42 protein-coding genes, 2 tRNA genes and 1 riboswitch (1 of these 45 only partly in view) are annotated in these 49,721 nt (G+C 64.8%); of the genes, 15 read left to right on the forward strand and 29 right to left on the reverse strand.

Features of this window, described 5'->3' with window-relative positions; genetic code table 11:
- From A3CW_RS0114505 to A3CW_RS0114525, 5 genes are all read left to right on the forward strand, one after another.
- Positions 1–322 carry the 3' portion of a GreA/GreB family elongation factor gene (locus A3CW_RS0114505; protein WP_028204226.1) on the forward strand. 86 nt of this gene lie to the left of the window's left edge, so 322 of the gene's 408 nt are visible here — the last part of the coding sequence; the start codon falls outside the window, past its left edge; the stop codon is at positions 320–322.
- A 97-nt stretch (positions 323–419) separates the two neighbouring features.
- Positions 420–549, forward strand: a riboswitch (TPP riboswitch).
- A gap of 102 nt (positions 550–651) precedes the next feature.
- On the forward strand, positions 652–2,583 hold the full coding sequence (gene thiC / locus A3CW_RS0114510) for a phosphomethylpyrimidine synthase ThiC (protein ID WP_028204227.1): 1,932 nt from the start codon (positions 652–654) through the stop codon (positions 2,581–2,583).
- Positions 2,584–2,795: 212 nt separating this feature from the next.
- Positions 2,796–3,017: a glycine zipper 2TM domain-containing protein gene (locus A3CW_RS0114515; protein WP_035512967.1), complete on the forward strand. Its 222-nt coding sequence runs from the start codon at positions 2,796–2,798 to the stop codon at positions 3,015–3,017.
- Between the two features lie 328 nt (positions 3,018–3,345).
- Positions 3,346–3,735 carry a hypothetical protein gene (locus A3CW_RS46280; protein WP_035512968.1) on the forward strand — a complete coding sequence of 130 codons (390 nt, stop codon included), beginning with the start codon at positions 3,346–3,348 and terminating at the stop codon, positions 3,733–3,735.
- A 231-nt stretch (positions 3,736–3,966) separates the two neighbouring features.
- Positions 3,967–5,565, forward strand: coding sequence for an L-lactate permease (locus A3CW_RS0114525; protein ID WP_028204229.1), 1,599 nt, complete (start codon positions 3,967–3,969; stop codon positions 5,563–5,565).
- Positions 5,566–5,680: 115 nt separating this feature from the next.
- Here A3CW_RS0114525 and bamC read toward each other — a convergent pair whose 3' ends face one another.
- Positions 5,681–6,925, reverse strand: a complete 1,245-nt coding sequence (gene bamC, locus A3CW_RS0114530) for an outer membrane protein assembly factor BamC (RefSeq protein WP_028204230.1) — start codon at positions 6,923–6,925, stop codon at positions 5,681–5,683.
- 388 nt (positions 6,926–7,313) lie between these two features.
- On the opposite strand from bamC, the gene A3CW_RS0114535 reads away from it, so the two are divergent.
- Both A3CW_RS0114535 and A3CW_RS0114540 read left to right on the forward strand, forming a co-directional pair.
- The gene (locus A3CW_RS0114535; RefSeq protein WP_035512969.1) at positions 7,314–7,787 is read left to right on the forward strand and encodes a DUF2844 domain-containing protein; all 474 of its coding nucleotides are present in this window, start codon (positions 7,314–7,316) and stop codon (positions 7,785–7,787) included.
- On the forward strand, positions 7,784–9,094 hold the full coding sequence (locus A3CW_RS0114540) for a DUF3443 domain-containing protein (protein WP_245623639.1): 1,311 nt from the start codon (positions 7,784–7,786) through the stop codon (positions 9,092–9,094). Before A3CW_RS0114535 ends, A3CW_RS0114540 begins: the two co-directional genes overlap by 4 nt.
- Before the next feature lie 129 nt (positions 9,095–9,223).
- Here the strand turns inward: A3CW_RS0114540 and A3CW_RS0114545 are convergent, their stop codons facing one another.
- Positions 9,224–9,802 (reverse strand): hypothetical protein, encoded by a 579-nt coding sequence (locus tag A3CW_RS0114545; RefSeq protein WP_028204233.1) that lies wholly within the window; start codon positions 9,800–9,802, stop codon positions 9,224–9,226.
- A 120-nt stretch (positions 9,803–9,922) separates the two neighbouring features.
- Between A3CW_RS0114545 and A3CW_RS0114550 the strand changes: the two genes are divergently transcribed.
- Both A3CW_RS0114550 and A3CW_RS0114555 read left to right on the forward strand, forming a co-directional pair.
- Positions 9,923–11,674 carry a VRR-NUC domain-containing protein gene (locus A3CW_RS0114550; protein ID WP_028204234.1) on the forward strand — a complete coding sequence of 584 codons (1,752 nt, stop codon included), beginning with the start codon at positions 9,923–9,925 and terminating at the stop codon, positions 11,672–11,674.
- Positions 11,671–13,962: an ATP-dependent DNA helicase gene (locus A3CW_RS0114555; protein WP_028204235.1), complete on the forward strand. Its 2,292-nt coding sequence runs from the start codon at positions 11,671–11,673 to the stop codon at positions 13,960–13,962. The genes A3CW_RS0114550 and A3CW_RS0114555 overlap by 4 nt, the downstream gene beginning before the upstream one ends.
- A gap of 75 nt (positions 13,963–14,037) precedes the next feature.
- Here the strand turns inward: A3CW_RS0114555 and A3CW_RS46285 are convergent, their stop codons facing one another.
- Positions 14,038–16,887, reverse strand: a complete 2,850-nt coding sequence (locus A3CW_RS46285) for an ATP-dependent Clp protease ATP-binding subunit (protein ID WP_051481457.1) — start codon at positions 16,885–16,887, stop codon at positions 14,038–14,040.
- Between A3CW_RS46285 and A3CW_RS52330 the strand changes: the two genes are divergently transcribed.
- On the forward strand, positions 16,886–17,080 hold the full coding sequence (locus A3CW_RS52330; protein WP_154677939.1) for a hypothetical protein: 195 nt from the start codon (positions 16,886–16,888) through the stop codon (positions 17,078–17,080). The genes A3CW_RS46285 and A3CW_RS52330 overlap by 2 nt on opposite strands.
- 295 nt (positions 17,081–17,375) lie before the next feature.
- Here the strand turns inward: A3CW_RS52330 and A3CW_RS0114565 are convergent, their stop codons facing one another.
- The 5 genes from A3CW_RS0114565 to xylA form a co-directional block, all read right to left on the reverse strand.
- A complete protein-coding gene (locus A3CW_RS0114565) occupies positions 17,376–18,575 on the reverse strand; it encodes a sugar ABC transporter permease (RefSeq protein WP_028204236.1) in 1,200 nt (399 codons plus the stop codon).
- The gene (xylG, locus tag A3CW_RS0114570) at positions 18,572–20,185 is read right to left on the reverse strand and encodes a D-xylose ABC transporter ATP-binding protein (protein ID WP_456152324.1); all 1,614 of its coding nucleotides are present in this window, start codon (positions 20,183–20,185) and stop codon (positions 18,572–18,574) included. The genes A3CW_RS0114565 and xylG overlap by 4 nt, the downstream gene beginning before the upstream one ends.
- Positions 20,186–20,218: 33 nt before the next feature.
- The gene (gene xylF, locus A3CW_RS0114575; protein ID WP_028204238.1) at positions 20,219–21,247 is read right to left on the reverse strand and encodes a D-xylose ABC transporter substrate-binding protein; all 1,029 of its coding nucleotides are present in this window, start codon (positions 21,245–21,247) and stop codon (positions 20,219–20,221) included.
- 195 nt (positions 21,248–21,442) lie between these two features.
- Positions 21,443–22,933 carry a xylulokinase gene (gene xylB / locus A3CW_RS0114580; RefSeq protein WP_028204239.1) on the reverse strand — a complete coding sequence of 497 codons (1,491 nt, stop codon included), beginning with the start codon at positions 22,931–22,933 and terminating at the stop codon, positions 21,443–21,445.
- 102 nt (positions 22,934–23,035) lie between these two features.
- On the reverse strand, positions 23,036–24,358 hold the full coding sequence (gene xylA, locus A3CW_RS0114585; RefSeq protein WP_028204240.1) for a xylose isomerase: 1,323 nt from the start codon (positions 24,356–24,358) through the stop codon (positions 23,036–23,038).
- Between the two features lie 310 nt (positions 24,359–24,668).
- On the opposite strand from xylA, the gene A3CW_RS0114590 reads away from it, so the two are divergent.
- Both A3CW_RS0114590 and A3CW_RS0114595 read left to right on the forward strand, forming a co-directional pair.
- Positions 24,669–25,880, forward strand: coding sequence for a XylR family transcriptional regulator (locus A3CW_RS0114590; RefSeq protein ID WP_028204241.1), 1,212 nt, complete (start codon positions 24,669–24,671; stop codon positions 25,878–25,880).
- A gap of 59 nt (positions 25,881–25,939) precedes the next feature.
- Complete coding sequence (locus tag A3CW_RS0114595; protein ID WP_028204242.1) at positions 25,940–27,040, forward strand: aldose epimerase family protein; 1,101 nt, start codon at positions 25,940–25,942, stop codon at positions 27,038–27,040.
- Between the two features lie 16 nt (positions 27,041–27,056).
- Here A3CW_RS0114595 and A3CW_RS0114600 read toward each other — a convergent pair whose 3' ends face one another.
- From A3CW_RS0114600 to A3CW_RS0114610, 3 genes are all read right to left on the reverse strand, one after another.
- Positions 27,057–27,917 carry a 3-hydroxybutyryl-CoA dehydrogenase gene (locus A3CW_RS0114600; protein WP_028204243.1) on the reverse strand — a complete coding sequence of 287 codons (861 nt, stop codon included), beginning with the start codon at positions 27,915–27,917 and terminating at the stop codon, positions 27,057–27,059.
- A gap of 185 nt (positions 27,918–28,102) precedes the next feature.
- The gene (locus tag A3CW_RS0114605) at positions 28,103–28,423 is read right to left on the reverse strand and encodes a DUF190 domain-containing protein (RefSeq protein WP_028204244.1); all 321 of its coding nucleotides are present in this window, start codon (positions 28,421–28,423) and stop codon (positions 28,103–28,105) included.
- 108 nt (positions 28,424–28,531) lie between these two features.
- Positions 28,532–29,101, reverse strand: coding sequence for an acyloxyacyl hydrolase (locus tag A3CW_RS0114610; protein ID WP_051481458.1), 570 nt, complete (start codon positions 29,099–29,101; stop codon positions 28,532–28,534).
- Between the two features lie 634 nt (positions 29,102–29,735).
- Here A3CW_RS0114610 and A3CW_RS46290 point away from each other — a divergent pair.
- The gene (locus tag A3CW_RS46290) at positions 29,736–31,139 is read left to right on the forward strand and encodes an MFS transporter (protein WP_081771661.1); all 1,404 of its coding nucleotides are present in this window, start codon (positions 29,736–29,738) and stop codon (positions 31,137–31,139) included.
- A 142-nt stretch (positions 31,140–31,281) separates the two neighbouring features.
- Here A3CW_RS46290 and A3CW_RS0114620 read toward each other — a convergent pair whose 3' ends face one another.
- The 16 genes from A3CW_RS0114620 to A3CW_RS0114695 form a co-directional block, all read right to left on the reverse strand.
- Positions 31,282–32,220, reverse strand: coding sequence for a DMT family transporter (locus A3CW_RS0114620; protein WP_028204246.1), 939 nt, complete (start codon positions 32,218–32,220; stop codon positions 31,282–31,284).
- A 249-nt stretch (positions 32,221–32,469) separates the two neighbouring features.
- Positions 32,470–32,546 (reverse strand) — tRNA-Pro (locus A3CW_RS0114625).
- 93 nt (positions 32,547–32,639) lie between these two features.
- Entirely contained in the window at positions 32,640–33,038 is a 399-nt protein-coding gene (locus tag A3CW_RS0114630) for a MerR family transcriptional regulator (protein ID WP_028204247.1), read from the reverse strand.
- A 155-nt stretch (positions 33,039–33,193) separates the two neighbouring features.
- Complete coding sequence (locus A3CW_RS0114635) at positions 33,194–33,604, reverse strand: integration host factor subunit alpha (protein WP_028204248.1); 411 nt, start codon at positions 33,602–33,604, stop codon at positions 33,194–33,196.
- A 91-nt stretch (positions 33,605–33,695) separates the two neighbouring features.
- Positions 33,696–36,152, reverse strand: coding sequence for a phenylalanine--tRNA ligase subunit beta (gene pheT, locus A3CW_RS0114640; protein ID WP_028204249.1), 2,457 nt, complete (start codon positions 36,150–36,152; stop codon positions 33,696–33,698).
- Positions 36,153–36,261: 109 nt separating this feature from the next.
- Positions 36,262–37,275, reverse strand: a complete 1,014-nt coding sequence (gene pheS, locus A3CW_RS0114645) for a phenylalanine--tRNA ligase subunit alpha (protein ID WP_028204250.1) — start codon at positions 37,273–37,275, stop codon at positions 36,262–36,264.
- Positions 37,276–37,498: 223 nt separating this feature from the next.
- Positions 37,499–37,858: a 50S ribosomal protein L20 gene (gene rplT / locus A3CW_RS0114650; protein ID WP_004192938.1), complete on the reverse strand. Its 360-nt coding sequence runs from the start codon at positions 37,856–37,858 to the stop codon at positions 37,499–37,501.
- A 30-nt stretch (positions 37,859–37,888) separates the two neighbouring features.
- A complete protein-coding gene (rpmI, locus tag A3CW_RS0114655; RefSeq protein WP_004191477.1) occupies positions 37,889–38,086 on the reverse strand; it encodes a 50S ribosomal protein L35 in 198 nt (65 codons plus the stop codon).
- A gap of 292 nt (positions 38,087–38,378) precedes the next feature.
- Positions 38,379–38,900, reverse strand: a complete 522-nt coding sequence (gene infC / locus A3CW_RS0114660) for a translation initiation factor IF-3 (RefSeq protein WP_081771662.1) — start codon at positions 38,898–38,900, stop codon at positions 38,379–38,381.
- A 50-nt stretch (positions 38,901–38,950) separates the two neighbouring features.
- A complete protein-coding gene (gene thrS / locus A3CW_RS0114665; protein ID WP_028204252.1) occupies positions 38,951–40,858 on the reverse strand; it encodes a threonine--tRNA ligase in 1,908 nt (635 codons plus the stop codon).
- A gap of 289 nt (positions 40,859–41,147) precedes the next feature.
- Positions 41,148–41,224 (reverse strand) — tRNA-Val (locus tag A3CW_RS0114670).
- Positions 41,225–41,310: 86 nt separating this feature from the next.
- Positions 41,311–43,560: a RelA/SpoT family protein gene (locus tag A3CW_RS0114675; protein WP_028204253.1), complete on the reverse strand. Its 2,250-nt coding sequence runs from the start codon at positions 43,558–43,560 to the stop codon at positions 41,311–41,313.
- Between the two features lie 60 nt (positions 43,561–43,620).
- Complete coding sequence (locus tag A3CW_RS0114680; RefSeq protein ID WP_028204254.1) at positions 43,621–43,974, reverse strand: RidA family protein; 354 nt, start codon at positions 43,972–43,974, stop codon at positions 43,621–43,623.
- 96 nt (positions 43,975–44,070) lie between these two features.
- Positions 44,071–44,964, reverse strand: coding sequence for an alpha/beta fold hydrolase (locus A3CW_RS0114685; protein ID WP_028204255.1), 894 nt, complete (start codon positions 44,962–44,964; stop codon positions 44,071–44,073).
- A gap of 159 nt (positions 44,965–45,123) precedes the next feature.
- Positions 45,124–45,765: a CoA transferase subunit B gene (locus tag A3CW_RS0114690; RefSeq protein ID WP_028204256.1), complete on the reverse strand. Its 642-nt coding sequence runs from the start codon at positions 45,763–45,765 to the stop codon at positions 45,124–45,126.
- 15 nt (positions 45,766–45,780) lie between these two features.
- The gene (locus tag A3CW_RS0114695; RefSeq protein ID WP_028204257.1) at positions 45,781–46,488 is read right to left on the reverse strand and encodes a CoA transferase subunit A; all 708 of its coding nucleotides are present in this window, start codon (positions 46,486–46,488) and stop codon (positions 45,781–45,783) included.
- Positions 46,489–46,745: 257 nt separating this feature from the next.
- Here A3CW_RS0114695 and A3CW_RS0114700 point away from each other — a divergent pair, with 257 nt between their 5' ends.
- Positions 46,746–47,318, forward strand: coding sequence for a LuxR C-terminal-related transcriptional regulator (locus A3CW_RS0114700; protein ID WP_028204258.1), 573 nt, complete (start codon positions 46,746–46,748; stop codon positions 47,316–47,318).
- Between the two features lie 36 nt (positions 47,319–47,354).
- Here the strand turns inward: A3CW_RS0114700 and A3CW_RS0114705 are convergent, their stop codons facing one another.
- Both A3CW_RS0114705 and A3CW_RS0114710 read right to left on the reverse strand, forming a co-directional pair.
- The gene (locus A3CW_RS0114705) at positions 47,355–47,795 is read right to left on the reverse strand and encodes an acyl-CoA thioesterase (RefSeq protein WP_028204259.1); all 441 of its coding nucleotides are present in this window, start codon (positions 47,793–47,795) and stop codon (positions 47,355–47,357) included.
- Between the two features lie 65 nt (positions 47,796–47,860).
- Complete coding sequence (locus A3CW_RS0114710; RefSeq protein ID WP_028204260.1) at positions 47,861–48,640, reverse strand: SDR family oxidoreductase; 780 nt, start codon at positions 48,638–48,640, stop codon at positions 47,861–47,863.
- 176 nt (positions 48,641–48,816) lie between these two features.
- Between A3CW_RS0114710 and A3CW_RS0114715 the strand changes: the two genes are divergently transcribed.
- A partial coding sequence (locus tag A3CW_RS0114715) for an NAD(P)/FAD-dependent oxidoreductase (protein WP_035513017.1) occupies positions 48,817–49,721 on the forward strand: 905 nt, incomplete at its 3' end.

The following is a 49,721-nucleotide window of genomic DNA, read 5'->3' on the forward strand; positions in this document are numbered from 1 at the left end:
ACAGACCATGCTCGATGAGCTTCTCGAACACGCCGTGATCGTGGAGGCGCGCGACATGGCCGCCAACGTCGTGACGATGAACTCGCAGGTCACGCTCGTGGACGAGCGCAACGGCGCATCCCTCACGTACACCGTCGTCTATCCGCATGAGGCGAACGTCGACGCCGGGCGCCTGAACGTGTTCTCGCCCGCGGGTCTCGCACTCCTCGGCGCGAAGCGCGGCAACGCCGTGCGCTTCACGACGCCGGGCGGCGCGGTCGAAACGCTGAAAATCGAACGTATCCTGTTTCAGCCCGAAGCCTCGAAGGATTTCACGCTGTAAGTTCCGCACACACGACACACCTCGCCAAACCGCGCCTGGCACATCGCATTCGAGTTGGCACTTGCCAGATCGTCGCAGCACGGTGTATCGTTTGGCCTTGCTTACGCGGGGGTCCTGCGTCATGCGCCGCATCGAACGAAAGTCATGCAGCGTATTTCGCGGGTGAGAAATACCCTTTGAACCTGATCTGGATAATGCCAGCGCAGGGAAGCGTCCGGACTTCGCAACATCGCTCAACGCCTCACCTCATCACAGCGAAGTCCGTCCACGTTCCGTCTCGTCTCCTGCTAAGCCGCTGTTCCCACTTTGCTTTGCATGGAGAGAGACGCATGAACGCGAATCCGAAGTTCATTTCCGCCAACGCGCACGTCGACGAAGCCGCGATCGCGCCGCTGCCCAATTCCCGCAAGATCTACGTGACCGGTTCGCAGCCCGATATCCGCGTGGCGATGCGCGAGATCACGCAGGCGGATACGCCCACGGGCTTCGGCGGCGAGAAAAATCCGCCGATCTACGTCTACGACACCTCGGGTCCGTACACCGACCCTGAAGCGAAGATCGACATTCGCGCAGGCTTGCCCGCGCTGCGTCAGAACTGGATCGAAAAGCGCGGCGACACCGAAGCGCTGCCGGGCCTTTCCTCCGAGTACGGCCGCGAGCGCGCCGCCGACCCCTCGACGGCCGAGCTGCGCTTCCCCGGCCTGCACCGCACGCCGCGCCGCGCGAAGGCCGGCAAGAACGTCACGCAAATGCACTATGCGCGTCAGGGCATCATCACGCCGGAGATGGAATACATCGCGATTCGCGAGAACCAGCGCCGCGCCGAGTATCTGGAAAGTCTCAAGGCCAGCGGCCCGAACGGCGCGAAGCTCGCCGCGATGATGGGCCGCCAGCATCCGGGCCAGGCGTTCGGCGCAGCCGCCTTCGGCGAGAACGCGCTGAAGGCAATCACGCCCGAGTTCGTGCGCGACGAAATCGCGCGCGGCCGCGCGATCATTCCCGCGAACATCAACCACCCGGAAAGCGAGCCGATGATCATCGGCCGCAACTTCCTCGTGAAGATCAACGCGAACATCGGCAATTCGGCGGTCACCTCGTCGATCGGCGAAGAAGTCGACAAGATGACGTGGGCGATCCGCTGGGGCGGCGACACGGTCATGGACCTCTCGACCGGCAAGCATATTCACGAAACGCGCGAGTGGATCATCCGCAACTCGCCGGTGCCGATCGGCACGGTGCCGATCTACCAGGCGCTCGAAAAGGTCAACGGCAAGGCCGAAGACCTCACGTGGGAAATGTTCCGCGACACGCTCATCGAGCAGGCTGAGCAGGGCGTGGACTACTTCACGATTCACGCGGGCGTGCGGCTGCAATACGTGCCGCTCACCGCGAACCGCATGACGGGCATCGTCTCGCGCGGCGGCTCGATCATGGCCAAGTGGTGCCTCGCACATCACAAGGAATCCTTCATTTATGAGCATTTCGAAGAGATCTGCGAAATCATGAAGGAATACGACGTGAGCTTCTCGCTCGGCGACGGCCTGCGTCCCGGCTCGATCTACGACGCCAATGACGAAGCGCAACTCGGCGAACTAAAGACGCTCGGCGAGCTCACGCAGATCGCGTGGAAGCACGACGTGCAGGTGATGATCGAAGGCCCGGGCCACGTGCCGATGCAGCTCATCAAGGAGAACATGGATCTCCAGCTCGACTGGTGCCAGGAAGCGCCCTTCTACACGCTCGGGCCGCTCACCACCGACATCGCGCCGGGCTACGACCACATCACCTCGGGAATCGGCGCCGCGATGATCGGCTGGTTCGGCACCGCCATGCTCTGCTACGTCACGCCGAAGGAACACCTGGGCCTGCCGAACAAGGACGACGTGAAGGTAGGCATCATCACGTACAAGCTCGCGGCGCATGCGGCTGATCTGGCGAAGGGTCATCCGGGCGCGCAGGTGCGCGACAACGCATTGTCGAAGGCGCGCTTCGAGTTCCGCTGGGACGACCAGTTCAACCTCGGCCTCGATCCGGACAAGGCACGCGAGTTCCACGACGAAACGTTGCCCAAGGACTCGGCCAAGGTCGCGCACTTCTGCTCGATGTGCGGCCCGCACTTCTGCTCGATGAAGATCACCCAGGACGTGCGCGACTTCGCTGCGAAGCAAGGCGTGAGCGACGACGAGGCTCTGAAGAAGGGCATGGAAGTGAAGGCGGTCGAGTTCATCAAGCAGGGCGCCGAAATCTATCAACGCCAGTAAGCGCCGACTTCGGGCTGACTCAGGGCTAACTTCGCCCCGGCGGGCGCACGCCGTCCGCCGAAACATTTTCTAACGACTCCCACAACTCTCTGACAAGCGCACACACCCGGATACGGGTCGCGTGGCTAGGATGAGGGTATCGAGGGTGCGGCGTGTGCGCCAGCGCACGTCGCATCGCTCACTCGAACGCATCATGCGTGGGGAGTCGAAAAATGAAAACGCTCAAACGTGCACGCACGCTCCTCACGGTGACGACACTCGTCGCCGTGCTGGGCAGTCTTGGCGCTTGCGACAACATGTCGAGACGTGACCGCGATACGGTGATTGGCGCGGGCGTAGGCGGCGTGGCCGGCGCGGCGATCGGCGGCAATGCGCTCTCCACCGTGGGCGGCGCAGCGGTGGGTGGCGTGATCGGCAATCAGGTTGGCAAGTAAGTGGCGAACAGGCGGTAGCGCCAGTACGAATCGACGATGCGGCTGCACGACTAGTTGCACGATCGAAGCGACGGCACAGAACAGAAACGATACGACAGGCAACACGCCATTCAAGGCGTGCATCAGGGAAGGATGCGCGGCGCAGACCCTCACGGGCTGCGCCGCGTTTGCTTGGGTCGATGGCATTGCAGCCGCAGGACTACGCGAAATATTCGGTAAGCGAAGCACAACGCAAAGCGGGTTCGTACGGCGTAAGCTCGAACGATCAGACGGCCCGGGCCGGAAGGCGATAATCCCGCGCGGCCGTTCGCCATTCGCGGAGCCCGCCATGAAACGTCCGTCTGTGTTCGTGATCGCCGCCGCGAGCGCGCTCCCCGCGCTTTCCGGCTGCTACTACTACGCCCCCTACGGCTACGCGCCCTACTACTACGGCACCGTGCCCGTGGCGGCCACCCAGCAGGAAGCCGCGGTCGTGCAAACGGCGCCGAACCCCGCGCCGGCCGCCATGCCTGACGCACAGTATCCGGGGCCGCTCTATCCCTCGCCGCCCGTTGCGATCGCCGTGCCTGCGTGGCCAGCCTATCCGGCCTATGCAGCCTATCCTGCGACCTATCCCGCGTACTACCCTTATCCCGCGTACGGCTGGGGCTGGGGTGCGCCCGCCGTCTCGTTCGGCTTCGGCTACTGGGGCGGCGGCGGCGGACACTGGCATCACTGACGCTCACGCACCCAGCCACACGGCAAAATGCACCGCAAAACGGTGCCGGACCGTACTTTCCCTCCTTGACGCTCCCGTTTCGTTATCTATCCTCCAAGTGGGCTAGCGGGGATTGAAGCACCGCCTTAACTCGGCCGCCTGGCCCGGCACTGAACTCCACAGCCGACGACGCGCCCCGGCGCACGCTGCCGCACTGCGGCGCCGATAACGAACCAGCATAAAGGAGACGTGATGTTCCACCAGCTGTTGACCCCTATCGGCAATTCGCTGCTGTTTTCGTTTCTGATCGCCGTGCTGCCCATTGTCACCGTGCTCGTCCTGCTCGGCTGGGCGCGGCGGCCCGCATGGCAAGCCTCGCTCGCGGGGCTCGTGGTCGGTCTGATCGTCGCGATCGCCGGCTGGCAGTTTCCGGTCAATCTCGCGATCAGTTCGGTGCTCGCAGGCGTGGTGTTCGCACTCTGGCCGGTGATGTGGATCGTCGTCACGGCAATCCTGCTCTACAACATCGCGCTGCGCTCGGGCCGCTTCGCGGCGTTTCGCATGTGGCTGCTCGACAATCTGCCCAACGACCGGCGCATCGTGCTCGTCGTGGTCGGCTTCTCGTTCGGCGCGTTGTTCGAAGGGATTTCCGGCTTCGGCACGCCGATCGCCATCACGAGCTCGCTGCTCATCATGCTCGGCTTCCCGACGCTCGAGGCCCTGACCTTCACGCTTATCTTCAACACGGCGCCCGTGGCGTTCGGCGCGCTCGGCGTGCCGATCACCGTGCTCGGCGCGGTCACGCACCTGCCCGCCGATCTGCTAGGCCAGATGGTCGGCCGCCAGTTGCCGTTTTTCGCCTTGCTGCTGCCGTTCTATGTCATCGCGATCTACGCGGGCGTGGGCGGCATGCTGCGCATCTGGCCGGTGCTGCTCGTCGCGGGCGGCAGCTTCGCCCTCACGCAGTTCGTCACCGCCAACTTCATCAACTACAGCCTCACCGACGTGCTCTCGTCGCTCATCTCGCTGATCCTCACCATCCTGTTCCTGCGCGTATGGAAGCCCGCCCCGGATCCGCGCTTCACGATCAAGGTCGATCGCGCGAGCGAAGCGCGCGGCAGCGTGTCGGGCACGCAAGGCTGGTATCCGTGGATCATCGTGTCGGCCGTCGTGATCATCTGGACCATCGCGAAGGTCTTCACGATCGGCGAGGTGAAAGTGCCGTGGCCGGGCCTCGACAAGGCTGTCTACATCACGCTCTACAACACGCCCTATGGCGCGATCTGGGACTTCCAGCCGCTCGCCACCGGCACGGCGATTCTCGTCGCGGCGATCATCACCGCGTTCGTCGTGCGCCTGAAGCCCGCCGATTTCGGCGTCGCGATCGTCGATACCTGGGTGCAGACGCGCATCGCCATCCTCACGGTCGCGACCATCGTCGGGCTCGCGTTCCTCATGAACTACTCGGGGCTCACCTATACGCTGGGTCTCGGGGCGGCTTCGGTCGGCGCATTCTTCCCGCTCGTTTCGGCCTTCCTCGGCTGGGTCGCGGTGTTCCTCTCGGGCAGCGACACCTCGGGCAACGCGCTGTTCGGCAACCTGCAGGTGGTGGCCGCGAAACAGCTCAACCTCAATCCCATCCTGATGGCGGCGACCAACTCGTCGGGCGGCGTCATGGGCAAGATGATCTCGCCGCAGAACATCGCGACGGGCGTCGCGACCACCGACCTCAAGGGCCAGGAAGGTCATGTGTTCGCGAAGACGTTCAAGCACTCGATCCTGTTGACGGTGCTGCTCGGCATCCTCGTGTGGCTGCAGCAGAACGTGCTCACCTGGATGATTCCGCACTGAGTCCGGCGAGCGCGTGCATGAAAAAACCCGCCTGCGCGGGCAAGCGCAGGCGGGTTTTTCTTTTGCGGCATCGGCCGGCCAGCTAGTCCAGCGAATGCCGGCTCAAGCGCGATGCTTAGTGCAGTTCGTCGACCACGAGGCTCATGATCTCCTGCGCCGGGCGCGACGCGTCGATCTGGCCGCTGTCGTCCACGATCGCGATGCGCGTCTGGTTGTCGGTCACGGCGCGCACGTTGAGCTTGTACTGCTTCGCGACCTTTTCCTTGCGGCCGTGGAAGATCTGGTTCCAGAAGCCCTGTTCGTCCGAGCTGTGGTCCTTCGGATCGACGTAGCGCACGTAGTAGATGCCCTTCGTGCGGTCGCGATCGTCCACCGTGAAGTTGGCGCGATCGAGCGCGATGCCCACGCGCACCCATGCGCGGTCGTACGGCTCGCCGAGCGTAAGTTCCGACGAGGTGTACTGGCCCGACGTGCCCTGCGCGCCCGAGTTCGACGAGCCGCTACCCGATTGCTGGCCCACGGCAGCGACGTTCTGCGCGGCCATGGCGGCGGCAGCGGCGTCCGGCGCATTCTTCTTCGCGTCGGTGCCCTTGCTGCTGGCCTTGGCGTCGGCTTCGGCCGCGACCTGCGCGTCGGGCACGCCCGGCTTCGCGTTCGCGAGCGTCATCATGAGGCGCTTGAGGTACTCGGCTTCGAGCGCGGGATCGTTGGGCTTCGGCACCCACTTGCTGGTGTCGTTATTGGTGCCCGAGAGCTGTTCGCTCAGACCCTTCTGGCTGATGAACACATAGGTGCCGCCGCTGGGCGACGTTTCGAGGCGCGTGCGGTACTTGTTGCGCTCGGCGGTCACGTACGAGTTGCCCGTGGCCCACGAGAGCGTGTTGCGGATGAGGCCGTCGCTGATCTTCGGATGGGTTTCGTTCCAGTCCGTTTCCATCACGCCCTTGTCGCGCTGGTCGACCACGAGCAGAAAGCCTTGTTCCTGCCAGAAGCGGCGCACCTGGGCCCAGACCTGGTCGGGCGTGCGGCTGTCGATGACGAGCCAGCTTTCCGTGCCGTCGCGCTGGATATGCATGCCCGGCACCTGCGGGACCACCTGGCTCTCGTCGGACTGCGGCGCGGCGGCCTGGGTCTGCTTGAGCGAGGACAGCGAGGTCTCGCCGCCCTGCGGCGCGAGCGAGCGCTGGTCGGACGCTTCGTCGAGCATGTTCGGCGGCACAGCGAGCGACGACTGCTTTGCCTTGGCGTCACTACGGTAATCGATCTTGCCTGGCGTCGGCGAGCTGCAGCCGGCGACCAGCCCGCCCGCCATCAGAAGCGCAAGCGCGCGTGCGGCAAGACGTTGATGAAAATCACTCATGTTCGGGTAATCCCTTCGGCTACGCCACGGCCAGTTTCCGTGGATCAACCAAACATTTTACCGGTCCGGCGGCCCGCTGTGCAAAAACCACGGGGTGGCACTTAATCCAGGCCCGGCATCCGCCGCGGCGACGCGCGCCAGACCGTCGTCGCGACACCCCAAACCGACCTCGCCGTAACATTCATCTACATTCGATCCGACCCAGCAAGCCTGCTGAATCGCCGTCATTTTCCTTTTAGATCAATGCATTAACTCCGATCCACGCCAACACGCCCCGTTGTGCCCTGCCGCCCTGTCAGCCTGGGACGCTTGTGAGAACGACCCCGGTGCTAATTTCAGCTCGAAATCTCAAAAAAGAGATTCGGAAAAAGTAGGACCGGAGAGCGTCATGAAAACTTGCAGCCTCACCCAGGTGGGCCGCGTCGCGGCCATCGCCTGCGCGCTCAGTAGCCTGAGCTTCGCCGCCGTGCCGGCCCGCGCCGCGCTCGGCGACACTGCAGCGGCGCCGGCCGGCGCCGCCCTGCGCGCCGTCGGCGGCGGCGCGGGCCACGTTGTCAGCTACGTCGACGACGGCGGCACGACCGTCAACGAATATGTGGGGAGCGCGAGCGGGACGGTCTTCGCGTACACATGGCAGGGGCCGGTTCAGCCCAACATCGAGGCGCTGCTGGGCGGTTACGCAGCCGACTGGCGCAGCGCCACCGCGGCGCTTCACGCCACGGGCCGCAACGGCCTGCACGCTGCGCGAGTGGACGGCGCTCAGGTCGTGGTCGAGACGGCCGGCCACATGCGAGCCTACGTGGGACGCGCGTGGCTGCCCGCCGCGTTACCTGCGGGCGTGAGCGTCGAGGATATCCAGTGAAGACCTGCTCCCAGCGCCTCGCACACCCGCCCGGCATCGGGCAGCGCCTCGCCCTCCTCGCGCTTTGCGCCGCGCTCACTGCTTGCGGTGGCGGCGGTGACGGAACCGCTCCGGTGAGCGCGGTCGCCACCGCACCCGCCAGCGCCCCGGGTGCCGCAAGCGCGGCAAGCCCCTCGAGCGCGCCGTCGACCGCCAGCACGAGCGGCACGGTGCCGCAATCGACCACGCCCAATGTCGTAGCCGTCAGGGTCGGCCCGACGCCCACCTCGACGCGCAACATGCTGATGACGAGCGTCACGGTCTGCGTGCCGGGCACCGCAACCTGCGCGAACGTCGACAACGTGCAGGTCGATACCGGTTCGCAGGGCCTGCGCCTGCTGGCTTCTGCGCTGCCGGCGGGCTTCCCGCTGCCCGCCGTGCCGGCCGGCGCGGGAACCGACATCGCCGGCGAATGCGCCGTGTTCGGCACGGGCTACACGTGGGGCGCGGTGCGCAGCGCCGACGTGAAGCTCGCGGGCGAGACCGCCGCCGCATTGCCGATCCAGTTGATCGCCGACCCGGCCGTGCCCACCTTGGCACCGGCCGGCTGCGCCGGCAGAGGTCTCGCGATGAACAGCGCCGCCACGCTGCGCTCGAACGGCATCCTCGGCGTGGGGCCGTTCAGCGCCGATTGCGGCGTGTCCTGCGTCAGGGCGGCAGTCACGCCGTGGTATTACGCTTGCCCCGCGAGCGGCTGCACGGCGAGCGCGCAACCGCTTGCGCAACAGGTCAGCAACCCGGTAGCGGGCTTTGCCACCGACAACAACGGCGTGATCATCGACTTGCCTGCCCTGGCCGACGGCGGCGCATCCGGGGTGAGCGGGTCGATGATCTTCGGCATCGGCACGCAGGCGAACAACACGCTCGGCAGTGCAACCGTGCTGCGCGCGAACTCGGGCACCGGCTATGTGAAGACGACGACATCGGACGGCACCGTCTACTCGCTGAGCTACCTCGACACGGGCTCGAACGCGCTGTACTTCAGCAGCTCGACGATGACGCGCTGCGGGTTCTGGTATTGCCCGGGTTCGCCTGTCAGCCTCGGCGCAACGATAGCCGGCATCGACGGCGTGGGCGCTTCCGTGACCTTCGCGGTCGCGAGCTCGACGACGCTGCTCGCCAGCGGCAACTGGGCCTTCGGCAATCTCGCTGGCTACAACGGTCGCGCGTTCGGCTGGGGGCTACCGTTCTTCTTCGGGCGCCGCGTGTTCACGGCGATCGCCTCGCAGATCACGCCCGCAGGCAGCGGACCATTCTTCGCGTTCTGAGCGCGCCGGTGGCCGCCAACGTCCAATCAGTCACTAACGAAGAAGGCCTCTTGCGAGGCCTTCATGAGCGCAGGTTGCGCGAATGTCGAGCGGATGTAGAAACGCAACCGCGAACAGAGTGCGCCCGCCCTAGTCGTTTGCGGCGTTCGGGTCGGGCTTGGTCTTCGCGAGCTTCGGCGGCGCGAGCCAGCGGAACGTCGCGAGGCCCGAGTCGTTGAAGGTGCACTCCGCGGCCGCCGGCGTGACCGCGGCCTTCTTGATGCCGAGTTTCGCGACCAGCGCCGCGACCGGCGTGGTCGGCTTGCCCTCCGGCGCGCCGCCCTGGGCGACCGGAGCGGTGGGAACCGAAATCGTGCCGGGCAGCGCCGCCGCCTGCACCGTCGGCGCGGTGATCGTGGTCGCCTCGTTGGCGCCCTGCGCCGTGGTGGATGACGCCGCCGATGCGGCCGAAGCCGCCGATGCCGACGGCGCCGAGGCAGCCGCGGGGGCCGACGCCGCGCCGTTCTCGAGCCGCCCTTCGATCACCACGCGCGCACCACGATACGTCGTCGCGCTATGCGTGACTTTCAGGTCGCCGAGCGTCGTCTCGGCAAGGCGGCTACGCATCGCCTCTTCGCAGGTGCTGGTGTTGCGGTACTGCGCCGCGCATCCCGCGAGCAGGGTGACGGCGGCCGCGAGGCCGGCGAAGCATGCGTTACGTTTGTTCATCGCTCATCCGATTTTCAGGCTGCGGCAATTGTAGCGTACGGGGCGGGGAATCCCTGACGGCGCTCGCGCCCGCGTGCGACCCTGCTATCATCGCTGCTGTATATCCGTACAGTGCCGCGCGTGCTTCCCGACTCTCCCGATCCGTTCTACTACCTCGCGAACTTCGAGCGTGCGCTAGCGTGGCTCGATGCGCGCTGCGCCGACCTGTTCGACGACGCCGAGCGCCGCTTCGCCGACGATTTCTCCCAGCTGCCGCAAGCGTCGCGCGCGCTCTTCGTGCGCATGCTGATGCGCAAGGGACCCCATTTCCGCGCGAGCCGTCTCGCGTACGACGAGATCGGCTGTCCGCGCGCGGCGGCGGCACCGCTCGTCGCGGCGGGCTGGCTCGACGACACGCCCGCGCTCGATCTCGACGCGCTCGCCGCGCTCGTCACGAAAGCCGAACTGCAGGCGCTCGCCGCGCGCCTTGGCATCGCGCCCGAACCGCGCGCCACGCGCGCGGCAACGCTCGAGACGCTCGATGCACACTATGCCGCCGCGCCCGAGCCGCGCGACTGGCATGCGTGGTTCCCGGCCTCACCCGACACCGTACTGCTGTTCGCGAGCGCCCCGCTCTGCGAGCGCCTGAGGCTCATGTTCTTCGGCAACCTGCATCAGGACTGGTCGGAGTTCGTGCTCGCCGACCTCGGCGTCTTTCGCTACGAAAGCGTGCCCTTCGATCGCGCCTCACGCGCGTTCCAGCGCCGCGAGGACATCGACGCGTATCTGGCGCTGCGCGATTGCCGCGACGGACTCGAGAGTGCCGCCGAGGCCCTGAACTTCGACGCTGCTGCCGCCATCGCCGCAACACTAGAAGCGCTCGACGCACTGGCCGCGCGCACGCACGCCAATGTGTGGCTGCGCGCCCGCCACGACAAGCTGCGTCACGCCACGGGGCTCGCCGCCGAGCGCGCGGGCGAACCGGAACTCGCGTGGCGCGCTTATCTCGACTGCGGTCATCCTGAATCGCGCTACCGCCGCGTGCGTGTGCTCGAACAACTGAACCGCCGCGAGGAAGCGCTGGCGCTCGCGCAGACCATTGCCGATGCGCCCGCAAACGAAGAGGAAGCGCAGCGCGCGGCACGCACGCTCGGCCGTCTCGCACGCACGCGGGCGAAGTCGAAGACGAGCGCCGAGCCGGGGTTCGCCCAGCACGAACTCACGCTGCCCGCGGCGCCTCGCGCACTGCGCGTCGAGGAAGCCGCGCGCATCGCGCTCGCCACGCCGCAAGCGCCCGTGTTCTATGTCGAGAACACGCTGATCAACGCGCTCTTCGGCCTGCTCTGCTGGCCCGCGCTGTTCGCGCCGCTGCCAGGCGCGTTCTTCCATCCGTTCCAGCGCGGCCCCGCCGACCTGCACGCCGCCGACTTCGTCGCACGCCGTGCTTCGCAGTTCGAAGCCTGTCTCGCCGAACTCGAAACGCACGCCTACCGTGACTCGATTCTGCGGCGCTATGCGGAAAAATCCGGCACCCAGTCACCGTTCGTCGCCTGGCCCGCACTGAGCGACGAACTGCTCGCGCTCGCCCTCGACTGCTTCCCCGCTGCCCATCTACGTCTGTGGTTCGAGCGGCTGCTGCGCGAACCCGTTGCCAACCGCTCGGGGCTGCCCGATCTCGTGCGCTTCTGGCCGCACGAGCGGCGCTACGAACTGATCGAGGTGAAAGGCCCCGGTGACCGTCTGCAGGACAACCAGCGCCGTTGGCTCGCGTATTGCGTGCAGCACGGCATGCCGGTTTCCGTGTTGCAGGTGCGCTGGCCCGGCCTGCCCGACGCAGCCGACGAAGCCAATGAAGCCAACGACAGCGCCGCCCAGGCGCTGCGCGCGCCATGAGCTACACCGTCGCCGTGCGCACGCTGTGCGAGTTCACCGCGAAGCGCGGCGACCTCGACTTGCGCTTTACGCCCTCGCCCGACGCCAGCGATGGCCGCGCCGGCCACGCGGCCATCGCCGCGCGCCGCCCGTCCGGCTACGAGACCGAGATCGCGCTCTCCGGCACGTTCGAATCGCTCACCGTGCGCGGCCGCGCCGACGGCTACGATCCCGCTCGGCGCAGGCTCGAAGAATTCAAGACCTATCGCGGCGACCTCGATGCGATGCGCGAGAATCAGCGCGCGCTGCACTGGGCGCAGTTGCGTGTCTATGGCGCGCTCCTGTGCGACAAGCTCGGCCTCGATGCGCTCGAACTCGCGCTGGTGTACTACGACATCGGTTCGGGCCGCGAGACGGCGCTCGTCGAGCATGCAAGCGCGTCGGCATTGCGCGCTGCGTTCGAAACGCAATGCCGTCGCTTCGTCGCGTGGGCCGAGCAGGAAAGCGCCCACCGCGCCGCGCGCGACGCCGCGCTCGCCGCGCTGAGCCTGCCGCATCCGCAGTTTCGGCACGGCCAGCGCGATCTTGCCGAAGCGGTCTGGCGCGCGGCGACACAAGGGCGCTGCTTGCTCGCGCAGGCGCCCACCGGCATCGGCAAGACCATCGGCACGCTCTTTCCGCAATTGAAGGCCTGCCCGCGCGCAGCGATCGACAAGGTCGTGTTTCTGAGCGCGAAAAGCTCAGGGCGTCAGTTGGCGCTCGACGCGCTCGCTACGCTCACAAGCGCGCAAGACGAAGCAAGCGCCGATGCGCAACGAACGAAGGTGCCCTTGCGCGTGCTCGAACTCGTTGCGCGCGAAAAGTCTTGCGAGCATCCCGAAGCGGCATGTCATGGCGAATCGTGCCCGCTCGCGCGCGGCTTTTACGACCGTCTGCCGGCCGCGCGTGCCGCGGCGCTCGAACGCGTGCGGCTCGATCGCGCGGCACTGCGCGCGGTGGCGAGCGAGCATGCCGTGTGCCCCTACTACCTTGGCCAGGAACTCGCGCGCTGGAGCGACGTGATCGTCGGCGACTACAACTACTGGTTCGACGCGAGCGCCATGCTGTTCATGCTCGCCGCGCACAACCAGTGGCGCGCGAGCGTGCTCGTGGACGAAGCACACAACCTCCCCGAGCGCGCCCGCGCGATGTATTCGGCGGAACTCGTGCAAACGCGCATCGACGCCGTGCGCCGCGCCGCGAGCGCACCGCTCAAACGCGCGCTCGCGCGCCTGCAGAAGCACTGGAACGCACAAAACGCCGTGCTGCCCGGCGCCTGGCGCGCGAGCGACACCTTGCCCGAAGGCCTCGTCGCCGCGCTCGGCGACGTGATCGGGGCGATCGGCGACCAGCTCGCCGAAGCCGCGCTCGTGCGCGACCCCGAACTCGAGCGCTTCTATTTCGACGCCCTGCACTTCACGCGCATTGCCGAACGCTTCGATACGCATTCGCTTTTCGACATCACGCCATTGGCGCACCAGAACGCGCGCCGCCCGCGATCCACGCTCGCGATCCGCAACATCGTGCCGGCGGATGCACTGCGCCCGCGCATCGCCACGGCACACAGCATCGCGCTCTTTTCGGCGACGCTCTCGCCCACGCACTACTACAGCGACATGCTCGGCCTGCCTGCCAACACGGTGAGCATCGACATCGACACGCCGTTTCGCGCCGAGCAGCTCGACGTCCACATCGCCCGCCATATCTCGACGCGATATAAGGACCGCGAACGTTCACTCGAAGCGCTGGTTGGGCGCGTGGCCGCGCAATTTGCCGAGCGCACCGGCAACTATCTGTGCTTTTTCAGCAGCTATGACTATCTGCAGCAAGCCGCCGACGCGTTTGCGGCGCGCCATCCGGAGGTGGACGTCTGGCTCCAGTCGCGCACCATGGACGAGGCGGGCCAGCAGGCCTTCGTCGCGCGCTTCGTGGAAGGCGGCCGCGGCATCGGTTTCGCCGTGCTGGGCGGCGCGTTCGGCGAAGGCATCGACCTGCCGGGCACGCGGCTCATCGGCACGTTCATCGCGACGCTCGGCATGCCGCAGGTGAACGCCGTGAACGAGGCGATGCGCGCACGCATGGATACGCTCTACGGCGACGGCTTCGACTACACCTACCTGATTCCGGGCCTGCGCAAGGTCGTGCAGGCCGCCGGGCGCGTGATACGCACCGAGCACGATCGCGGCGTCGTGCACCTGCTGGACGACCGCTTCGCGCAGCCCGGCGTGCGCGCGCTGCTACCCGCGTGGTGGCGTATCGCCGCCAGTTAATCTGGATTCCAGATCAATCGTGAAGCAAATAAAGGCTCGCGCACTTTTCGGTGTGCGAGCCGTTGCTCCACTCGATCAAGCAGGCTTCGCCTTGCCCCCGCCCTTGCCGCCCTTCTTCGGCGGCGGCGGGGGATCGCCTTCCATGTCGTCGGCCGCAATCTCACTCGCGATTTCGTCGACAGGCGGCGTCGCCGCTTTTTTCGCCTTCTTCGCGGGCTTGCTCTCCTTCACGTCGGGCGGCACGGCGACCTTGCTGATCGTGACTTCCTCGTTCGTTTTGTCGTAGCCGATCTCGACGGTATCGCCCGACTGCAGCGCGTCGCCGAGTATCTCTTTGGCAAGACGCGTTTCCACTTCCTGGCGAATCTGCCGCTTGAGTTCGCGCGCGCCGAACTCCGGCTGATAGCCGGCCTCCACGAGATGATCGACGAGCGTCTGGCCCATCAAGAGCGTGATGCCCTGCGCGGCCGCCGTGCGCATGACGCGCTCGAGCTGGATCTGCACGATCGCACGGATGTTGTCGCGCGAGAGCGCATGAAACACGATGATTTCATCGATGCGATTGAGGAACTCGGGCCGGAAGTGGCCCTTGAGCACCTTCATCAGTTCGGCGCGGATCGTCTTGTCGTCGAGGCGCGACTTCTCGGGGCGCTCGAGGTTGTCCATGATGATCGACGCACCCAGGTTGCTCGTGGCAATCAGAATCGTGTTGCTGAAGTCGACCACGCGACCTTTGCCGTCGGTTAGCCGCCCGTCGTCGAACACCTGCAGCAGCACGTTGTAGACGTCGGCGTGCGCCTTCTCGATCTCGTCGAGCAGAATCACGCTGTACGGGCGGCGCCGCACGCGCTCGGTAAGCTGGCCGCCCTCGTCGTAGCCCACGTAGCCCGGCGGCGCGCCAATGAGCCGCGCCACCGCATGACGCTCCATGTACTCGCTCATGTCGATGCGGATGATGGCCTGCTCGTCGCCGAACACGGTCTCCGCCAGCGCCTTCGCAAGCTCGGTCTTGCCTACGCCGGTCGGCCCGAGGAACAGGAAGGTCGCGATCGGCCGGTTCGACTGGCCGAGACCCGCGCGCGAAAGGCGCACGGCATCGCTCACGGCGACCACGGCGTCTTGCTGGCCTACCACGCGCTCGCGCAGCGTCTCTTCCATCTTGAGCAGCTTCTGGCGCTCTTCCTGGGTGAGATCCGCGACCGGAATGCCGGTAAGCCGCGACACGACCTCGGCAATCGACGCCACCGTGACTTCGAGCGTTTCCGAACCCGTCTTGCGCTGCCACGCCTCGGTCAGCTCTTCGAGTTTTTCCTGCTTCTCGTTGATGCGCTCCTCGAAACCCTTGGCCTCGTCGAAGCGCTTGCGCGACGCCGCGTAGTCCTGCTCGCGCTTGAGCTGCGCGATCTCCGCTTCGAGTTCCTGCATCTCGGCGGGACGCGAGGTCGAACCGATGCGCACGCGCGCGGCTGCCTGATCGATGAGGTCGATTGCCTTGTCCGGCAAAAAGCGCGACGTGATGTAGCGATCCGACAGTTCGGCGGCGGCCACGAAGGCGTCGTCGGCGAAGGTCACCTGATGGTGGGCTTCGAGCTTGTCGCGCAGGCCGCGGAGAATCACGATGGTTTGCTCGACCGTGGGCTCAGGCACGAGCACGGGCTGAAAGCGCCGTTCGAGCGCCGCGTCTTTCTCGATGTACTTTTGATACTCGTTCAGCGTCGTCGCGCCGATGAGACTCAACTCGCCGCGCGCCAGAGCGGGCTTCAGCACATTGGCGATGTCGAGCCCGCCTTCGCCGCCGCCCTGCCCCGCGCCGACGATCGTGTGCAATTCGTCGATGAAGAGAATCAGCTCGTCGTGTTTTGCAGTCACCTCGTCGATCAGTTGCTTTGCGCGCTCCTCGAACTCACCGCGGTATTTCGCGCCCGCGACCATCGAATTGATGTTCACCTCCACGAGCCGCTTGCCGCGCAGCACCTCGGGCACGTCGCCATTGACGATACGCTGTGCGAGCCCTTCCACGATGGCGGTCTTGCCCACACCCGGCTCGCCGATCAGCACCGGGTTGTTCTTCTTGCGCCGCGCGAGCACTTCGATCGTGCTTTCGATTTCCTGCGCGCGGCCCAGCACCGGATCGAGCTTGCCTTGCCGCGCCATGGCCGTCAGGTCGCGGCCGAACTTGTCGAGCGTGGGCGTGCCCGTCGGCGCATCCACACGGCCGTCTTCCGCGCCCTTGCCCACCACCTTCACGACTTTCTGGCGCAGCGCCTCCGGCGTCACGCCGTACTTCTTGAGCAGCGCGCCCGCAATGCTGTCGGGCACCGCGGCGAGGCCGATCAGCAGATGCTCGGGTCCGACGTACGAGTGACCGAGATCGCGCGATGCCTGAAACGCGAACTGAAACGCTTTTTTCAGGCGCGGCGAAATCGTCATCTTGTCGATGGGCGCGTCGGGCGAGGCCGTGCCCTTTTGCGCATGCTGATCGATATAGCCTTTGATGTCCTGGGGCGAGAGCTTCAACTCCTTCAGGAGTGCGGCACACACATCGGTGTCCGCCAGCACGTACAAGAGGTGTTCCGTGTCGAGTTCATTGCGTTGCAATTCATGGGCTTTTTCCGCGGCGCGCTGCAGGATTTCGAGCGTCTGCTCGCTGAACGCATCGGTCGCGTCGACGGATTCGCGCGGCACCTCGGCGGCGAGGTCGTGCCCCTCGTCGTCGTGCTCGTCCTCGTCGCCTTGTCCGCCGAAGAAGCGCGACAGGCCGCTGCCGCCCAGCAGCGAATCGAACGGGTTGAGCATGCTTTGGTGACGCATCAGTTGGCGGTAGTCGTAGTCGCAGATCGACATGGACTTGCGCTGCCCGTTTTGCACGACAGTCACGCGCGCGACTGCGGGCCGGGTATTACATATTTCGCAAAGAGTGGGCATGGTCGGCTTGTCTCCGGAGGATCGGAATCGCGCCGCCGAAGTTGGCAAAACGCTGGCACAACCTCGCGGCATGATTCGGTGCAACGCGACCGCTCTCGCAGCGGTTGCACCAGCAAAGCGACAAATCGGCGAGCACGCGCTGGAACACTACGGAGCGGTGCTGTGGCTGACGATGACCCTGCGGGCGGAATGACTCGCGCACATAGCGTGCGTACACCGCCCTGCACAGGTGCGAACGATTGTGGCAGGAAACGATCGCCGGCGCGTCGAACGTGCGCCGTTCAGCGCGAGCTGCTCGATCGGCCACAGCAAAGAAAAAGGGCGGGACATGCGTCCCGCCCTGAGAGCGCGCTCGGGGCGCGCGAGGAGAGCAACTGCGCGTGGCAGTCATCCGCGAGCGATACGTCGCGGTGTCACGCGCGATGCAAGAACACGGTCATGATTTTCATGGCGCCGGCAGGTTTGCAATCGTGTCTGTCACGCGTTGCTCAGCGGCGGTTCGAGCCCGACACCACGTCGATCCACACGGCAAGCACGAGAATGCCGCCCTTCACAATCATCTGCCAATACGCGTCTACGTCGAGCATCGACATGCCGTTGTCGAGGCTCGCCATCACGAGGGCGCCGATCAGCGCGCCATACACGGTGCCGGAACCGCCGCGCATCGACGTGCCGCCGATAAAGCAGGCCGCGATCGCGTCGAGCTCGCCCATCGTGCCCGCCGAGGGCGAACCCGCCGCGAGACGCGCCGTATTGACGATGCCCGCGAACGCACACATGAGACCCATGAGCGCGAAGATGACGAGCTTCACGCGGTTCGTGTTGACGCCCGAAAGACGCGTGGCTTCGAGGTTCGAGCCCACCGCATAGATGCGCCGCCCAAACACGGTTTGCGTGGCGATCCATGTGAAGATACCGAGCAACGCGAGCAGCAGCAGCACAGGCACCGGAATGCCGCCATAGCTGTCGAGCATCAGCACGAAGGCAAGCAGGATCGCGCCCGCGCCGACGATCTTCACGCCGTCTTGCCAGAGCGGCACGACGCTCAGCTGATAGCGCCTGCGGTTCGCACGTTGGCGCACCGTGAGCACGGCGAGCAGCACGAACAGCGCGAGCGCGAGCACGTCACCCGCCACGCGCGGCAAGTAGCCCTGGCCGAGAAACACGAAGTGATCGGACACCGGCGCAATGGTCGAGCCGCCCGTGATGCCGAGCAGCACGCCGCGAAACGCGAGCATGCCGCCGAGACCCACGATGAACGACGGCACGCGACGGTACGTCGACCACCAGCCGTTGAAGAGTCCGACGAGCACGCCAAGCACGAGCACCACCGGCACGGTCACGCCGATAGGCCAGCCGCGATTCACGTCGAGAATCGCCGCGACGCCGCCGAGCAGGCCCAGCAGCGAGCCGACCGAAAGATCGATCTCGCCCGCGATGATGACGAACACCATGCCGCACGCGAGCATCCCGGTGATCGACATCTGCCGCAGCAGGTTCGACACGTTGCGCGGCGTGACGAACGCGCCATGCGTGAGCACAGAAAAGAACAGCCAGATCACCGCCACTGCGAGCAGCAGCGCGAGGATCTTGTAGCGCGCAAAGAGTTGCTGGAAGCGCATGGCGAAGCCGTTACCGCCTTGCGGCAGGTCTTCGCGTGCGCCCTGGGTCGTGACGTCGGGGGTCATACTGCACTCGCTGTATCGGGTTGGGCGCGCACGCTCTGGATCGCCGCGCCAAGAATGTCTTCCTGCGTGAGGTCTTCGTTGACGAAGTCGCCGCGCAACTCGCCTTCGCCGATCACGAGCACGCGGTCGCTGATGCCCAGCACTTCGGGCAGTTCGGACGACACCATCACGATCGCCACACCGCGTTTGGCCAGCTGGAAGATCAGCTTGTAGATCTCGTACTTCGCGCCGACGTCCACGCCGCGCGTCGGCTCGTCGAGGATCAGCACCTTCGGGTCGGTGAGCAGCATCTTGGTGAGCACCGCCTTCTGCTGGTTGCCGCCCGAGAGGCTCGCAATCGACAGCATGGGGTTCGCCGCGCGCACCGAAAGGCGCTGCATCTCCGTGCGGATCGTATCGAGTTCGGCGGCCGTGTCGATGCGTCCGTGCCTCGAAAAGCGTTGCAGCACCGAGAGCGTGATGTTGTGGCCCACGCCCAGTTGCGGCACGATGCCGTGGCGCTTGCGGTCCTCGGGCACCATGGCGATGCCCGCGTTGATCGCGTCGAGCGGCGAGCGGATTTTCAGCGGCTTGCCTTCGAGCAGGACCGTTGCCGTGCATGTGCCCGCGTACGCACCGAAGATCGCCTGCATGGTTTCCGTCCGGCCCGCGCCAACGAGCCCGGCCACGCCCAGGATCTCGCCGCGACGCACCGAGAATGAGACGTCGTCCACGCGCTTGCGGCGCGGGTTCGTCACGTCGTAGCAGGTCACGTTGCGGGCCTCGAACACGACCTCGCCGATGTCATGCGGCTCGCGCGGAAAGAGGTTGCGGATCTCACGCCCCACCATCATCGCAATGATGCGGTCGGTGGTGAGCGTCGCCATCGGCTCGGTGGCCACGTGACGGCCGTCGCGAATCACGCTCACCGTGTCGCACACGGCCTCGACCTCGTCGAGCTTGTGCGAGATGTAGACGCACGCCACGCCGCGGCGCTTCAGGTCGCGCACGATGTCGAGCAGGATCTTCGTTTCCGCCGCCGTGAGCGAAGACGACGGCTCGTCGAGAATCAGCAGCTTCGCGCGCTTGTTCAGCGCCTTCGCGATCTCGATGAGCTGTTGATGGCCTCCGCCATAGTTCATCACCGGCTGCGCCACGTTGATGGCGTCGATGTTCAGCTCACGCAGCAATTCGTCGGCGCGCTGGTACATCGCCGCGTAATTCATGCGGCCGCCCGGGAGCGTGATTTCGTTGCCGAGAAAGATGTTCTCGGCCACCGATAGCTCGGGCACGAGCATCAGCTCCTGGTGGATGATGACGATGCCCGCGCGCTCGGTATCGCGCACGCTTTGTGCTTCGAGCGGCGCGCCTTCCCAACGGATCTCGCCGCTCCAGGTGCCGTGCGGGTACACGCCCGAGAGCACTTTCATGAGCGTGGATTTGCCGGCGCCGTTCTCGCCGCACAGGCCCACGCATTCGCCGGGCCGCACGGTGAGATCGATGCCGTCGAGCGCTTTCACGCCCGCAAAGGACTTGACGATGCCGCGCATCGTCAGCAAGGGTTCGGTCATACGCTGGTTACTCGCTGCGATGGCCCGCGCGCGACGCAGTTGCCACAACCGTGGCCACACTCCTGGCGCGCGCGGGCCGTCAGGCCATAAGCGTTACTGGCTTGCCAGTTGCGCCTGCGTGTAGAAGCCGTCCTTCACGACGACGTCCACGTTGCTCTTCGTGAGCAGCGTCGGCTGCAGCAGCACCGTATCGACCTTCTTCTTGCCGTTGTCGTACTGCGCGTTGTACGCGGGCTTCTGGCCCTTCGCGAGATCGACAGCAAGCTTTGCGGCTTCGCTCGCGATGAGCTTGAGCGGCTTGTAGACCGTCATGGTCTGCGTGCCCGCCACCACGCGCTTGACCGCCGCGAGGTCCGCGTCCTGGCCCGACACCGGCACCTTGCCCGCGAGATGCTGCGCGGCGAGCGCCTGGATCGCGCCGCCCGCCGTGCCGTCGTTCGAGGCGACGACTGCGTCGATCTTGTTGTTGTTCGCGGTGAGCGCGTCTTCCATGATGCGCAGCGCCGTCGAAGCGCTCCACTCCGGCACCCACTGCTGGCCAACCACCTTGATGTCGCCACGGTCGATAGCGGGCTTGAGGACCTTCAGTTGTCCTTCACGCAGCATCTTCGCGTTGTTGTCGGTGGGCGCGCCGCCCAGCAGGAAGTAATTGCCCTTGGGCTGCGCGTCGAAGACACCCTTCGCCTGAAGCTCACCCACCTTCTCGTTGTCGAACGAGATGTACCCGTCGATATCGGCATCGAGAATCAGGCGGTCATACGAAACGACCTTGATGCCCGCCTTCTTCGCTTCGGCCACGACATTCGTGAGCGCCTTCGAGTTGAACGGCACAATCACAATCACATCCACGCCGCGCGAGATGAGGTTTTCGATCTGCGAGACTTGACGCTCTTCGCTCGCGTCGGCCGACTGCACCGACACCTTCGCGCCCATCTTTTCCGCGGCAGCGACGAAGTAGTCGCGGTCGCGCGACCAGCGCTCGACACGCAGGTCGTCGATACAGAAGCCGATCTCGGGATGATCCTTGCTCGCATGCGCGAGCGGTGCGGCAAGCGACAGGCTCGCGAGCACGGCCCCGCATACGAGCGAACTCAGAACCGAACGACGTTTGGCGAAATTCATGTCTCCAGACTCCTCTTGATGCCGGTGCGCGGGCGCGCGCGAACGCGTCGCCGCCGCGGCGATGGTTTTCAGGTTGTTGCCGATGTAATTGCGGAACACACGCGAAACGGCACAGCGTGCGGTATAACCGTAGGACGACTAATCAGCTGCACGACTACACTGGCCGTGCAGTTTTTCCTTCGCCGGCGCCGCTAGTCAGGCGCCGGTGGCGAAAACCGGTTCGAGCGCGCGATACAGCGCGCTAAAGGTTGGACGGCGCGCCTCGCGATACCAGGCGTGGCGTGCGGCGTCAGGTTCACGCACTGCCAGCACGGGCGGCTGCGGGCACACTTCGTCGAGCGTCGCGCCCGGTTCGAGCGCGAGATGCGCGAGGCGCGCGGCACCCAGCGCGGGCCCCACCTCGCCGCCTGCGCGCAACGTGAGCGCGCGGCCGCTGATATCGGCGAGCATCTGCGTCCACCAGGCGCTGCGCGAGCCGCCGCCTATGACGGTGATCGTGTCCGGCACGAGCCCCGCCGCGTGCAATGCGTCCATGCCGTCGAGCAGCGCGAAGCCCACGCCTTCCAGGGTTGCGTTGGCCAGATCGGCGCGCGAGGTCTGCGGGGTCATGCCGTAGAACACGCCCTTCGCGTTGACGTTGTTGTGCGGCGTGCGCTCGCCGCTGAGATACGGCAGGAACCACGGCCGGCGCGCGTCGCGCTCGGCGTTCGAGTTCGCCTGCGCATCGGCGAGCAACGCGGCAACATTTTCATAACCCGTCAACTGCGCCGTGAAGTCAAGGCAACTGGCCGCGTTGAGCATCACGGACATCAGGTGCCACGTGTGCGGCAACGCATGGCAGAAGCTGTGAACCGCGGAATCGGGATTGGCGAGAAAGCCGTCCGACACGGCGAAATAGACGCCCGACGTGCCGAGCGAAAGCATCGCGTCGCCGGGCCGCACGATGCCCACGCCCACGGCGCCCGCCGCGTTGTCGCCGCCGCCCGCCACCACCGGAATTTCGCGCAGGCCGAATTGGCGAGCGAGTTCGGGCCGCAGCGTGCCGGTCACCTGGTTGCCTTCGAACACGTCCGGCATCTGTGCACGCGTGAGGCCGCAGGCCGAAAGCAGCGTGTCGCTATAGTCGCGCTTCGCAATGTCGAGCCACAGCGTGCCGGCGGCATCGGACGGATCGGTGGCGAACACGCCTGTGAGCAGCCAGCGTAAATAGTCCTTCGGCAACAGCACGTGCGCGATGCGCGCGAAAATCTCCGGCTCGTGCTTGCGCACCCAAAGCAGCTTCGGCGCCGTGAAGCCCGGCATGGCGAGATTGCCTGCAATGGCATGCAACTGCGGCACGGCGCGTTCCAGCTCGATACATTCGGTATCCGAACGACCGTCGTTCCACAGAATGGCGGGACGAAGCACCTCGCCCTGCGCGTCGAGCAGCGTCGCGCCGTGCATCTGGCCGGTCAGGCCGAGCGCCTCGATGCGTGCCGGCTCGATGCCGCGCCCGCGCGCCTCGTCGACGAGTGCGCGCAATGCGCTCTGCGTGGCGAGCCACCAGTCTTGCGGCGCCTGCTCGGACCAGCGCGGCTGTGGCCGGCTCACGGTGAGCAGCGCGCTCGCGCTGCCGAGCACATCGCCCGCGCGGTCGAGCAGCACGGCCTTCACGCCCGACGTGCCGAGGTCGATACCGATGAACATGTCTCCGTCCTGATTTTTTGCGTCAGTTTGCCTTCAACGGCAAGCAGCGCAATTGCGAATTTGACGGCGCGCGCTAATGTTTTTTCGCGCGCCGCGGCACGGCTAGCGCTGGCCGTAGATGGCCTGGTTCACGACGTTCTCGAGGCGCTCCTGCTGGCCGCTCGCGTGGTGCGGATTCATGCCGTGCGAGAGTGCGTCGGCGGCGAGCGACGAGAGCGAATAGCCGCCCGCGAGAATCTTGCGGCCAAACTCGCTGTCCCAGGCCGCGTAACGCTGGGCGCGGAACTGCTCGAGCCGGTCATTTTCCACGAGCGCCGCGCCGCGCTCGAGCGCCAGCGCGAGCACGTCGATCGCGCCCACGTGACCATAGAACAAGTCTTCCGGATCGATGCTCGCGCGACGCACCTTGGCGTCGAAGTTCATGCCGCCCGTGGTGAAGCCGCCGTGGCGCAGGATCTCGTAGAACGCGAGCGTCAGCTCTTCGACGCTGTTCGGGAACTGGTCCGTATCCCAGCCGTTTTGCGGGTCGCCGCGATTCGCGTCGACGCTGCCGAACACGCCCAGTGCGAACGCGCTGGCGATTTCGTGATGGAACGAGTGGCCCGCGAGCGTCGCGTGATTGGCCTCGATATTCACGCGGATGTCGTTTTGCAGACCGTATTGCGTGAGGAAGCCGTGCACCGTCGCAACGTCGTAGTCGTACTGGTGCTTGGTCGGCTCCTGCGGCTTCGGCTCGATCAGCAGCGTGCCGGTGAAGCCGATGCGGTGCTTGTGCTCGACCACCATCGAAAGGAAGCGTGCGAACTGCTCGCGCTCGCGCTTGAGGTCGGTATTGAGCAGCGTGTCATAGCCTTCGCGGCCGCCCCACAGCACGTAGTTCTCGCCGCCCAGCTTGCGCGTCGCGTCGAGCGCATGGCAAACCTGAGTCGCCGCGTAGGCGAAGACTTCGGGGTTGGGGTTGGTGGCGGCGCCGCCGGCGTAGCGCGGATTCGAAAACAGGTTGGCGGTGCCCCAGAGCAGCTTCACACCGCTCGCCTGCTGGCGCTCGCCGAGGTAATCGACCATGCGCTTGAAGTTTTCCGTGTAGTCCTTCAGGTCCTTGCCTTCCGGAGCGACATCGGTATCGTGGAACGTGTAATAAGGTGTGCCTAGTTTCGAGAAAAACTCGAACGCCGCGTCGGCCTTCTGGTGCGCGCGCTCCATGGCGTCGCCGGGCTGCTGCCAGGGGCGGTGAAACGCGCCCTGTCCGAAGATGTCGTTGCCGGGCCAGACGAACGAATGCCAGTAGCACACCGCGATGCGCAGATGCTCTTCGAGCGTCTTGCCGAGCACCTTCCTGGTACGGTCGTAGTGATGGTACGCAAGCGGATTGTCCGACTGAGGGCCTTCGTATCGAATGGCGGGGATATGTTCGAAATACGACATGATGTCTCCAATGTTGTTGCAGCGCAGCGGCGCAGCGTGCATCCCTCTGTGTGACGCCATACTGCCCGCGACGCGCAAAGCGCGGCAATTGCGAAATTGCGTGAGACCTTTAACGTTTCCTGCCGACGGGCGTGGCCGGCGTGCCCGCGAACCCGAATGTGGGCCTAAAATAACCGGACGCTTAAAAACGACGCGCCGCAGGCGCCAGAGACATCGTAGCGCGGTGCACATTTGCGCGCACCGCGCCCGAACTGGAGACATGGCGGTTTCCGCCGGCGTTCCGCGCCGGGCGAACAACCGTCGACACGATATGACCCGTGCCCCCGCTTCCCAGACACCCCACCGCATCGCGCTGCTCTTCAACGCGAATAAGGTGTACGACCGCGAGATCATTGCGGGGATTGGCCACTATCTGCGCTCCACGCGCGTCGCGTGGGACCTCTTTCTCGAGGAAGACTTCCGCTGCCGCCTGGCGGGCATCGAGCGCTTCGACGGGGACGGCATCATCGCCGACTTCGACGACCCCGACGTGGCCGACGCCCTGCGCGGCTGCCCGCTGCCGGTGGTCGCCGTGGGCTCGTCATTCGAAGATGCCGGCCACTACCCGGCCGACGTGCCCTATATCGCGACCGACAACCGCAAACTGGTCTCGCTCGCGTGGACGCATCTGATCGGCGCGGGCCTGCCGAATCTCGCGATGTACAGCCTGCCCGTCGCGCAGGAAAACCGCTGGGCGCAGGAGCGCGAACTGGCGTTCGAGGCGCTCGCCGCCGAAGAAGGCATGCAAGCGCCGATCTACCGGGGCCAGGCCACCAGCGCCAGCGCCTGGAACCAGGCCATCGAGCAGTTGAGCGTCTGGCTGCACAGCCTGCCCAAGCCCGTGGGCGTGATCGCCGTGACCGACGCACGGGCGCGGCATTTGCTGCAGGCGTGTCTGATTCACGGCATTGCCGTGCCCGAGCAGGTGGCGATCATCGGCATCGACAACGATCCGCTCACCCGCACGCTCACGCGCATTCCGCTCTCGTCGGTCATCCAGGGCACGGAGGAAATGGGCAAGACCGCCGCCCACCTGCTGCACCAGATGCTGCGTGGCGCACGCTTTCCGGGCCAACGCATTCTGGTTCCGCCCGTCGGCATCAATGTGCTCGAATCGACCCGGCACGAACCGCTGTCGAGCCCGCATGTCATGCGTGCACGCCACTTCATCCGCCAGTACGCCTGCCAGGGCATCAAGACCGAGCAGGTGGCCGACTACGTGGGCGTATCGCGCTCGTCGCTGGAGGAATATTTCCGGCGTGAACTGCAGTGCACGGTCCACCAGGAAATCCTGCGCCACAAGCTCGACGCCGCCAAGGCGATGCTCGCGAGCCGCGACGCCTCGAGCGCGGAGGTGGCGATCCGTTGCGGATTCACATCGCTGCAGTACATGTATGCCGTATTCCGGCGCGAACTGGGATGCACGCCGCGCGAATATCAGGACAGTGTCGCGAACGCTTCGGGCCCACGCCTGTCCACTTGATGAAGCGGCTTCGGCCCATCCCGGACAATCACGCTTTCTTCATACGTTCTCTTCACCTCATGAACACTCTTGCTGCCCATCTGACCTCCGAACCGTGGGGCGCCCTGCCCGGTGGCGACGCCGTGCGGCTCTATACGCTGCGCAACGCGCAGGGCATGAAGGTGACGGTCAGCGACCTCGGCGCGACGCTCGTCTCATGGCTCGCGCCCGATCGCGCCGGCCGCCTCGCCGACATCATGCTCGGCCACGACACGCCCGCGGACTATCTCTCGGCCACCACGTACATGGGCGGCCTGGTCGGGCGCTGGGCCAACCGCATCGCCGGTGCGCATTTCACGCTGGACGGCATCGACTATCCACTCGATCGCAACGAGAACGGCAATCTGCTGCACGGCGGCGCGAACGGTTTTCATCGGCAGATGTGGCAGGTGGAAGAGGATCGGGGCTCGCTGGTGCTGCGGCTCGACTCGCCCGAAGGCGACGGCGGCTTTCCGGGCAACGTGAGCGTGCAGGTGCGCTATACGCTCGACGACGACGGCACGCTGACGCTCGAATACGAGGGCGTGTCCGACGCGCCTACGCCGCTGAATCTCACGAGCCACGGCTACTTCAACCTCTCCGGCGAGGTGAGCCCGGACATTCGGGGCCACGTGCTGACGATCGACGCGGACGCCTTCCTCGAAGTCGATCCGCAGTTGATTCCCGTGCGCATTGCCGACGTCTCGGGCAGCGCCTTCGACTTCCGCCATGGCGCGCCGCTCGGCGCGCGGCTCGACTGGCCGCACGCCCAGCTCGAGCGCGCACGCGGGTTCGACCACTGTTACGTGCTGCGCGCGCCCGAGAGCACGGCGGGCACGCTGCACGCCGCGTCGGGGCGATGGCCCGTGCGTCCGGTGGCGCGCGTCTACGAGCCGGGCAGCGGACGCGAGCTTGCCGTCTCGACCGACCAGCGCGGTCTGCAGCTTTATACGGGGAATTATCTGGAGGGGCAGCCGGGACGCCACGGCGCGACCTGCGCGCGCTATGCGGGGCTGTGCCTCGAAGCGGGCGGCTTCCCGAACCAGATCAACATGGAAGCGCCCGCCTGCGACGAAGTGATACTGCAGCCCGGCAAAACCTATCAGCAGGTCACGCAATACCGTGTAAGCGTGCTGGCCTGAAACCGGGCGCCCTGCCTCAGGACACCTTGTCGTACTGATACACGCCGCGGCCGGTCTTGCGGCCGAGCTGGCCCGCCGCGACCATTTCGCGCAGCAGCGGGCACGCACGATACTTCGAGTCGCCGAAGTCCTTCAGGAATACATCCATCACCGAAAGACACACGTCGAGGCCGATCAGGTCCGCCAGCGCGAGCGGGCCGATCGGATGATTGGCGCCGAGCTTCATGCCGGCGTCGATTTCCTCGGCGCTCGCAATGCCTTCCGCGAGCACGAAAAACGCTTCGTTGATCATCGGCACCAGAATGCGGTTCACCACGAAGCCCGGCGCGTTCTTCACGGCGATCGGCGTCTTCTCGAGGCGCAGCGCCATTTCGCGCACCGACTCGGCCACGTCCGGGCGCGTCTGCAGGCCGCGAATCACCTCGACGAGCGGCATCATCGGCACCGGGTTGAAGAAGTGCATGCCGATGAAGCGCGACGGGTCGGCGAGCGTGGTCGCGAGCGCCGTGATCGAGATCGACGAGGTGTTCGACGCGACGATCGCGTCGGGGCGGGCCGCGGCTTCGATCTGCTTGAGAATGCGCGTCTTGAGCTCGGCGTTCTCGGTCGCCGCCTCGATCACGAGATCGACGCTCACGAGTCGCTGGTAGTCGGTGGTCGTCTCGATGCGTGCGAGCGCGGCATCGCGCGCGCCGGCTTCGAGCTTGCCCTTCGAGACGAGTCGCTCGAGGCTGTGGGTGAGCGTGGCGACGCCCTTGGCGAGCGCCGCATCGGTGACGTCGATCATCACCGCCTTGAGCCCCGCCACTGCCACCGCCTGGGCGATGCCGTTGCCCATCGTGCCTGCGCCTACGATCCCTACCGATTCGATTGCCATGCCTCGTCCTCGCTCCTTGTCTGCGACCCCGGCGTGTCGCTATGGAAAATGCCGGTCATGCGGCGCAACGCGTGGTGCACCGCACCAATCCCCACAGTGTAACGGGTTGCGGGAGTCGACCGGAACTCGCATGACGGGGGGGCCTGCGGCGAAGCGCCTGGGCTGCGGCGTGAAAACCCTGCCGCTCAGGCGCCGCCGAGTCGGCCGTAGTCGATTGGCGAGCGCGTATAGAAGAGTTCGACGCCGCCCGCTTCGAGCGTGACGAGGAGCGCGTCGATGGAAGGCTCGTCGGCGACGATCAGCACCACGGCAGGCTCGTCGGCCAGATCGAAGAAGTGGGCGGCGTGCATCTTTCCGTGGGCGTCGAGGCCTTCGTAGCCTTCCAGCACGGTGATGCCGAAGACGCCTTGGGCACGCGCAGCGTCGATGATCCACGAGACCGCCGACTTGTGGCCCTTCTTGTGCTTGCGGCTCGTGTAGAGCGTGAGTTGACTGCCTGCGGGCATGGGACCTCCATGCAGTCGGAAATCCAGTCGTTGAGCGCCGCGCGACAGGCGGCATGCAAAAAAATTCTAGCACGCGTCCTGACACACGCCGGGATGCCCGCTGCCGCCCTAGAAGTTGTACTGGAAGTAGATCTGACTGAAGTTCGTACCCGGATTCGGCTCCTTGATATCCGCGTTCGACAAATGCTGGAAACGGAACCCGGCTTGATAGTTGCCGTGCTCGCCGAACTGCGCGCCAACGCCGACCATGTCCACGAACTGGAACGACGTCGACGTCGTGCGGTCGGGTGTCTGCCGGACGTGCGAGAGAAAGTGAAAGCCCACGCCCGCCTCGATGAACGGCCTGAACCAGCCGCTGTCCTTGATGAAGCGAAAAACGGGCGTTATGCCGTATTCCCAGATATGCGAGTAGACGGCATCCGGTGCGTTCAGCTTCCAGTAGGCGACATGGGCTTCGCCAACCAGCGTGAAGTGATACCCGCCGATGTGCCACCACTGCAGGCCCGGATCCCACACGAGACCGAGATCGAGCTTTTTCACGTCGTGGTCCGCTACGCCCGCTCCGAGTTGCACGCCGAATGTGTTGTCCGCTTGTGCGCTGGCCGCGCCGAAGGCGCACAGCGCGGTGAGCGCCCCACGCACCGCATGGGCGTGCCAGACGAATCTTCTTACTTTCATATATTTCCCCGATTCGATCAATTCAGCATGACGCCATGCATCGGGCACAACCACGATTTGCGCAGGTTCGGCAACAGCGCAAATGCCATACAAAATGCACTGCGCTTGTCACCTGGTCAGAACAAATACCATCACGCTTCAATGTTCACTAATGACCTACGCACATATGAGAGCGAAGTTTAGCGTCGAATAAACCCTCGCGCTCGTTGGCATGCCAACAAACCGCCGCCCGTAAGGCGCTACGGCTTGATAAAGACTGACTGACAGCTTTCAATTTCGATTATCGAGTCCGACAAATGTGCTGATCGATTATTTACAGAAGAATTTACGAAATACGGACTCACCTTGCTCGCGAATCCGTCTCAATTACCGCCTGTCGATTTACCGGGCATCCAGATTTGCGAATAACGATTTTCTGGTTTGCTTACCGCTCCGATAATCCTCTGCGTAAAACCGGCATGACGTTTGGACCCGGGTATTCCCGAACATCGCGGAATGCGCTGGGTCGCTGTACCCAAATTGAGGACAGACAGCGCGCGGGCCCCTCGCATAATCCGCGTGAATTGTGATCCGCGGCAAACAACAACGTCATAACCCTTGCCACGCTCACGTCCCGATGCTTAGGAGGAGACACATGAGCCCAATCCCGCAAGGGCATGCTTCGCGCGTGCCGCAAACGTCCGCGCAAGCGCAGTCAAACTGCGCAGCCGCCACCGAACAAGTCACGCGCAAGGTCTCGCGCCATTTGCTCGGCTTCCTGTTCCTGCTGTTCGTCGTCTCGTTCCTCGACCGCATCAACATCGGCTTCGCGGGCCTGACGATGATGAAGGACCTCGGCCTGTCGAGCACGCAGTTCGGCTTCGCCACCACCCTCTTCTACGTCGCCTATATCGCGTGCGGCATTCCTGGCAATCTCATGCTCGCGCGCGTCGGTGCGCGCCGCTGGATCAGCTTCATCATGATTGCGTGGGGCCTCGCCTCCACCGCGACGATGTTCGCCACCAACGCCACCACGCTCTACTGGCTGCGCATGCTGGTTGGCGTGACCGAGGCAGGCTTCCTGCCCGGCATGCTGCTCTATCTCACCTGCTGGTTCCCGAGCGCGTGGCGCGCCCGGGCCAACGCTCTCTTCATGATCGCGATGCCCGTGACGGCCGCGCTCGGCTCCGCGGTCTCGGGTTTTATCCTCAAGCTCGACGGCCATGCGGGACTCGCCGGCTGGCAATGGCTCTTCGTGCTCGAAGGCATGCCGGCCGCACTGCTCGGCTGCGTGGCGTTCTTCTACCTGGACGACACGCCGCGCGCCGCACGCTGGCTCAGCGCGCAAGAAAAACGCACGCTCGAAGCCGCACTTGCCGAGCCGGCCGATGCCCTCGCTTCGCCCACTGCCCACGCAGCGAGCGAGCGCAGCCTCTGGCAGCAACTGCGCTCACCGGTGGTCCTGCGCTTCGCGGCGGCGTACTTCTGCCTCGTCAATACGCTCGCGATGGTCGCCGTGTGGGCGCCGCTGATCGTGAAGGGCTTCAGCGCCGGGGCGAGCAACGTCACCGTGGGCCTGGTCGCGACGATTCCGCAGCTCGTCACCATCGTCGCGATGATCGTGTGGGGACGCCGCTCGGACCGTCGTCAGGAACGCAAATGGCATCTCGCCGCGCCCATGCTGCTCTCCGGGCTCGGCTGCGTGTTGACGGCGCAAGGCGGCGCGCCGCTCGTGCAGCTGCTCGGTGTGTGCCTCGCATCGGCGGGGTCGTACACGGCGATGTCGATCTTCTGGACCACGCCCGATCAGGCGTTCACGCCGCAGGCGCGCGCGGTGGGTATTGCCGTGATCAATGCGATCGGCAATATCAGTTCGGCGGCGAATCCGCTCGTGGTCGGCTGGCTCAAGGATGCGACGCACAGCTATGCCGCGGGGCTCATCTATTCCGCAGTGCTGCTCGTACTGGGGGCGGTGATCGTCGCGACGTTGCCGATCGGGCGCGGTGGCCGCAGCAAGGGGGAAAAGGAAGTGAAAGCCGTGCCCCGCGCGGCGGCTTGAGCGAGCTTCAGAGTGCGAAACGCGCGACGTTGATCGCCGCGCGATTTCGTTGCGATCCAGCTCGTACGGCAGTGCGTTGCGGCTCGCCTGCATGGCCCTCGCAACGCACTCACTTCGAGCGCGCCGTGCGGGCCCTACCCTGCTAGCGTTCCGCGCCTGCGCCGCTACGGCGCGCGGAGAATCCCGGCAAGCGTTTCACGAAACCCGTTGCGAGCGCGGTGCCCACGAGAATTGCCGCGCACGCCTCGACCATGCCCATCGACACCCGCTCGCCGAGAAAGAGCGCGCCCCACAGAATGCCGAAGATCGGGATCACGAACGTGACCGTAATCGCGCGCGCCGGGCCCACCGCTGCGATCAGGCGGAAGAACAGCAAATACGCGACACCCGTGCACGCCACGCCAAGGCCGAGCACCGCGCCCCACGCATGCAGCGAGATGGGCGTAGCCGGCCAGGTTGCCACGGCGAACGGCGCGAGCACGAGGGTTGCGCCCGTCATCGTCCCGGCAGCGACCGTGAGCGGATCGACGCCCGTGAGATGGCGCTTCGTGTAGCTCGCGGCAACGCCGTACAGCGCCGCTGCGACCAGCGCCGCGAGGGCGGCGAGCGCAGCGCTCGTGGATGACGCGCCGTCGCCGGCGTGCGTCACGACCTGATCCCACACCAGAGCGAGCACACCGGCGAAGCCGATCGTGAGCCCGACCACGCGCAGGCCGCTCAGACGATCCTTGAGCCAGACATACGCGACGACTGCGCCCCACAGCGGCGTGGTCGCGTTGATCACGGACGTGACGCCCGCGGAGAGCGTGAGCTCGGCCCACGCGAACAGACAAAACGGTGCGGCCGAATTGAGGATGCCGACAACGAAAAGCGGCCACGCGCGTTCGCGCAGCGTGCCGAGCGCTTCGCGTGCGGGGCGCCGTGAAAACAGTACGAGCAGCAGGAACAGCGCGCCGATGCCGACGCGCAGCGCCATCAGCGGCGCGACGCCGAAGTCGGTCACGCCGACGCGGATGAACAGAAACGACCCGCCCCAAAGGGCAGCGAGGAAAACCAGTTGCGCGAGTTCGATCGGGTTCATATGAAGTGGCGCTGAATGAGCACGGGGTTGCGCGCGGGCGCGCGATTGCACGAATCACCGGCGCGAAGGTACGCGTATCGTAAGGCGAGCGGCGCGCGCCGTATAACGAAGGATTCTCACCGATATGTGAGAAAAATTAACAGCCGGATCTTGCGGTCTCGTTCGTACGCTTGTGTGTTTGCTTGTGTTTGTTTCGCGGCGCACAAAAGACAAAGCCCGCGTAATCTTTCGATTACGCGGGCTCTATTCTGGTCGGGGCGAGAGGATTTGAACCTCCGACCACCTGCACCCCATGCAGGTACGCTACCAGGCTGCGCTACGCCCCGAGAGCTAGAAAGTATAACAGAGAGTTTCTCCAATTAGAACCGCTTCGCACGTAAATCGTGAACGACTCACATGCATGCGTCCAGAGCGGTGTTTCAGCGCCCGAGCGCATCGAGCACATGCAGCAATTCCTTGCGCAACTGATCGACGTCCACGAGCGCGGTCGTGCCTTCGGCAACCGGCGCGCCCGCCGCTTCGGACTGCCCGGCTTCACCGGCCGCCGCTCCATGTGAGTCGAGCCGATTGCGCGCGCCGTTGATCGTGAACCCCTGCTCGTAGAGCAGTTCGCGAATGCGACGGATCAGCAATACCTCGTGATGCTGGTAATAGCGACGATTGCCGCGCCGCTTCACCGGCTTCAACTGCGTGAACTCCTGCTCCCAATACCGGAGTACGTGAGGCTTCACGCCGCACAGCTCGCTCACCTCGCCAATGGTGAAGTAGCGCTTGGCGGGGATGGGAGGCAAGACGACCTTTTCGCTTGTCGATGTCATCGCCGGGTTGCCGTCGTGGTGGTTGCGCAATGAGGCGTCGCCGCCTGGGTCCTTGAAGTCTGCTATTTCTACTTATTCGTTCACGCCCGCCATTTTGCCATCGCCGCGGGCATACCGGCGCGGGCGTACCGGCGCGGGCATACAACCTCAACGCATCAACGCGGGAAGCTCGCCTCGGCGCCGCTCTCGACGAGCGCCTTCAGCTTCTGGCTCGCATGGAACGTCACCACGCGACGCGCCGCGATGGGAATCGCCTCGCCCGTCTTCGGGTTACGGCCGGGTCGTTGCGGCTTGTCGCGCAACTGAAAATTGCCGAAGCCGGACAGCTTCACGCTGTCGCCGCTTTCAAGCGCGTCGCGAATCACTTCGAAGAAGGCTTCGACCATGTCTTTCGCTTCGCGCTTGTTGAGACCGACGTTGTCGAACAGCAGCTCAGCGAGTTCGGCTTTCGTCAGCGTGGGCGTGTCGTTCGTGGCGCTTGCCGACGAGGCAGGAATGTCGCGAATCATGGCGCTACGCTGTGCCGCAAGAAGGGCTTCGAAATCACTCGAGTTCATTTCGTTCATCTATCTATGAAATGGCGCACTGCCGGTTGCGGGGTTGACTTGCTGCCCCGCAAACCGGAAGCCGATGTCGGTACGTGAAGAGCCGAGGAGCTTATCCGCGCAACCGGGCGCCATACACTCGAGCCAGGCGATCCACCAGGGACTTGATGGCCGTATCGACCGTTTCGTCCTGAAGGGTTCCGCCAGTATCTTGCAGGGTCACCCGGAAGGCAAGGCTTTTCTCGTCCGTGCCAAGTCCGGAAGTATTTGATTTTGCACGAAATTCATCGAAAAGCGCAACCCTCTGCACAATCCGGCAAGGCTCGTCTTGCATGCCCTTCTGGAACTCGTCGAGCAGCGCTTGCACCTCGATCTTTTGATCGACAACAAGAGCGATGTCACGGCGGACCGGCGGAAATTTCGAGACTTCGCCAGGCGTTGGCAGCTCGCGCGCCATCAGTGCGTCGGCCTCGACCTCGAAGAGCATCGGTGCGTGCGGCAGGTCGTACTTCTGCATCCAGCGCGGATGCAACTCGCCAATCCAGCCCACCGCACGGCCATCGATTTCGATGCGCGCGCTACGGCCCGGGTGCAGCGCGGGGTGTTCTGCCTTCACGAAACGTGGCGTCTTCGCGGCGCCAAGCGCTGCGAACAGCGCTTCGAGATCGCCCTTCACGTCGAAGAAGTCCACGCCGCGCGCTTGCGCGCCCCACTGCTCTTCGAGCGCGGGACCGTAGGCCAGCGCGCCAATCATCTTCGGTTGTGCGAAGCCTTCCACCGTCATCTCGCTCGCCTTGATCGACGGATCGTGCAGGAACACGCGGCCCGACTCGAACACGCGCACGCGGTCGGCGCGGCGGTTGAGGTTGTGGCGCAGCACGTTGATGAGGCTGCCGAACAGCGTCGTGCGCATGACCGAGAACTGGCTCGCGATCGGGTTCAGCAGCTTCACGGGATTCGCGTTGCCCGCGAAGTCCTGTTCCCATTCGGCATCGACGAAGCTGAAGTTGATCGTCTCGGCGTAGTCGCGCGCGGCGAGCGCGTGACGAATGGCGTGGATCGAGCGGCGCGTCTCATTGGTCGCGTGCATTTCGCTGCGCGCCACCGGCGGCAACGCCGGAATCTTTTCGAAGCCGTAGATACGCGCGACTTCTTCGATCAGGTCTTCTTCGATCTCGATGTCGAAACGGTACGGCGGCGGCGTGACGCTAAAGCTCTCGTCGCCCGCATTGTCAACGCTACGCGTGAACGTGAGGCCGAGGCGCGTGAAAATCTGCGCGATCTCGTCGGCGCCGATCTTCACGCCGATGATGCGGTTCGCGCGCGCCACACGCATCTTCACCGCTTCGCGCTTGGGCACGTTCACGGTTTGATCGTCGATCGGGCCGGCTGCGCCGCCGCAGATATCGAGGATCAGCTGCGTGATGCGCTCGATGTGCTCGACGGTCGTCGACCAGTCCACGCCGCGCTCGAAGCGATGACCTGCATCGGTCGAGAAATTGTAGCGGCGCGAGCGGCCCCGAATGCTGTCCGGCCACCAGAATGCGGCTTCGAGATAGATGTTCGCGGTGTCGAGCGTGACGGCCGTGCTGTCGCCGCCCATGATGCCCGCGAGACTTTCGATCTCGCGGTCGTCGGCGATCACGCCCACGGTTTCATCGACTTCGACGGTGTTGCCGTTGAGCAGCTTGAGCGTCTCGCCCTTCTTGCCCCAGCGCACGTCCATCGAACCGTGGATCTTGTCGAGATCGAACACGTGCGACGGGCGGCCGAGTTCGAGCATGACGTAGTTCGAAATATCGACGAGCGCCGAGATGCTGCGCTGGCCCGAACGCTCGAGGCGCTCGACCATCCACATCGGCGTCTTGGCGTGCGCGTTGACGCCGCGGATCACGCGGCCCGAGAAGCGGCCGCACAGGTCCGGCGCCGAGATCTTCACGGGCAGCTTTTCATCGAGCTTCACTTCGACCTTCGGATACACGGGCGCCTGCAGCGGCGCGCCGGTGATCGCGGCCGTTTCGCGCGCGATGCCGTACACCGAAAGGCAATCGGCCTTGTTCGGCGTGAGTTTGATTTCGAAGATGGTGTCGTCGAGATTCAGCGCTTCGCGGATGTCCTGACCGATCGGCGTATCTTCCGGCAGGATCATCAGACCGCTGTGGTCTTCCGAGAGCTTCAGTTCGCGCGCCGAGCACAGCATGCCCTGGCTTTCCACGCCACGCAGCTTCGAGAGCTTGATCGCGAAAGGCTTGCCGCCTTCTTCGGCGGGCGGCAGCTCGGCGCCCACGAGCGCCACGGGCACCTTGATGCCGGGCGCGACGTTGGGCGCGCCGCACACGATCTGCAGCGTCGCGCCGGTGCCGGCATCGACCTGCGTGACGTTGAGCTTGTCCGCGTCCGGGTGCTTCACGACTTCGAGCACGCGGCCCACGACGATCTTCGTGGTGGGCGGCGCCGCCGGGCTCAGGCCTTCGACTTCGAGGCCGGCCATGGTGAGCGCGTGGGCCAGTTCATCGGTCGTGAGCTTCGGATCGACAAAGCTTCTCAGCCAGGATTCGGGGAATAGCATTTGGTTTTACGTTCCAGACAGATTGTGACCGTCGCGTAGGCGGGTTCTCGCGCACCTTATTCAGGTGCTGCGTCCGCCTCGCGCGCTGCAAGCGAATGCGTCGCTTCGCTTAGGCGAACTGACGCAAAAAGCGCAGATCGCCTTCGAAGAACAGGCGCAGGTCCTGCACGCCATAACGCAGCATCGTCAGGCGTTCGAGGCCGCTGCCGAACGCAAAGCCGATATAGCGCTCCGGGTCGAGGCCCATGTTGCGGATCACGGTCGGATGCACCTGGCCCGAGCCTGAGATCTCGAGCCACTTGCCGGCGTTCTTGCCTTGCTCGAACATCATGTCGATTTCGGCCGACGGCTCCGTGAACGGGAAGTACGACGGACGGAAGCGCACCTGAATGTCGTCACGTTCGAAGAACTTCTTGAGGAAGTCGGTGTAGACACCCTTCAGGTCTGCGAAGCTGATGTTCTCTTCGATCCACAGGCCTTCGACCTGGTTGAACATCGGCGAGTGCGTGGCGTCGCTGTCCACGCGATAGGTGCGGCCCGGCACGATCACCTTGATGGGCGGCGTGTGCGTGCGCGCATAGCGCACCTGCATCGGACTCGTGTGCGTGCGCAACAAAAGCTGACGGCCATCGGCGTCCTTGCCGTCCACGTAGAACGTGTCCTGCATGGAGCGCGCCGGATGGTTTTCCGGGCTGTTGAGCGAGGTGAAGTTGTACCAGTCGGTTTCGATCTCGGGACCGTCGGCCACGTCGAAACCGATCGAGCCGAAAATGCGCTCGACGCGTTCCCACGTCTGCATCACGGGGTGCAGGCTGCCCGTACCCGTGCCGCGCCCCGGCAGCGTGACGTCGATCGCCTCGGCGGCGAGACGCTGGTTCAGGAGCGCGTCCGCGAGCGCCTGGCGGCGCGCGCCCAGCGCAGCTTCCACTTGCTGCTTGACGGCGTTGATGCGCGCGCCTTCGGTCTTGCGCGTTTCCGCGTCGAGCTTGCCGAGGCCCTTGAGCAGTTCGGTCAGCGCGCCGGACTTGCCGAGAAAGCGGGCCTTTTCGTTTTCAAGCGTGTTGACGTCGGGGGCGCCAGCGAACGCGCTTTGCGCGTCGGCGACAATCTGGTCCAGATCCATTGATCCCATCTTTTCAGCGTCAGAGTTTGAGACTTGGAGCCTCTCCGCGCTCACGGCACGCCATCATGATGCCTGGCAATGGCGACGCGAAGACACTCCATGAAACGGCGCAAGAAGCGTAATTACCAACAAAAACGGGGCTCGGTGAGGAGCCCCGTTTTTGTTGCAGCATCACCGAGACTACCGGAATGTCTGCTGCAACGAACCTGCGCAATACCTGCTATCAGGCAGCGACGGCGGCCTTCACCTGCTTGACGATCGCAGCAAATGCAGCCTTGTCGAACACAGCCATGTCAGCCAGAACCTTGCGGTCGAGTTCGATCGAAGCCTTCTTCAGGCCGTTGATGAACACGCTGTAGGTCATGTCGTGCTGACGCACCGCCGCGTTGATACGCGTGATCCACAGTGCGCGGAACACACGCTTCTTGTTGCGGCGATCGCGGTAGGCATACTGGCCTGCGCGCATGACCGCCTGCTTGGCGATGCGATAGACGTTATTGCGACGGCCGCGGTAACCCTTGGCCAGGTTGATGATCTTCTTGTGGCGGGCCCGTGCGGTAACCCCACGTTTGACTCGAGGCATGTTTCGCTCCTATGAGTTATCGGTTGAGGATTACGCGAACGGCAGCATTGCGCGCACGGAGTTCAGATCGGAATCGTGAACGGCCGTTGCACCACGCAGATGACGCTTGTTCTTGGTGGTCTTCTTGGTCAGGATGTGACGCTTGAAGGCTTGACCGCGCTTGACGGTACCGCCCGGACGAACCACGAAGCGCTTTGCAGCGCTCTTCTTGGTCTTCATCTTCGGCATGACAGACAACTCCATTATTTGATGGACATGGGTGTGCGGTTGGCGCGGTGTTCGCACACCTCGCCGGGACTCCGCCCTTCGAAACCCACTCCACTTGTTTTGGCGACTGGCTGGCTTTTGAAAAACAAGCTCGCCGCCGCTTTCAGGAAGAACGCCCGTTTGCCGCACTTCACGTGCAGCGTGCGGGCGCCGTTCCGGAACCTGCTTGCCGCCTTCTGCGCACCACGGCGCCGAAGACGTCATTGAAAACTGCTTTTGACCGCCGCGCAGACTGCGCCGCGCGGCACGCCAATTACTTCTTCTTCTTGGGCGAGAGCACCATGATCATCTGGCGCCCTTCCATCTTCGGCATCTGCTCGACCTGACCGACTTCGTCGAGGTCGGTGCGCAGGCGTTCGAGCATGCGCATGCCGATTTCCTGGTGGGCCATTTCGCGGCCCCGGAAACGCAACGTGATCTTCGTCTTGTCGCCTTCATCGAGGAAGCGGATGAGATTGCGCAGCTTGACGTTGTAATCGCCGTCGTCGGTACCCGGGCGGAACTTGACTTCCTTGACCTGGATGACCTTTTGCTTGAGCTTGGCCTCGTGCTGCTTCTTCGATTCCTGGTACTTGAACTTGCCGTAGTCCATCAAGCGGCATACGGGAGGCACCGCCTGAGGAGCAATTTCAACCAGATCGACGTCCTGCTGTTCCGACATGCGGAACGCATCGGCCAGCTTTACGATGCCGAGCGGCTCGTTCTCGATTCCGACGAGACGCACCTCGGGTGCAGTGATTTCACCGTTGATGCGATGCGACTTATCCGTAGCGATGTTACGTTTCCTCTAAAAATTAAAAAAACGAGCCGCGCTGCCACAGTGGCTTACTTGAACGTCTTGACGTCTTCCGCAAGACGCGCAGTAAAGGCATCGACGGGCATGACACCCAGATCGACACCGCCACGGGCACGCACGGCTACCGTTTGTGCTTCACGCTCCTTGTCGCCGACGACAAGCAGGTAAGGAACCTTCTCAAGCGTGTGCTCGCGTATTTTATAGCTAATTTTCTCGTTGCGCAAATCGGCCACCACTCTAACCCCTTGTTTTTGCAACGATTGGGCCAGATTCGCGGCATATTCGGCCTGACTTTCCGCGATATTCATCACAACCGCCTGCACCGGAGCGAGCCACGGCGGCATCGCGCCGGCATGGTGCTCGATCAGAATCCCGAGGAAACGCTCCATCGAACCGAGGATGGCGCGGTGCAGCATGATGGGGCGGCGGCGGCTGTTGTCCTCGGCCACGTACTCGGCGCCAAGGCGCTCCGGCAGGACCATGTCGAGCTGCAGCGTGCCGCACTGCCACGAGCGACCGAGCGCGTCCTTGATGTGGTACTCGACCTTCGGACCGTAGAACGCGCCCTCGCCCGGCAGCTCTTCCCACTGCAGGCCGCAGGCCGTGAGCGCCTCGCGCAGGCCCTGTTCGGCGCGATCCCACGTTTCATCCGTCCCCGCGCGCGAATCCGGGCGCAGCGAGAGCTTGATGTCGATGTGATCGAACCCGAAATCCTTGTAGATGCTCATCGCCAGCGTGTTGAAGGCGATCGACTCGCTGATGATCTGGTCTTCCGTACAGAAGATGTGCGCATCGTCCTGGACGAAGCCGCGCACGCGCATGAGACCGTGCAGCGCGCCCGACGCCTCGTTGCGGTGGCACGAGCCGAACTCCGCGTAACGCAGGGGCAGATCGCGATACGAGCGCAGGCCGTGGTTGAACACCTGGACGTGGCCCGGGCAGTTCATCGGCTTGATCGCGTAGTCGCGCTTTTCCGACTCCGTCGTGAACATATTTTCACGATAGTTCTGCCAGTGACCCGACGCTTCCCAGAGCGAGCGGTCCATGATCATCGGCGTCTTGATTTCGTCGTAGCCGGCCAGGCGCAGGCGGCCGCGCATGTACTGTTCGACCTGCTGCCAGAGCGTCCAGCCCTTCGGGTGCCAGAACACCATGCCCGGCGACTCGTCCTGCATGTGGAACAGGTCGAGCTGCTTGCCGAGCTTGCGGTGGTCGCGCTTTTCGGCCTCTTCGAGCATGTGGAGGTACTGGTCCTGGTCTTCCTTCTTCGTCCAGGCCGTGCCGTAGATGCGCTGCAGCTGCTCGTTCTTCGAGTCGCCGCGCCAGTAGGCGCCCGCGACCTTCATGAGCTTGAAGACCTTGAGCTTGCCCGTGGACGGCACGTGCGGGCCGCGGCACAGGTCCGTGAAGCCGCCGTGCGAGTACAGCTTGATGTCCTGGTCGCCCGGAATCGATTCGATGATCTCGGCCTTGTACTTCTCGCCGATGCTCTTGAAGTAGTCCACGGCCTCGCCGCGCGTGACGACGCGGCGCGACACCGGCTCATCCTTCTTCGAGAGCTCCTGCATGCGCTTTTCGATCTTTTCGAGATCTTCGGGCGTGAAGGGACGGTTGTACGCGAAGTCGTAGTAAAAGCCGTTGTCGATGACCGGCCCGATCGTGACCTGCGCTTCCGGATAAAGCTCCTTCACCGCGTAGGCGAGCAAGTGCGCCGTCGAGTGACGGATGATGTCGAGGCCGTCGCCGTCCTTGTCGGTGACGATGGCGAGCGATGCGTCACGATCGATCAGCGTCGACGTATCGACCAGTTCGCCGTCGAGCTTGCCGCCGAGCGCCGCCTTCGCGAGACCGGGGCCAATCGAAGCCGCCACTTCGGCGACCGTGACGGGATGATCGTACTGTCGAACCGAACCGTCGGGTAGACGTATCGCAACCATGTTTTTCTCCAGAAGTGCCGCGCAGGCACATCGTATTGTTCGTGGGAACAGACTGCGGAAAACTTCACAGCGAAAAAAAAGCGGCCCCGCTTTCGAGGGGCCGCATTCACTTTTCAAACCTGACTGCAGAGGCGAAAGAGGTCCTCGACTAGCGTCGCTCCGAAGTAGTTTCGGTAAACGTTCGCGGTGTCATAACCGTACTCGCCTTATGGCGCTTCCTTTGCAGGCACAGCGCGCTTTGTGCATTTACTGCCTTGAGCCCCCGGTAAACCCAAGGACTCGATTTCGTTGGTAGGCTCGATTGGACTCGAACCAACGACCCCCACCATGTCAAGGTGGTGCTCTAACCAGCTGAGCTACGAGCCTGAAGAAGAGAGATTATATGAAGCAGCCGCAGACTTGGCAAGTATTTTTTGCAGCGCGGCAATCTTTGCCCGCCACGCCTGGCCGCCTCAACCCCGGCGCGACGCCCGCTGCACCCCGCCCACCTCGCCCAGCAGCGCGCAGGCGCGCTGGATCTGCGCCGAATTCGACACTTCCACGGTGAACTGCATGTACGCTGCATTGCGGCGCGACTGCGTCTTCACGCCGATCACGTTCATCTTCTCGCGTGCGAACACTTCGGAGATGTCGCGCAGCAAACCCTGGCGGTCGGTGGCCTCGATCGAGATATCGACCGGGTAGACCGACTGGCCGCGCCCGCCCATCACGTCGGCGGACCACGTGGTGTGCAGCACGCGCTCGGGCGCGCGGTTGGCCATGCGCAGGAAGGTCGGGCAGTCGCTGCGATGGATCGACATGCCCTTGCCGCGCGTAACGAAACCGCTGATCGCGTCGGGCGGCGCGGGCCGGCAACAGCGCGCGAGCTGCGTAAGGAGCGCGTCCACGCCCACCACCAGCACGCCCGACGACCCGCCATGCGCGACGTTCGTGCCGCTCGCGCGCTTGGTGAGCTGCTCGGGCGTCTCCTCTTCGGGTTCGGCCGTGGGCGCGTCGTGCAGCGCGTGCTCGACGTTGCGCAGGCTGAACTCTTCCTTGCCGACCACGCTGAAGAGGTCGTCGGGCGACTTGAAGCCCAGCTTGGCGGCGAGCTGATCGAGACTGACCGACGTGCGGCCCTCGCGCTGCAGCGTCTTTTCCACCATCGCGCGGCCGTTGGCGATGTTTTCCTCCGCCTCGATCGCGTTGAACCACGCGCGGACCTTCTGGCGCGCACGCGGGCTTTGCAGATAACCGAGCTGCGGATTGAGCCAGTCGCGCGACGGGCCGCCCTCTTTCACCGAGACGATTTCGACCGTCTGGCCGTTGCGAAGCTGGGTGTTGAGCGGCACCATCGCGCCGTCCGCGCGCGCGCCGCGGCAGCGATGGCCCAGTTCGCTGTGCAGGTGATAGGCGAAGTCGAGCGGCGTTGCGCCCTGCGGCAGCGCGATCACGCGCGCCTGGGGCGTGAGGACGTAGATGTGGTCGTCGTCGAGCGTGGCCTGGCGCAGCTGCTCCCACGACTGGCGCCCATCCGACACATCGTCCTTCCAGGCGAGCAGCTGGCGCAGCCACGCGATCTTCTCGTCGTAGCTGCTGCTCGCGCTGAACTGGCCGCCGTAGCCCTTCGCACCGGCTTCCTTGTAGCGCCAGTGCGCGGCCACGCCGTATTCGGCGAACTGATGCATCTCCTGCGTGCGGATCTGCACTTCGAACGCACGGCCGTCGTCGCCGATCACGACCGTGTGCAGCGACCGATAACCGTTGGGCTTGGGCCGCGAGATGTAGTCGTCGAATTCCCTCGGCACCGGTTGCCAGAGGTTGTGCACGATGCCAAGCACCGTGTAGCAATCCTTGATGTCGGGCACGATCACGCGGAACGCGCGCACGTCGTAAAGCTCGGAGAAGTCGATCTCCTTGCCGCGCATCTTCTTCCAGATGCTGTAGATGTGCTTGGGCCGCCCGCTCACCTCGGCCTGGATATGGGCCGCGGCAAGCTCGCTCTGCAGCCGCGCGATCGCCTCGGACACGTAGCTCTCGCGCTCCACGCGCTTTTCGTCGAGCAACTTGGCGATACGCTTGTAGGTATCGGGCTCCTGGAAGCGGAACGCGAGGTCTTCGAGTTCCCACTTCAGTTGCCAGATGCCGAGACGGTTGGCGAGCGGCGCGTAGATCTCGAGCGTCTCGTGCGCGATCCCGGGCGCCGGCGTGATCTTCGCCGCCGCGTAAAAGCGCAGCGACTGCAGGCGCGACGCGAGCCGGATCAACACGACGCGGATGTCCTGCGCGAACGCCAGCAGCATCTTGCGCAGCGACTCGACCTGCGCGCGCCGCGCCGCCTGGGCGTCGCGACTTTCGCGGCCCGCTTCGGGCACGGCATGCTGCGCCGCGCGCAGGCTCACGGTGCCGAGCCGCAACAGCTTGCGCACGTCGAACACGAGCTTCGCGACTTCCGCGCCGAAACGCGCTTCGAGCGCGCCTTCCGGATCGTCGAGGTGCGGCGCGAGATTGAAGAGCGCCGCGGCGAGCACCGCAGGCGGATCGACGTTGAGCCGGCTCACGATGAATGCCGTGCCCTGCGCATGCTCGACGAGCGGCTCGCCCGTGGAAAGACGTGCGTCACCGGCGTGCTCGCGCACGAACGCGAGCGCGTCGTCGAGCGACGGCAGCGCGCCAGAATCGGCGGAAACCGCGGGGGCGGGAGGAACGGTGTCGCTACTCATGAGGCGATGCCCGCCGGCTTGCCGGACGGGCGACAACGAAAAGGATCAAACCAGCTGCGCTCAATCGCGCTGCGCAGCCACCACGACGATCTCGACGAGGCATTCCGGATTTGCGAGCTTCGCTTCGACCGTCGCACGCGGCGGCGTCGCGCCTTGCGCGACCCACTTGTCCCACTCGGCGTTCATGCCGGGGAAATCCTTCATGTCGGCGATATAGATCTGCACCGAGAGAAGCAGCGACTTGTCGCTGTTCGCCTCACCCAGCAGGCGGTCGATGTGGCCGAGCACTTCGCGCATCTGGCCGGCGATGTCCTGCTTGGTCTCTTCCGCGATCTGGCCAGCCAGGTAGACGGTGCCATTGTGGATGGCGGTTTCCGAAAGACGTGGACCAACGTGGTGACGAATGACTGCCATGAAAATTCCTGTTGAGAAGTGAAGAACGGTCAACTTCCAGGCCGGCACGATCCAGCGCGCATCGGCGCGCGCAGGAATATGCCGGCGAATCTCATATTATGACGCGCGAAGGGCCTCGCCGTCGAAGAAACGGCGCGCGATCGCGATCTGGTCGGGCGCGAGGAACGCCGGCGCATGCCCTACGCCCTCGATTTCGACGCTCGATACATGGCGCCCGGTCGCGACCATCTTCGCGACCGTTTCGCGCGAAAGCAGGTCCGAAAGCGCGCCGCGCACGACGAGCACAGGCCCTTCGAACGCAGCGAGCGAGCGCCACAGAAACTTCTCGCCCTCCTCGTTCTGCTCGGGCGTGGTCGACTTGAAGGGTTCCGCAATGCGCGGGTCGTACCGGTAGCGCCACGTGCCTTCGACTTCATGCAGCAACGGCGTGTTGATCTCGCGCCATTGCCCGGCGCTCAGCGGGCCGAACGAGGCCGCGAGCAGCGCCGCATTGTCGATGCCTTCCTGGAGCGTAGCGAAAGACCCGCCTTGCCCGACGTACTCGCCGATGCGCGCGAGCGACGCGGGTTCGATTTGCGGCCCGATGTCGTTGAGCAGCATGCGGCCAATGGGCGCGCCCGGCAGCCCCGCGAGCGCCATACCGATCAGGCCGCCCATCGACGTACCGAACCAGTCCACCTTCTCCACGCCCGTGCGCGCGATCAACGTGACCATGTCCGCCACGTACTGCGCGACGCCGTAGCCGCGCGGGTCGAGCAGCCACGATGACAGCCCGCGCCCGGCCACGTCCGGGCACACGACGCGATACTGGTCGGCCATCGCGGCGGCGAAGCGGTCGAAGTCGCGCCCCGAGCGCGTGAGTCCATGCACGCACACGAGCACGCGCGGGTTGGCGGGGTCGCCCCACTCGGTGTACGCGATGCGGTGCAGGCCCGCGGGACTGAGACACTGGACGTACTGCTGGCGCGGCACTGCGGTCGATTCGGTCATCGCGAAATCCTCGCTCGAAGGCGCATCAAGGCTTTCGGCCGATTGTAAACGGCTTTGCCGCCCGGCATCGCCGGTCAAGCCGCACGCAAACCGTACGCAAAAGCGAAACGGGCGAGACCGGAGTCTCGCCCGCCGCCAATCATGCTTACGCTACGACGTTCAGCCCACGGCGCTCACGTCGAGCGGCGCGCCGGTCTTCGCCTTGATCTCGTCGACCGTCACGCCCGGTGCGAGTTCGGTCACCTTCAGACCTGCGTCGCTCACTTCCATCACGCCGAGGTCGGTGATGATGATGTCGACCACCCCCACGCCCGTCAGCGGCAGCGTGCAGGCTTCGAGGATCTTGTGCTGGTCGCCCTTCGCCACGTGCTCCATCAGCACGACCACGCGGCCGACGCCCGCCACCAGGTCCATCGCGCCGCCCATGCCCTTGATCATCTTGCCAGGGATCATCCAGTTGGCCAGGTCGCCCTTCTCGCTCACCTGCATCGCGCCGAGGATCGCCAGGTTGATGTGGCCGCCGCGAATCATCGCGAACGAGTCCGCGGAAGAGAAAATCGACGAACCCGCCAGCGTCGTCACGGTCTGCTTGCCGGCGTTGATCATGTCGGCGTCCACTTCGTCCTCGGTCGGGAACGGGCCGATGCCGAGCAGGCCGTTTTCCGACTGCAGCCACACTTCCATGCCCGCGGGCACGTGGTTGGCCACGAGCGTGGGCAGCCCGATGCCGAGGTTCACGTAGAAGCCGTCCTGCAGTTCCTTCGCCGCGCGCGCGGCCATTTCATCACGATTCCATGCCATGGTCGGTCTCCTTCCTCAGTTGCCCGCGGCTGCGCGCACGGTGCGTTGTTCGATGCGCTTTTCCGGGTGCGCGTTGAGCACGATGCGCTGCACGAAGATGCCCGGCGTATGAACGGCGTCCGGATCGAGTGCGCCGTTCTCGACGATCTCCTCCACTTCCACCACGGTGACCTTGCCCGCCATCGCGCACATCGGGTTGAAGTTGCGCGCCGTGCGGCGGAAGACCAGGTTGCCCGACTTGTCGGCCTTCCACGCCTTCACGAGCGCGACATCCGCGGTGAGCGAATGCTCGAGCACGTAGTGCTTGTCGCCGAACTGGCGCGTTTCCTTGCCTTCGGCGATCAGCGTGCCGAAGCCGGTATTCGTGAAGAACGCCGGAATGCCGGCGCCGCCCGCGCGCAGCTTTTCAGCCAGCGTGCCTTGCGGCGTGAATTCGAGTTCGAGTTCGCCCGACAGATACTGGCGCTCGAATTCCTTGTTCTCGCCCACGTACGACGAGATCATTTTCTTGATCTGGCGCGTCTCCAGCAGCAGGCCGAGGCCGAAGCCGTCCACGCCCGCGTTGTTGCTGATGCAGGTGATGCCCTTCACGCCCGTATCGCGCAGTGCCGCGATCAGGGCTTCGGGAATGCCGCACAGCCCAAAGCCGCCGACCGCGAATGTCTGGCCGTCCTTGACGATGCCCTCGAGCGCGGCAGCCGCGCTTTTATAGACCTTGTTCATCAGTGTGTCCCTTCCTCGAATGGAAATCCGCCAATCCGGTTTGTCGCGCGGACGTCTAGCGCGTCCGGATGTTCAATTCTAGTCATGCCCCGGCGGCGTTGCCGTGAAGCGGGCAGCCCGGCCGGGCCGCGCGCACGGGCCCAAACGAGCCGCGCGAGCGTGGAAAACTGCCCCTCCGATGGGTGCAAAGCGTACGCTGGCCCCCTGTTACGGCACAATACGCAAAACTACATAAAGCAATACCCGCACCGTCAGCCATGGCCGCTCCCACCCAACCCGTCGAACGCTCCGCTCTCGACTACCAGACCGCGTTCCATCTTGCGCCCATCGGCCTCGTGCTCGCGCGCGAGCGCACCATCGTCGATTGCAACGACCAGGTCGCCGCCATCTTCGGCTGCGCACGCGAGGCGCTGATCGGCCAGTCGTTCCAGCTGCTCTACCCTTCGGCGGACGAATTCGAGCGCATTGGCGCACGCATCCCGCCGATCATGACGGCGCAAGGCAGTTACGCCGACGACCGCATCATGAAGCGCGCCAACGGCGAGCTCTTCTGGTGTCACGTCACGGGGCGCTCGCTCGATCGCGCCGAGCCGCACGCGGCGGGCGTCTGGACGTTTGAAGACCTGAGCGCGACGCGGCGCGTGGCCATCGAACTCACGCCGCGCGAACGCGAGATCGCCGCGCAGCTCGTTACCGGCAAGACCAGCAAGCAGATCGGGCGAATTCTCGAGATCAGCCCGCGCACCGTGGATGTCTATCGCGCGCGCCTCATGCGCAAGTACGACACCGGGAACGCCACCGAGCTGCTGCAGCGGCTGCTCGGCCAGTAAGGGCGCGCCGCCGGGCGGCGCGCGACATATGGGCGCTCAGCCTACCCGGTCGGACTTGACGAGACCCGCATGCTCGATGGTGGCGCGCAGCATGTCGGGAATCGGCACCGATTTGCCCGCCGCGTAGTCGATCCACACGCAGCGCGCGTTCCCGCGTGCGTAGAGCGTGTCCGGCTCGTCGGCGCGGCGCAGTTCGAAACCAGTGTCGAAGCTGCTGCGGCCCGGCTGGCCGACCGTCATCGTGCAGACGATGTCGCCGGGGTAATGCAGCTGCTTGAGGAATTCCATCGAAGCATTGACGATCACGGGGCCCTGTCCGTCGCCGCTCTCCGCGGCCACGCCCAGATGCTCGAACCAGGAAATCCGCACCTGCTCCATGTAGCGGAAATAGACCGTGTTGTTCACATGGCCGAACGCGTCCATGTCGCCCCAACGGATCGGCATGGTCATTTCAAATACGGGGTGGTAGTCACTCATTGCACTTCAACTTCGTGTTGTTGCGAAAAAACGGAATGCCGGCCGGCGGCCGGACTCGCCTGGGTTCAGGTGAGCCCGAAGCCGTCGTCGGCGGTAATGATCGAACCGTTGATGAACGACGACTCGTCGGCGGCGAGCAGCAGCAGCAGGCCGTCCAGGTCCTCGGGTTTGCCGACGCGGTGGCGCGGCAGCATCGAAACGAGCTTTTGCCCCTGCTCGGTCGACCAGTGGTGGTGGTTGATCTCCGTGTCGATGTAGCCTGGGCAGATCGCGTTCACGTTGATGCCGTGGCGGCCCCATTCGAGCGCCATCGCCTTCGTCATATGGACGACCGCGGCCTTGCTGATCGCGTACAGGCCGATTTGCGGCAGCACGCGCAGACCCGCCACCGAAGCGATATTGATGATGCGGTACGCCGGCTTCGGGCCGCCGCCGTTGCCGCGCATGATCATGCGTTTGGCCACTTCCTGGGCCACGAAAAAGGCGCCGCGCGTGTTGGTGTCGAACACGTATTCGAAGTCGGCGGGCGTGACGTCCGCGAGCTTTTGCGTCGTGGAGACGCCCGAGTTGTTGACGAGGATGTCGATGGTCCCCGCCTCGGTTTCCGCGTGCGCGACCGCCGAGCGAATGCTCTGGTAGTCGGTCACGTCGAGCGAAACGACGTGCGCGGCGCCCCCGCTCGCCTCGATTTCGGCGCGCAGCTCCTTGAGCCGCTCCACACGGCGGCTTGCCAGCACGACTTTTGCGCCCGCCTGCGAGAGCACCTGGGCGAAGCGCTTGCCGAGCCCGCTGGAGGCCCCCGTGATCATCGCGACCTTGCCTTCCAGATTGATCGAACGGCCCATTTCCGGTTCCTGTTCAGAGGTGAATAAGCGCCAGAACGCAGCGGGGTCGGCCCGCCAAATCTGACGCCGCAGAATAGAACGGTCGTGCTAATGTTAGCCTGTTGGGTTGCGGCACGGGGAACGTTACCCGACAATACGAACCCGAAAAAAGCATTCTAATGGCAAGAGGAGCATTGATGACCCCCGCAAGTCTTTTAGAGCAATACGGCCCACGCGAGTCGATGGAATACGACGTGGTGATCGTCGGCGGCGGCCCCGCCGGGCTGTCTGCCGCGATCCGCCTGAAGCAGCTGGCCGCGGAGAAAGGCGCTGAAATCGGCGTTTGCGTGCTGGAGAAAGGCTCGGAAATCGGGGCGCATATCCTCTCGGGCGCGGTCATGGATCCGCGTGCCTTGAACGAGCTGATGCCGGACTGGAAAGAGCAAGGCGCACCGCTGAACGTGCCCGTGACTGAGGACAAGTTCCTTTTTCTTTCCGAAACGGGGGCTAAATCTGTGCCGAACTGGGCACTGCCCGACAACTTCAAGAACCACGGCAACTACGTCATCAGCCTCGCGAACGTCACGCGCTGGCTGGGCCAGCAGGCCGAGGCGCTGGGCGTGGAAATCTTCCCGGGCTTTCCGGCCGCCGAAGTGCTCTACAACGACGATGGGTCGGTCAAGGGCGTCGCCACCGGCAACATGGGTGTCGGCAAGGACGGCGAGCCTACCGAGAACTTCCAGCTCGGCATGGAGCTGCACGCGAAGTACACGCTGTTCTGCGAAGGCTGCCGCGGGCATCTGGGCCGCCAGCTGAACGAGAAGTTCAAGCTCGGCAAGGATTCGGATCCGCAGGTCTACGGCATCGGCATCAAGGAACTGTGGGAGATCGATCCGGCCAGGCACAAGCCGGGGCTCGTGATCCACACCGCGGGCTGGCCGCTGGAGTCCGACACCTACGGCGGCTCGTTCCTGTACCACATCGACAACAACCAGGTGATGGTGGGATTTGTCGTGGGTCTGGCGTACCAGAACCCGTATCTCTCGCCGTTCGAGGAATTCCAGCGCTACAAGACGCATCCGGAAATCCGCAAGTATCTGGA

This window comes from Paraburkholderia nodosa DSM 21604 (genome assembly GCF_000519185.1).
Classification (GTDB): Bacteria; Pseudomonadota; Gammaproteobacteria; order Burkholderiales; family Burkholderiaceae; genus Paraburkholderia; species Paraburkholderia nodosa.

What these genes read in the sequence shown, in the direction of transcription:
- thiC (WP_028204227.1), top strand. Translation starts at nt 652, where the DNA reads ATGAACGCGAATCCGAAGTTCATTTCCGCCAACGCGCACGTCGACGAA.
- A3CW_RS0114515 (WP_035512967.1), top strand. Translation starts at nt 2,796, where the DNA reads ATGAAAACGCTCAAACGTGCACGCACGCTCCTCACGGTGACGACACTC.
- A3CW_RS46280 (WP_035512968.1), top strand. Translation starts at nt 3,346, where the DNA reads ATGAAACGTCCGTCTGTGTTCGTGATCGCCGCCGCGAGCGCGCTCCCC.
- A3CW_RS0114525 (WP_028204229.1), top strand. Translation starts at nt 3,967, where the DNA reads ATGTTCCACCAGCTGTTGACCCCTATCGGCAATTCGCTGCTGTTTTCG.
- bamC (WP_028204230.1), bottom strand. Translation starts at nt 6,925, where the DNA reads ATGAGTGATTTTCATCAACGTCTTGCCGCACGCGCGCTTGCGCTTCTG.
- A3CW_RS0114535 (WP_035512969.1), top strand. Translation starts at nt 7,314, where the DNA reads ATGAAAACTTGCAGCCTCACCCAGGTGGGCCGCGTCGCGGCCATCGCC.
- A3CW_RS0114545 (WP_028204233.1), bottom strand. Translation starts at nt 9,802, where the DNA reads ATGAACAAACGTAACGCATGCTTCGCCGGCCTCGCGGCCGCCGTCACC.
- A3CW_RS0114555 (WP_028204235.1), top strand. Translation starts at nt 11,671, where the DNA reads ATGAGCTACACCGTCGCCGTGCGCACGCTGTGCGAGTTCACCGCGAAG.
- A3CW_RS52330 (WP_154677939.1), top strand. Translation starts at nt 16,886, where the DNA reads ATGGTCGGCTTGTCTCCGGAGGATCGGAATCGCGCCGCCGAAGTTGGC.
- A3CW_RS46285 (WP_051481457.1), bottom strand. Translation starts at nt 16,887, where the DNA reads ATGCCCACTCTTTGCGAAATATGTAATACCCGGCCCGCAGTCGCGCGC.
- A3CW_RS0114565 (WP_028204236.1), bottom strand. Translation starts at nt 18,575, where the DNA reads ATGACCCCCGACGTCACGACCCAGGGCGCACGCGAAGACCTGCCGCAA.
- xylF (WP_028204238.1), bottom strand. Translation starts at nt 21,247, where the DNA reads ATGAATTTCGCCAAACGTCGTTCGGTTCTGAGTTCGCTCGTATGCGGG.
- xylB (WP_028204239.1), bottom strand. Translation starts at nt 22,933, where the DNA reads ATGTTCATCGGTATCGACCTCGGCACGTCGGGCGTGAAGGCCGTGCTG.
- xylA (WP_028204240.1), bottom strand. Translation starts at nt 24,358, where the DNA reads ATGTCGTATTTCGAACATATCCCCGCCATTCGATACGAAGGCCCTCAG.
- A3CW_RS0114590 (WP_028204241.1), top strand. Translation starts at nt 24,669, where the DNA reads ATGACCCGTGCCCCCGCTTCCCAGACACCCCACCGCATCGCGCTGCTC.
- A3CW_RS0114595 (WP_028204242.1), top strand. Translation starts at nt 25,940, where the DNA reads ATGAACACTCTTGCTGCCCATCTGACCTCCGAACCGTGGGGCGCCCTG.
- A3CW_RS0114600 (WP_028204243.1), bottom strand. Translation starts at nt 27,917, where the DNA reads ATGGCAATCGAATCGGTAGGGATCGTAGGCGCAGGCACGATGGGCAAC.
- A3CW_RS0114605 (WP_028204244.1), bottom strand. Translation starts at nt 28,423, where the DNA reads ATGCCCGCAGGCAGTCAACTCACGCTCTACACGAGCCGCAAGCACAAG.
- A3CW_RS0114610 (WP_051481458.1), bottom strand. Translation starts at nt 29,101, where the DNA reads ATGAAAGTAAGAAGATTCGTCTGGCACGCCCATGCGGTGCGTGGGGCG.
- A3CW_RS46290 (WP_081771661.1), top strand. Translation starts at nt 29,736, where the DNA reads ATGAGCCCAATCCCGCAAGGGCATGCTTCGCGCGTGCCGCAAACGTCC.
- A3CW_RS0114620 (WP_028204246.1), bottom strand. Translation starts at nt 32,220, where the DNA reads ATGAACCCGATCGAACTCGCGCAACTGGTTTTCCTCGCTGCCCTTTGG.
- A3CW_RS0114630 (WP_028204247.1), bottom strand. Translation starts at nt 33,038, where the DNA reads ATGACATCGACAAGCGAAAAGGTCGTCTTGCCTCCCATCCCCGCCAAG.
- A3CW_RS0114635 (WP_028204248.1), bottom strand. Translation starts at nt 33,604, where the DNA reads ATGAACGAAATGAACTCGAGTGATTTCGAAGCCCTTCTTGCGGCACAG.
- pheT (WP_028204249.1), bottom strand. Translation starts at nt 36,152, where the DNA reads ATGCTATTCCCCGAATCCTGGCTGAGAAGCTTTGTCGATCCGAAGCTC.
- pheS (WP_028204250.1), bottom strand. Translation starts at nt 37,275, where the DNA reads ATGGATCTGGACCAGATTGTCGCCGACGCGCAAAGCGCGTTCGCTGGC.
- rplT (WP_004192938.1), bottom strand. Translation starts at nt 37,858, where the DNA reads ATGCCTCGAGTCAAACGTGGGGTTACCGCACGGGCCCGCCACAAGAAG.
- rpmI (WP_004191477.1), bottom strand. Translation starts at nt 38,086, where the DNA reads ATGCCGAAGATGAAGACCAAGAAGAGCGCTGCAAAGCGCTTCGTGGTT.
- thrS (WP_028204252.1), bottom strand. Translation starts at nt 40,858, where the DNA reads ATGGTTGCGATACGTCTACCCGACGGTTCGGTTCGACAGTACGATCAT.
- A3CW_RS0114675 (WP_028204253.1), bottom strand. Translation starts at nt 43,560, where the DNA reads ATGAGTAGCGACACCGTTCCTCCCGCCCCCGCGGTTTCCGCCGATTCT.
- A3CW_RS0114680 (WP_028204254.1), bottom strand. Translation starts at nt 43,974, where the DNA reads ATGGCAGTCATTCGTCACCACGTTGGTCCACGTCTTTCGGAAACCGCC.
- A3CW_RS0114685 (WP_028204255.1), bottom strand. Translation starts at nt 44,964, where the DNA reads ATGACCGAATCGACCGCAGTGCCGCGCCAGCAGTACGTCCAGTGTCTC.
- A3CW_RS0114690 (WP_028204256.1), bottom strand. Translation starts at nt 45,765, where the DNA reads ATGGCATGGAATCGTGATGAAATGGCCGCGCGCGCGGCGAAGGAACTG.
- A3CW_RS0114695 (WP_028204257.1), bottom strand. Translation starts at nt 46,488, where the DNA reads ATGAACAAGGTCTATAAAAGCGCGGCTGCCGCGCTCGAGGGCATCGTC.
- A3CW_RS0114700 (WP_028204258.1), top strand. Translation starts at nt 46,746, where the DNA reads ATGGCCGCTCCCACCCAACCCGTCGAACGCTCCGCTCTCGACTACCAG.
- A3CW_RS0114705 (WP_028204259.1), bottom strand. Translation starts at nt 47,795, where the DNA reads ATGAGTGACTACCACCCCGTATTTGAAATGACCATGCCGATCCGTTGG.
- A3CW_RS0114710 (WP_028204260.1), bottom strand. Translation starts at nt 48,640, where the DNA reads ATGGGCCGTTCGATCAATCTGGAAGGCAAGGTCGCGATGATCACGGGG.